This is a genomic window from Nannocystis sp., from assembly GCF_016714285.1.
Taxonomy (GTDB): Bacteria; Myxococcota_A; Polyangia; order Nannocystales; family Nannocystaceae; genus Nannocystis.
In genome coordinates, this window is sequence record NZ_JADJNN010000023.1 from 113473 (window position 1) to 159110 (window position 45638).

Genomic DNA, 45638 nt, shown 5'->3' on the forward strand with positions numbered 1-45638 from the left:
CATCATGGGGTTCAGCGAGATGCCCTTGAACTGGCGCTCGTCGGCCTTGGACTTCTGCGGGTGGCCCATGAGGCGGGTCGGGCAGCCGAGCTCCTGGCCGCTGGACTGGGTGGCGAGCTTCTCGGCGATCTTGGCCGGGGCGCACCAGTCACCGTTGGGGCAGCCCTCCTCCTCGATGCCGTCGGGGTCGAAGGGGTCCTGGCCGGTGCGCTCGGGGTAGGGCGAGGGCGGGAGCGGTGGCGGAGGTGGCGTGGGGGTCGCGGCCGGGGTGGGTGTGGCGACCGGGGCGGCGGTCTGGGTCGCGGGCTTGACCTCGGGCGCGGGGCCGCTGTCGCAGGCGAGGCCTCCAGCAGCGAGCAGCGGCAGGCAGGCGAGGGCGCGGTGCAGGCGGGTGCGGAGGAGCGAGGTGTCGCGCATGGCGGGGACCTTATCACGAGGAGCGCGCGGGACGGCCGGGGCGGAGGGTGATGCCTGGTGCGCCCACGCGGCGGTGGCCGCGGAGATCCACGGGGTGCGTGCAGGTGTTGCGTGGGGTGCGGGCGCGCAGGGGGCGGGGTTGAGTTCGTGCGGGGGGCGGGTGATGGTTGCGGCGGTGGATGTCGATGCGCTCATCGTCGGGGGCGGCTGCGCCGGGCTGAGCCTGGCGGTGCACGTGGTTGCGGCGGCGCGGCGGGCCGGGCGAGCGTGCCCGCGGGTGACGATCGTCGAGCCGCGCAGCGAGTACCAACGCGACCGGACCTGGTGCGGGTGGCGCTTCGAGGCCCACCCATTCGCGGATTCGGTGACCCGGCGGTGGTCGCAATGGGCGGTGCAGGAGGGGGGGCGGCGGGTCGTGCGGGGTAGCACTCGGCACCCGTACGAGCACATCCCGGCGGACCGCTTCTACGCGCAGGCGCAGGCGCTGCTGGCGACGGCGCCGGAGCTGCGGCTGGTGCTCGGGGCCCGGGTGACGGCGATCGCGGAGCAGGGCGGGCAGGTGGTGGTGGAGACGACGGCGGGGCCGCTGCGGGCCGGGCTGGTGCTCGACGGGCGGCCCCCCGAGGCTGCTGCGGCGGCCGAGGCGAGCGCGGTGGCGGAGGTCGACCTCGTGCAGCACTTCGTCGGCTGGGAGGTGGAGACGGCCGAGCCCTGCTTCGACCCGGGGGTGGTCGAGATGATGGACTTCGCGGTCGCGCAGACGCGCGGGCTGCACTTCATGTATGTGCTGCCGTTCACGTCGACGCGGGCGCTGGTGGAGGCGACGTACATCAGCGCGGGGGCGCTGCCGTTGGCGCAGTACGAGGCGGACATCCGCGGCGACCTCGAGCGGCGGGGCGCGCGTGAGTTCAAGGTCGGGTTTCGCGAGGCGGGGCAGATCGCCATGTCGACGCGGCCGGCGCGGCCGCAGGCGTCGCCGCGGGTGCTGCAGATCGGCCTGCGCGGCGGGCTGGCCAAGCCGTCGACCGGCTACGCCTTCGCGGCGATCCAGCGCTTCTCGGCCGCGCTGGCGGAGCGCATCGTCGCCCGGCCGGGGCAGCCGCTGGTGCCGCCTGCGCCGCGGCCGGCGGCGGCGGTGGCGATGGACCGGGTGTTCCTGTCGTATCTCGAGCGGCACCCGGGGCGCGGGCCGGGGCTGTTCGTCGACCTGTTCGAGCGCCTGCCGCCGGATCTGCTGTGTCGTTTTCTCACCGATCACGGCTCGCCGCTCGACGGCCTGCGCGTGATGGCCTGCACGCCGCTGGCGCAGATGACCGCGGAGGTCGTACGCTCGCGGGCCCGCTGGCTGCGCCGGCCGGCGGCCTGAACCTGTCCCAAGGAACCTGTACTTTTGACCAGACCGCGACTGATCACCTTCGGCACGCCTCCATCCTCCGGGGCGACGGCGCCGCCCTCCGAGGCCCCCGACTGGGTGCAGGCCAACCCTGCGCGCATCGAGCGGGCGCTGACACGGGCGCTGGCGCTGCCGTCGGGCGGGTGGTTCGTGGTCGACGACCGCGAGAAGATCGGGCGCGTACCGGTGACCTACACGATCGACGGGCAGGAGCTGGTGCTGTGGCGGGCGCAGGACGGGGCGCTGCGGGCGGCGCCGGGGGCCTGCCCGCACATGGGCGCGTCGCTCGCGTGTGCGAAGGTCCGCGGGGACAACCTGGTGTGTCCGTGGCACGGGCTCGAGCTCGGCGACGGGCCGCACGGGCGCTGGCGGCCGCTGGTGGCCCACGACGACGGGGTGCTGGCGTGGGTGCGGCTGCCGGCGCGGCCGGGCGAGGAGACGGCGGGGCCGATCATGGCGCCGCGGCCGACGGCGGCGCTGGCCGGGGTGATCCGGATGGAGGCGCGCTGCGACCCGGGCGACATCCTGGCCAATCGCCTGGACCCCTGGCACGGGGCGCACTACCACCCGCACTCGTTCGGGCGGCTCAAGGTGCTGGAGGAGCGCGAGGATCTGCTGCTGGTGCGCGTGGCGTACCGCGTGATCGGGCCGCTGGCGGTCGAGGTCGACGCGACCTTTCATTGCCCGGATCCGCGGACGATCGTGATGACGATCGTCGGCGGCGAGGGGGCGGGGTCGGTGGTCGAGACCCACGCGACGCCGATCGGGCCGGGACGCACGGCGGTGATCGAGGCGACGCTGGCCCGCTCGGAGCGGCCGGGCTTTCGCCACGCGCTGCGGCTCAGTCGTTGGCTGCGACCGGCGATGAACGCCCGCGCGGCGCGGCTGTGGGTCGAGGACATCGCGTACGCCGAGCGCCGCTACGCGCTGCGGGCCCGGCCGGTGCGGCTGCACACGGTCGGGTCGGGCGAGGATTGACGGCGGGGCTGGCTGAAGGGACAGGTTTCTCGGCGACGGTCGGGGGCGGTACCATGACGTGATGTCGCTGACGCGCCGGGGCTGGCTGCAGGGGGCGGCCTGGGGCGTCGGGATCGCGGGCGGGGTGATCGCGGCGCGGCGGCGGCGGTTGCGGGTGCTGGTGCTCGGGGGGACGCGCTTCGTGGGGCGGGCGATCGTCGCGGCGGTGCTGGCCCGCGGGCACGCGGTGTCGCTGTTCAACCGCGGGCGCACGGGGCCGGGGCTGTTCCCGGAGGCGGAGGAATTGCTCGGGGACCGCGAGGGGGACCTGGCGGCGCTGCGCGGGCGCAGCTGGGACGTGGTGATCGATACCTCGGGGACCAATCCGCAGTGGGTGCGGCGCGCGAGCGAGCTGCTGCACGCGGCGGCGGGGCGCTATCTGTATGTATCGTCGACGGCGGCGTATACGATGAGCGGATCGCTGCGGCGCAGCGAAGAGAGCCCGATCTGGCCGGCGGCGACCGACGCGGCGAGGACCTACGGCGAGCGCAAGGCGGCGGGCGAGCGCGAGGTGCTGCGATACTTCGCGGGGCGGGCGACGATCGTCCGGCCGGCCGATCTGTTCGGGCCGCATGATTACGATCGCCGGGCGCACTTTGTCCGCTGGGCGCTGCGGGCGCGGGCGGGCGGGGAATTCCTGGTGCTGGGGCGGCCGGAGAACAAGGTGGCATTCACGGACGTGCGCGACCTCGGGGCGTGGATCGCGGGGCTGATCGAGCGGGATGTGCGGGGGGTGTTTAATGTGGCGGGGCCGCCGTTCACGCTGGGGGCGCTGGCGGCCGCGGCGATCGCCGTCGGCGGGCCGGCGACACCGGTGTGGGTCGACCGGAGGTGGGCGGCGGCCGAGGGCGTCGACCGCAAGCAGCTGTCGGCCGGGACCGGGAGCACGTATGAAATGGGCTCGCCGCTGGCGGTGGTGCGGGGGCTGTGCTTCCGGCCGCTGGTGGCGACGATGCGGGATACGCTGGAATGGTGGGACTCGCCTAAGGGTGAGGCGGCGGGTGAGGCGGCGGGCGAGACGCCGGGGATGACGGCGGAGGCCGAGGCGGAGGTGATCGCGGCGTGGCGAGCGAGCGGGGGCGGTTCAGGATAGGCGGGCGGGCCCCCGCTGCACGATATGGCGACACGCGGCACGATATGGCGATACTCGGGGACTCCTATCATTGTGGCTTCGTGGTCTCTCGCCCGGCGCGGCCCCGCGCAGTTGCATCGCGTGGCGCCGCGTGCGAGAGTGATCGAATGTCACGTCAGGGCCACCCATTCTTGCGCTTCGCCGTCGGCACGTCGCTGCTGGTCCCGGCGGTCGCGTGCAGCCAGAGCAACGAGCGCCCGCCGACCGCGAATCCGGGTCCGGTGGAGTCGGCTCCGCCGGAGGTCAAGCCGCTCCCACCGCAAGCGCCTGAGAAGCCGGAGCCGGTGATCGTCAACCCGGCCCCGCCGGAGCCCGTGGCCGAGCCCGTGGAGCAGCTCCACATCAACACGCCGCCGCCCAAGCCCGAGAAGCCGACGCCGAAGATCATCAACACGCCGCCGCCCAAGCCCGAGAAGCCGACGCCGAAGATCATCAACACGCCGCCGCCGACTGAGCCGCACGAATGACGCAGGAGCCATCCGAGGCCGAGCGCGCCCGCTCGGGCCCGTCGCGCGGGGCCCTTCGCGGGCTCGGAGCGCTTTCGCCGGCGCTGGACATCGGCCGCGCGAGCTGCGAGCGCATGCTCGCGGCGACCACCGAGCGTCTCGCCCGGATCCACCGCGTGCAGGTCGAGCGCGACCGCTGGCCCGACTTCGCCGCCTTCGACGCCTCGCGCTACAGCCTCGCGCTGCGGCGGGAGGCGGCGCGCCAGTGGGCCCGCCGCGCCTGCGCCGAGCATGGATCGATCCATCAATTCTCGGCCGTCATGCACGGGCTGTGCGAGGCCCGCGTCGGCCTCGAGCTGCTCGGCGCGCTCGCGCGGCTGATCACCGATGAGGTCCGCCACGCCGAGCTGTGCGCCGCGATGGCCGTCGCGCTGCTGCCCGAGGGCGGCGAGCCCGAGCTGTTCGCTTGGCCGACGCCCGACGCCCCCTGGCACGACGCGCCGGGGCCCGAGCAGCCCCAGGCGCTGCTCGCGTGGGCCGCGGACGCGATCCTGATCGCCTGTTGTCTCGGCGAGACCATCTCTCGTCCGATGTATGAGGCCCTGATCGTCGTCACCACCGACCCCGTCGCCGAGCAGGTGGTGCGCCAGATCCTCCGCGACGAGCACCTGCACGCCGCGTTCGGCTGGGACGCGCTGGCGTTGTTGTTGCCCGCGCTCGAGCCGGCCGGTCGCGCGCAGGTCCAGGAGCGGCTGCGCCGCGCCCTCGGCGGCTTCGAGGCGACCACCGCCTGCGGTTACACCATCGAGGATGTGGCCGGTCGCGCGATCACCGTCGAACGCGGCGAGGCAGCCAACCTCGGCCTGCTGACGAGTGAGCAGTATGCGATGATCTTCTTCGCCACCATCGAGCAGGAAATTTTCCCGGCTCTGCACGCGCTCGGCCTCGACCCCGCGGCCGCGTGGGCCGGTCGCCCGGGGCGCGCCGCGCCCTGATCCCGGGGCTGCGCCGGATTCGTCGCACACCGGGCTCGGGCGCTTGCGCATGGTGCGGGTGGCGTGGTCTGCTGGTCGGCGATGAAGTTCGCGGCGGTCGTGATCGGGTTGGTGATGCTCGGGGCCTGTGAGATCGTGACGGAGCGCGACAAGGAGGCGCTGCGCCAGGCCTTTGAGGCCAAGGACAGGGCGCTGGCGCAGCAGGAGGAGGAGATCCGACACCTGAGGGAGGCGCTGGTGGAGGCTCGGGGCCGGCAGGAGCGGGAGTGCGTCGTGCGGGGACCCGCGGCGTCGCCGGACGGGATGGGGCAGCTCGCGGCGCTGCTGGGCGCGCAGGGGCCGAACCCGCTGGCGCAGCCCGGGGCTGATGCCGCGATCGGGCCGCAGTCCGTGGTTGGCTCGCCGTCGCCGATCACCTGCGCGGCGGATCGCTGCACGGTGCCACGCAAGACCTTCGAGGCGCTGCTCGCCGATCCGGCCGAGCTGGTGAAACAGGCGCGGGTGGTGCCATACCTGCAGGACGGGCAGACGCGGGGCTTCAAGTTGTTTGGGATCCGGGTCGGCAGCACATTCGCCGCGATCGGGCTGAAGAACGGCGACCGTATCACGGCGATCGGAGGCCATTCGCTCGGCGGCGTCGAGGAGGCGCTCACGGCGTATGCGGCGATCAAGGGCCAGGACGAATGGACGATCGCGGGCGAACGCAAGGGGGCGGCGTTTGAGCAGACGATTGTGATCGCGAAGTAGGCGGCTTCGCCGGGCAATGTCGCGGCAGGGAGGGGCGCCGGGGGGGGGGGGGGGGGGGTGGGGGCGGGCCCGGCGGGGGGGCGCCGCGGGGGGGGGGGGGGGGGGGGGGGGGCGGGGGGGGGGGGGGGGGGGGGGGGGGGGGGGGGGGGGGGGGGTACGTCAGGGTCACGAGGCGGTTCACGCCGATCTGCTCGGGGGTGAAGGACTGCGTGGTGCCGTCGGGCCAGCGGAGCTCGAGGGTGTAGTCGCAGCCGTAGTCGCCGAGGCCGAAGTGGAGGGTGCGGGTGTCGAGGGAGTTGTAGGTGCCGCGGCCGGCCTTGACCTCGCGGGTGATCTTCCAGCCGTCGAAGACGATGGTGGCGCGGGCGCCGATGGCGTCGCGGTTGACCTGCTTGCCGTCGCCGACCAGGCGCAGCTCGAGCCAGGCGTTCTGCTCGCCGATGGTGTTCTTGAACAGGAAGTTGGGGCGGCCGCCGTTGCCGTTGTCGCGGCCGCCGACCAGGAGGTCGAGGTCGCCGTCGTGGTCGATGTCGGACCAGGCGTGGTTCTGGGCGGCCTTCATGCGGTTGTAGGGGTCCTGGGAGTCGTTGATGCCGCTGACGGGGCCGAGGCTGACGAAGCCGCCGTCGGGCTGTTGGTGCATGAGGCCGAACCAGCTGAGCTGATCGATATCGGTGTAGTTGGGCTCGTACTTCTTGTCGCGGGAGACGGAGAGGTCCATGCGGCCGTCGTTGTCGAAGTCGACCATGGCGCCGTCGACGTCGCCCTCGTTGAAGGGCAGGCCGCGCTTCAGGAACTCGTTGGTGAAGGCGTATTTGCCGGCCTTGCCGGTGTTGACGAGCAGCTGGCTGGGGTCGGACCACTTGCGGCTGTAGTCGCTGTCGACCGGGTGGGAGATCGCGGTGAGGAAGATGTCCATCAGGCCGTCGCCGGTGGCGTCCTCGCACTGGAGGCCGAAGCCGTTGGAGCCCATATATTGATCGGGGGTGACGTCGGGCTCGGGGGCGGTGCCGTTGCCGGTGCTGGCGAGGTAGTAATTGCCGGTGGCGAGGGCCGCGAAGCCGCGGGCCTCGCCGACCTCGGTCATCAGGCCGGTGCCGTCATTCTCCCACAGGTGATTGCGGCCCTTGAGGGTGCTGACGCCGTAGGTGGAGACGAAGATGTCGAGGTCGCCGTCGTCGTCGTAGTCGCAGGCGACGCTGCCGTTGCTGGGCTGGGCCGGGCTGCCCTTGAGGTAGACCTCGCTCACGTCCTGGAAGCGGCCGTCGCCGTAGCCGAAGAACAGCTGGTCGGGGACGGCGTAGCCGGTCTGGCCGTTGCCGACGAAGAGGTCGAGCCTGGCGTCGCCGTTGAAGTCGGCGAAGACGGCGTTGGCGGCGAGGTTGACGGCGTCGACGCCGGCGTCGGGCTTGTCGGTGAAGTGGCCGCTGCCGTCGTTGAGGAGGATGCGGTTCTTCTCGCCGGGGAGCTCGATGTCGAGGCCGGCGAAGCAGTCCTGGTCGCCGTCGTTGTCGACGTCGCCGAAGGCGAAGAAGCCGGCCTGGACGTCGCGCAGGCCGGACTCGTCGGAGACGTGGGCGAAGGTCCCGTCGCCGTTGTTGTGATAGATGAGGTGCTCGAAGGGGACGCCGGCCTGGGGGTTCGGGAACAGGCTGTGGGCGACGATGTCGTCGAAGCCGTCGCCGTCGAGGTCGGCGAAGCCGAGGCGACTGTGATCATTGATCGGGATCGGCGTCGCCGGGTTGGGGACGAAGTTTTCGACGCGGATGCCGCTGGCGTCGGAGATGTCGCTGAAGAAGCCGGACTTGGGGGCGACGAGCGGCTGCGGGGCGCAGGTCTGCGGCTCGCCGGTGGTGGCGGTGGTGGTCGGCGCGTCGGTGGTGGCGGCGGTCGTGGGCTCGGGGCCGGTGCTCGCGGCCGGGCCGGTGGTGGCCGTGGTGGTCGCGGCGGTGGTCGTGTCGCCCGAGTCACCGCCGCCGTTGCAGGCGAACAGGACCAGGCCGAGGAGGGAGTAGGGGTAAGTCGGTCGCACGCGGGCAGGCTCGCTCGCATGGTGCCGCACCCGGGGGCGCTTGCGAAGCGGGGGTCGGGTGGGGGCTGGCGAGGACGACCCGCGGGTCTTCACCGGCGGCGTCGGCGGCTCGCGAGGCCGAGCAGGGCCAGCAGCGCCAGGGAGCCGGCGCCACCCGGGTGCTGCGAGCGGCAGCCGCAGCCGCCGTCGTCGACGCCGCCGTCGGTGCCCGAGCCCGAGGACGAGCCGTCGCCGGTGGTCGTGTCGGCCGGGCCCGCAGTGGTGGGGGCCGTGTCGCCGGTTGACGCGTCGCCGGTGCCGCTGGCGCCCCCGCTCTCGCCGCCGCTCGTCGGCGCGGCGGTGGTGGCGTCGCCGGTGGTGGCGTCGCCGGTGGTCGCATCCGCGGTGGTGGCATCCGTGGTGGTGGCGTCGCCGGTTGTCGTGGCCGTGGTGGTCGTCGCGCCCGTGGTCGTGCCGTCGATCACGATCATGCAATCCACGCACATCACATCGTTGGGGTCGTCGCATTCCTCGCCCTGCTGGACCACGCCGTCGCCGCAGCTGGCCAGCACACAGGTGTTGCTGCAGGCGTCGTCGTCGATGTCGTTGCCGTCGTCGCAGGGCTCGACGCCGTCCTGGATGATGCCGTCGCCGCAGACCGCGGCGGCGCAGGCGTTGGTGCAGGCGTCGCCGTCGGTCATGTTGCCGTCGTCGCAGGCCTCGACGCCGTCGTGGACGATGCCGTCGCCGCACACGGCCAGCTTGCAGGTCTTGGTGCACGCGTCGGTGTCGACCATGTTGCCGTCGTCGCAGGCCTCGACGCCGGCCTGGACGATGCCATCGCCGCAGGCGGCCAGCTTGCAGGCGTTGGTGCAGGCGTCGGTGTCGACCATGTTGCCGTCGTCGCAGGCCTCGCTGCCCTCGACCTTGCCGTTGCCGCACTTCGCGGAGCTATAGACGCCGATGCCGTCGGCGGCGAAGGGCAGGCCGTAGCTCTTGATCACCATCCCGCCCATCACGAACTCGAGGACCGTGGTGGATTCGGTGCCGGTGCCGCCCTCGCCCGTGGTCGCCAGGCCGAAGAAGTGGCCGCTGCCGGCGTCCCACACGAAGTCGACGATGTTGTTGAAGTTGCCCATGCCGGTCGGGTTGTTGTAGGTGTTCGTGACCGCGAAGGCGGGGTCGTAGCGGGCGAACGACGACGATGCGCCGTTCCACAGGCTGACGAACAGGTCGGTGCCGTCGCTGGCCATGCCTTGCCCGGTGTTTGAGCTGGTCTTGACGCTGCCGATCTGCACCCCGTTGGGGGTGTAGCGCCACAGGGTCCCGTCATTGCGGCTCCATGACGACGATCTCGTTATTGTGCACCGTGATGTGCTTGGGGTAGGCGTAGGGCGTCATGTATTGGGCGTCGAGGCCGACGTTGTTGCCGACGATGAAGCGCGCGAACTTGTCGCCGAAGTGCTCGGTGATCCAGCCGAAGGTGCTGCCCTCCGCGACGTTGTAGTCGGCGTCGTTCGACTGGGTCGTGTGCAGCAGCACCGAGGCTCCGGGGTTGCTGCTGTCCCAGGTGTGGACCTGGCTCTGGTTGCGCCGCGTGAGCAGCACGGTGACCGCTCCGGCGTCGCCTGGGGTGACGTAGATCAGGGAGGCGAGGGCGGGGAGGAGGCGAAGGGTGACGCGGGATGAGCGAGCGCGGGCCATGGCAGGCAGGATACGGAGGTCGCGCGCGCGAGTGTGGTCGGGGGAGGGCAGTCGGGGCCGCAAGGTTGGCGGCGAGCGCTTACGAGTCACTCGCTCGTCATGCGGGCGCGTCGGTCGACTCGACAGGTGTCGCGAGGTTCTGCGCGAGCAGGCGGGCGTGGACCTCGTCGGCGAGGGAGTCTGGCCAGCGCAGGCGGGTGCGCGGGGGGCCGTCGCCGGGGTCCGCGTGGAACTCGGCGCGGGCGTGCGCCGCGAGGTCGTGCCAGGCGTGGGCGGTGAGGGTGACGCGGTCGAGCTCGGCGTGGAGCTGGCGGAGTGCGAGGATATCGGGGGCGCGGTCGCCTGGGTCGTGGAAGCGGTTGTAGGTGGCGGTCAGGCCGTCGCCGCGGCGCTGCATGAGGTCGGCGCGGAGCTGGTGATAGGCCTCGCCGACGTCGCGGAGCTCGCGGTGTTGCGACCATTCACGCGGAAAGGGGTAGGTCTCGAAGCAGGTCGTGGGGTTGTAGCGGGGGTCGCAGCGCAGGCTGGAGGCGTGGTGCAGGGCCCACAGCTCGTGCGGGCGGGACTGCAGGAGGGCGAGGGCGGCGGCGTCGGCGAAGGCGAAGATATTGAGCGCGTTGGTGAAGACCGTGTGCGGGTCGGCGAAGGCGAAGATGATGTGGCGGGCGACGACCGGGCCGACGAGCACGCGCGGGAGGCCGGCGATGCTGCGGTAGAGGCCGGGGCAGGCCTCGTTGTAGAGCCACCAGCGCTCGCGTCGGTGGCGGCGGTGGTCGTGCTGGCGGTGCGGGAGGACCTCGCGCCGGACGATGGCGAGGCAGTGAGGGGCGGCGGTCTCGAGCTCGGCGAGGTCGCGGCCGCTGAAGTTGATGATGAAGCGGTCGGGGGCGGTATGTGGGCAGGCGACGAGGCGGCTGGCGTTGAGGACAGGCCAGACGAATGTGGCCTCGTCGGGGGCGGCGCGGAGGAGGGCGTCGCGGGCGGCGGCATCGAGGAGGAAGCCGGTGCCGCCGAAGTCGACGCCCTTGAAGCTGTGGCCGCGGCGTTCGGGCAGGCGGCGGGGTGCGAGCGTCGGGGGGCGGAGGTCGCTGGCGATCGCGGGGACGGGGCGGCCGCCCAGGCTGTGCGGGCCGGGGACGGGGCCTCGGTGTACGCAGATTGTGGCGACGCGGACGCTGGCGTCGCCGGGCCAGGCGAGGTCGCGGACGGCGTGGTGGATGACGCCGCCGTGACGACAGAGATATTCGAGGCCGGTCGCGCGGGTCTCGGCCTCGGAGATCGAGTTGGTGGTGATGAATCCGAGGCCGCCGCCGCGGCGCAGGAGGGCGAAGCCGCGGCGCAGGAAGTGGGCGGCGAGGTCGCTGTTGCCGTGGGCGCCGGGGTGCAAGGTCTGCAGCCAATCGCGGTACTCGGGGCCGAAGGCCCGACCGATGCGGTTGCCCCAGAAGAACGGCGGGTTGCCGACGATGAGGTCGAAGCCGGGGTTGTCGCGGGTGAAGACGGCGGGGAACTCGAGCGGCCAGTGGAAGGGAGCGATCGCTGGATCTCGGGAATGCAGGGTGGCGCGTAATGTGTGGAGTTTGCCGGGGTCGCCGGCGAGGAGCGGGCGCAGCTGCGCGAGCGAGCGTTCGCGCTGGGCGGGGCGCGTGGCGGCGAAGAAGGTGGCGAGGATCGCGTCGCCGCGGAGGGCGAGCGCGTCGGCGCTCGCTGGCGGGGTATCGGGCGCTGTGGTTTGCGCGGTGTCGGGGGCGGTGGTTTGTGGGTGCCAGGTCGCGGCGAGGAGCTGCGCGGCGTCGAGGCCGACGAGGCTGTCGCCGTGGCGGAGGTTTTTCGCGAGGGTGTGGAGGGGGAGGGTGTGGTCGCCGATATGTAGCCACAAGGACAGGCGGGCGAGCTCGACGGCGAGGGGGTCCTGATCGACGCCGTGGAGGCAGGCGAGGGCGACCTCGCGGCGGGCGTCGCGGATGTTTGCTGGGAGGTTTGGGTCGGCGCGGGCGCGCAGGAGGTGATCGACGAGAATGTCGCAGGCGGCCAGCAGGAAGGCGCCGCAGCCCATCGCGGGGTCGCAGACGCGGAGCGCGAGGAGGGCGTCGGGGTCGGCGAGTTTGGCGAGCTGCGGACGCAGGGCCGCGAGGAGCAGCGGGTGGGTCAGGGCGGGCGGCGTGTAGTGGCTGCCGCGTCGCCGCCTTGCGCTGTCGTGGTGGAGCTGGAGGCGATCGCCTGGGCCGCGCTCGAGGCGGAGGGCGAGCAGGGATTCGTGGACCTCGCCGAGGCTGGTGGTGGGTGCGAGGGCGCGGAGGCAGCGGGCGAGCGCGGCGTCGGGGACGGCGAGGGTGGTGAGGATCGGGTGCGTCGCGGGGTCGAGGAGGGGGGTGGGGTGGGCGGCGAATTGTTCGCGGCTGCGGGCCAGGAATGTGCGCCACGACTGCGGGCCGGGGCTGGTGATCAGCGGGTCGGCGAGGGCGCGCAGGAGGACGAGGCGGAGGATCGCGGCGACCAGGGCGTGGTGGACGATCGCGGGGTCGATCGCGGGGTCGACGGGGCTGGCCTCGACGAGGGCGTGCAGGGCGGCGACGGCGGGCGTGCCCTCGTGCATATGGCCTGCGCTGCGGTGCCCGTCAGCGCGCGCGGGGGCTCCCGAGCGTGCCGCCGATCCACGCCATGGGGAGGTAGGCCGCGCCCAGGTCCAACACGATGAACCACCCGGGCGCGGGGATCATGAACGCCGCGGCGATGCCACCGACGAGGTGAAGGGCCCCGACGGCCAAGGCCAGGGTCAGCTTTTGGCTGGCCGCGATCATGGCCGCGATCCAGGCGCCGACCAGGCTGCCGAGCGTGTGCGCCAGGAACGGGAACACGAAGTGTTTGGGCTGGAACGCATCCATGTGGGCCTTGATGGATGCCAGGTTGCTCGGGTCCACGCCGTCAGGCGGTGGGATCACGGAGGCGCTGATGCTGATCAGCAGGCCGTTCACGAAGAGACATACCACCGCGCCGGCGATGACTGCGAGGATGTTGCGGAGGAGGGGGTTCATGGGGGCGGGTTCGCGCAATATAGCGGGTGATAGGTTCGTCCGGGGATTTTACTGGCGGGCCGATTTGGGCCGTGGTCCACGACGCCCGCATACCTCGCCTCGCACGGCTCGCGTCGCTTCAGGGGTCGATCTGGAGGCTATCGACCTGCCAGCGGAAGTAGCTGAAGTCCCCCGCGGGCAGGCGCCAGAGCACCTCGCCGGCGGTCGGGACCTCGAGCTCGCTGTGGGGCCGCCATTCGCTGGCGGTGACGAGCCAGGGCTGGCGGGTGCCGTCGCCGCTGTAGGCGCGCTCGGCGGTGAGGGACACGAAGCGGCCCTGGGGGTCGAAGTGGAAGTCGGCGGAGACGGGTTCGTCGCCGTCGACGAGGGTGGCGCGGGCGCTGTCGTCGTCGATCGGGGTCCAGCGGATGCGCGGGGACAGGGCGGCGGAGGGGAACCACACGATCTCGCCGAGGAAGCGCAGGCGTGAGCCCTGGTCGATCGGGGGGCCGCTGGCGTCGACGACGGGGTAGAGGCCGGCGGCGCTGATGTACATATTGCCGGCGCCGCGGGCGTAGCGGTCGCGGCCGACGATCGGGAGGACACGCAGCATTGTCGTGTGGACCTGCCAGACGAAGCCGGGCGGCTCGACGCTGAAGTCTTGCTCGGCGGTGGTCGGCAGCCATGGGCCGTCGGGGGTGGTGCGCATCTCGCCGCGCTGGGTCAGGTGGACGCGGCTGGTGCGGGGGCGGCCGACGACGCCGGCGCGGGTGAGCCAGCGACGCACGGGGGCGGGCAGGTCGGCGAGCTCCTCGGCGCGGACGGGCGAAGCGGGCATCGTGACGGCGTCGGCGAGCAGGGTGCTGCGTTCATCGGCGACCTGGTGGTCGAAGCGGGCGGTGGCGCCGGCGACGAGCACGGGGACGAGGAGGATCATGTTGGCGACGGTGCCGGCCTTCGCGTCAGGCCAGGCGAGGATGACGAGGGCCTGCGAGACGACCAGGCCGACGGCGCCGGCGATCCACCAGCCCTCGATGTTGGCGATCCGCAGGGCGGCGGTGGCGAGCAGGATCACCGCGGCGAGCAGCCACAGCAGGCCGACGACATGGGTGGCGGTGGCGCCCAGGGGGACGATCGTGCGGCCGCGCATCTGCGGCAGGGCGGCGAGGCCCCAGGCCTTGAGGAAGCCGAGCAGGTGGATCGCGCCGTGGACGACGAGAAGGGTGACGAGGGCGATCAGGGCGATGCGCATGGTGCTACGATTGCAGCCTTCGTACCATGGATCGGCGATATCGTGGGTGATCCGGGGATACGCAGGTATGCAATTCCTGCGTGCCGGCGAGAGCTGGGCGTCAGCCGTCGACGGTCAACGCGGTGACCGTCAGCGAGGCGGCGACGAAGCCGGGGTAGGGGTGCGCAGGCGGGGGCGGCGGCGGCACGACCTCGACGGTGAGGGAGGCGGCGACGAAGCCGGGGTAGGGGTGCGCAGGCGGGGGCGGCGGCGGCACGACCTCGACGGTGAGGGAGGCGGCGACGAAGCCGGGATAGGGGTGCGCAGGCGGGGGCGGCAGCGGCACGACCTCGACGGTGAGGGAGGCGGCGACGAAGCCGGGATAGGGGTGCGGCAGGCGGGGGCATGGGTTCACGCCGCGGGGAGGATCACGAGTCGGAGCTTGGCCGGCTCCGGATATTGCGGGATCATGAACCGTTCGTCGGTGTAACGGAAGACGAAATACACATCCTTCCCCACCCCCCAATTGTCAGGGAGCTGGAAGGTCCACTCGAAGCGCTGGCCGTCGTGCGTGATCTTTTGCGAGAGGTGGGGCGAGCGCCAGGGGCTCTGATCGAGCCAGGGCGGCGTCGCATGCTCGCAGAAGAGGTCCACGGTGACGTGCGTCCAGCAGTTGGGATCGGGGTGGCGGGCGATCGCCTCGGCGGACCAATCCTTGATCGTGATGCTCACGCGGATCTTGCTGCCGGCGACGACGCTGGGCGGGGCCTTTATTTTGCCGAGATCGCCGACGTCGAGTCGCGGCGCACGAATGATCTTTGAGTCTCCCACGATAGTCCCCCGTTGCCCTGATACCACCGTCGGCGCGGGACTTGAAGCGGAAAGTCGGCGACGCGCGAGCGCGAGCGCGTCAGCGGCCGAGCCGCACGGGCAGGCGCTTGCGGCCCCAGCTGCCGGCGCCCTCGGGGCGGAAGCGGCCGGGGACGGCGGTGTTGCAGTCGGGGCAGGTGCCGGCGGGGGTGATGCGATAGTCGAGGATCTGATACCAGTCGCGGCGGACCAGAGCGGCCTGGCACTTGGGACAGGTGGTGGTGGCGCCCGCGAGGTCGTGGACGTTGCCGGTGTAGACGAATTGGAGGCCGGCGTCGCGGGCGATCTGGCGGGCGCGGGTCAGCGTGGCCGGCGGGGTGGCCGGGATGTCCTGCATCTTGAAGTCGGGGTGGAAGGCGGAGAAGTGGAGCGGGACCTCGGGGCCGAGGTGCTCGAAGACCCAGCGGGACAGCTGGTGCAGCTCGGCGTCGCTGTCGTTCTGGCCGGGGATCAGGAGGGTCGTGATCTCGAGCCAGGTGTTTGTGTGGTGGCGGATGTATTCGAGGGTCGCGAGGACGGGGGCGAGCTCGGCGAAGGCGAGCTTGCGGTAGAACTGCTCGCTGAAGCCCTTGAGGTCGACGTTGGTGGCGTCCATCGCGGCGAAGAACTCGCGCCTTGGCTCGGGGTGGATGTAGCCGGCGGTGACGGCGACGGTGTGGACGCCGCGCTCGCGGCAGGCGGCGGCGATGTCGATCGCGTACTCGGCGAAGATCACGGGGTCGTTGTAGGTGAAGGCCACGCTGGCGCAGCCGAGGCGCACGGCGGCGGCGGCGATCGCCTCGGGGGTGGCGGCGTCGGCGAGGGTGTCCTGGTCGCGGGCCTTGGAGATGTCGTGGTTCTGGCAGAAGCGGCAGCCGAGGTTGCAGCCGGCTGTCCCGAAGGACAGCACGCTGGTGCCGGGGTGGAAGTGCGAGAGCGGCTTCTTCTCGATCGGGTCGACGCAGAAGCCGGAGGAGCGGCCGTAGGTGGTCAGCACCAGGGCGTCGCCGTCGCGCTGGCGGACGAAGCAGAAGCCGCGCTGGCCGTCCTGCAGGGTGCACTCGCGCGGGCACAGGTCGCACTGGAGGCGGCCGTCGGGGAGGGGGTGCCACCAGCGGGCGGGATGTGCTGCGCTCATGGTTGCTCCTTGAAGTGTTCGGCGGTGAAGCGGTCGGCGTGCATGTCGGCGGGCCAGCGGTCGCGGGGGAGGCCGGCCTTGGCGCGCAGGTGGTCGAGGAATGCGCGCGGGTCAGGGAGCTGCTCCCAGACGGAAGGGATGAAGACGGCGCCGCGGTTACCGGAGGTGATGCGCAGGCCGTCGACGCCGGGGCGGAGCGCGGCCAGCAAGGCGGCCTCGCTGTGGGCCGGCAGGGGTGAGAGGGGAGAGAGCAGGGAGATGTCGATCGTGGTGTCCGCGAGCTCGTGCGGGCGCAGGGGGGTGAAGCGGGAGTCGCGGAGCGCGGCGGCGACGGCGTTGTGGGTGATGGCGTCGCGCAGGTGGTCGACGGGGAGGATGTTGCCGATGCAACCGCGCAGCTGGCCGTCGCGGTGGAGGCTGACGAAGCAGGCGCCGGGGGCTGCGAGGAAGGCGGCGTCCGGGATGATGAGGGCGGGACCGCCGAGCGCGGCGGTGATGGCGGAGCGCGCGAGGGCGAGGAGGATCGGTCCGCGGTGGTCGGTCATGGGTGGGGCTTCGACGCGGCGGTGGTCGGTCATGGGTGGGGCTCCGAGAAGGTGATGGCGGCGTAGCCGACGACGCGGCGGTGGTCGCCGGCGGTGTCGCCGGAGCTGCGCAGGTCGAGCAGTTGGGGGATCAGGTGGCGGCGGCGGGCGAGCTGCAGGAAGCCGCGCAGGGCGTATGCGCCGCAGGCCTGGTCGGGTTCGATGGCGTCGTCGAGGGCGAGCAGCTGGCGGACCGTTGCAGCGTCGCGGGCGTGGGCCTCAGCGTGGGGGAGGTAGTGCGAGAGGTCGCTGCTGATGAGCACGAGGGTGTCAGCGTCCTGCCACAGGCTGTCGAGGAGGTTGGCGAGGGCCGGGGCGGCGACCTGGCCGACGACCAGGGGGACGATCGGGACGTCGCCGAGGACGCGCTGGATGAAGGGGAGCTGGACCTCGATCGCGTGCTCGCGGGCGTGGGCCTCGGCGGAGCGGATCACCAGCGGGCTCTTGGCGGCGAGGGCTGCGAGCTCGGGGTCGACCTGCAGGGTGCCGAGCGGGGTGGCGAAGGCGGTGGCGGCGGGGAGGGCGACGCCGCGGAGGGCGACGGTGTGGGCCGGGCCGAGCACGATGACACGGCGCGGCGGGGGCGAGGCGCGCAGCAGTTTATAGGCGGTCGCGGCGATCGGGCCCGAATAGATGTAGCCGGCGTGCGGGACGATCAGCGCGCAGGGTCGCGGGGCGGTGAGGCTCGGCGCGGCGGCGAGGAGGCCGTCGAGCTCGGCGCGCAGGGCTGCGGGCTCGCCGGGGTAGAAGCGGCCGGCGACGGCGGGGGGACGCGGCGAGTGGTCGAGGGAGAGCATCGCAGCCGGAGGGTGGCCACGATGCGGCGTGCTGGCAATCGCCCTCGCTCGGGGGCTGGTCTTTGGGACAGGTTTGTGAGGTGTGATGCGTTGGATCACGGGGGCGAGGCTTGACGCTCGAGGCCCCACGGACCGTAGGGTTGTCCCGGTCGCCGCGGGCGGCAGGTCATGTCGATCGCCAGCCTCGTCCTCGTCATGTCGTTCGCTGCTGCGCCGGGGTCCGGGTCGCCTGGTTGTCGCGGCGCGCTGGCGGCGGGGGAGGTCGTGCGCTGCGCGCTGGCGGCGAGCCCGGGCGTGCGGGCGGCCGAGTATGGGCTCGAGGCGATCGCGGGGCGCAAGCTGGCGGCGCGGACGGTGTTGCCGTCGAACCCGCAGATTCAGGTGACGGCGGCGGCGCGGCGTGGGCTGTGGAACGGCGACCGCGACACCAATGTATATGGGCAGTTTAGCCAGGAGATCGAGATCGCGGGGCAGCGGCGCAAGCGGGTGCGGGTCGCCGACGCCGAGCACGACGCGCAGCGGCGGCGGGTCGACGCGGTCCGCCGCGAGGTGGCCGCGGAGGCGCTGACGCTGTACTTCGAGCTGATCGCGGCGCGGCAGCAGCGGGTGATGGTCGAGCGCATGGCCGTCGGTGCGGCGACGATGCAGGAGCTGGCGGGTGTGAGCGCGAAGGCGGGGCTCGGCTCGCAGTTCGGGGTCGACATCGCGGCGACGACGGTGATCCGCCTGCATCAGCAGCAGATCGAGGCGACGCGGCGGATCGCCGGGGCGACCGCGCTGCTCGCTGGTTTGCTCGGTCAGGACCCGGCGCGGCCCGAGCTCGAGGTCGTGGGCGAGCTGGCGCCGCTGGCTGTCCCGGAGGACATGTCGGTGCTGGCTGAGCGGGCGCTGGCTCGCCGGGCCGAGCTGGACGTGGCGCGGGCCGAGCGTGAGGTGCAGCTGCGGCAGGCGGAGGTGTACCGGCGCATGCGGGCGCCGAACCCGTCGCTGATCCTCTACGGGCAGCGCGATGGCTTCAATGAGCGGGTGCTCGGCGGCGGCATCAGCCTCCCGATCACGTTGCCGGCGCCGCTCGGTCGCAGCTACGCGGGGGAGATCGCGGAGACGCGGGCGCGGGCGCGGCAGGCCGAGGCGGAGCTCGAGCGGCTGCAGCGGGTGGTGTTGGCGGAGGTCGCGGGGGCGGTGAAGACCTTGCAGGCGCGGCGGGAGGAGTCCTCGCTGTTCGACGTCGACCGCCTGCGGCGGGCCGAGGAGCACATCTCGGCGCTGGCGCAGGAGATGGCGACCGGGCGGGTCTCGATCCGCGAGGCGGTGCTGCTGCAACAGACTTTCCTCGATCTGCTGGCGGCGGCGATCGAGGCGCGGCGCGCCCACGCGGTGGCGTCGGTGGAGCTGGCGCGGGCGGCGGGGCTGTTGCCGGAGATCGTGCAATGAAGCGGTGGTGTCTGATCGGGCTGGTGGTTTGCGCGTGTGGTGGGGCGCCAGGGGTGGCGCCGCAGGGGCACGCGGACGAGCACGGCGACGAGCACGACGACGAGCATCGCGACGAGCCGGCGCACGCCGAGATGCCGACGCGGGTGCGGCTGTCGGCGCAGGTGATCGCGGACGCGGGCGTGAAGACCGAGGCGGCGCGCGTCGAGGTGCTGGCGCCGACGGTGTCGGCGGCGGGTGAGATCGCGTCCGACCCGGAGCGCACGGCGCAGGTGGCGGCGCGGGTCGATGGCATTGTTGAATCGGTGGAGTTTCGCGAGGGCGACCGGGTGACGAAGGGGCAGGTGTTGGCGACGATCCGGGCGCCGGGGCTCGGGGGGCTGCGGGCCGACCGGGCCTCGCTGCTGGCCCGGGCCGCGTCGGCGCGGTCGAACCTGGCGCGGCTGGAGACGCTGGCGGCGCGCAACATGGCCTCGCAGCAGGAGCTGGCGGCGGCGCGGGCGGAGGCGACGGTGCTCGACGCGGAGGCGGGGGCGGCCGGGCAGCGGCTGACGGCGCTGGGGTTGAAGGCGGGCGGCACGGTGTCGGTGTTCGCGTTGCGGGCCCCGCTGGGCGGCTTCGCGGTCGACCGCGGGGTGGCGCCGGGGCAGGGCGTCACGGCGGAGCACATGGTGGCGTCGATCGTGAATCTCGACGAGGCGTGGTTCGTGGCCCGCGTGTTCGAGCACACCCTCGATCAGGTGCACGTCGGGGCGGCGGTCGAGGTGCAGCTAAACGCTTACCCGCGCGAGCGCTTCCTCGGGCACATCGACTACATCGCGCCGCGGGTCGACCCGGACGCGCGCACGATCGTGGCGCGGGTGACGCTGCGAAACCGCGACGACAAGCTGCGGCTCGGGCTGTTCGGCACGGCGCTGATCGCCGCGCCGGTCGACCCGCTGGCGCCCGGGCAGGCGCCGCGGCCGACGCTGGTGGTGTCGCGCGACGCGGTGACCGAGCTGGGCGGCAAGCCGGTGGTGTTCGTGCGCCACGCGGACGACGACTTCGAGGTCCACGAGGTCACGCTTGGGGGCAGCTCGCCGGGCAAGGTGGAGGTGCTGCACGGGCTGCGGGAGGGCGAGCTGGTGGTGACCTACGGGGTGATGACGCTGAAGAACGTGCTGATGAAGGGCAGCCTCGCGGACGACCACCACTGAGATGTCGCTGCTGTCCGCAATCGTCGCGTGGTCGCTGCGCAACCGGGCGGTGGTGCTGGTAGCGACGCTGATCTTCGTGCTGCTGGGACTGCGTTCGGCGCTGCGGCTGTCGATCGACGTGGTGCCAGATGTCACGAACATTCAGGTCCAGGTGATCACGGCGGCGCCGGCGCTGTCGCCGGTGGAGATCGAGCAATATGTGTCGATCCCGGTCGAGCGGGCGATGTCTGGCCTGCCGAAGATGACGCAGGTCCGATCCTTGTCGAAGTACGGGATATCGGTGGTGACGGTGGTGTTCGAGGACGGCACCGATATCTACTTCGCGCGCCAGCTGGTGAACGAGCGGATGCGCGAGGCGGCGGACGCGGTGCCGCTCGGCTACGGCGCGCCCGAGATGGGCCCGATCTCGACCGGGCTCGGCGAGATCTATCAATTCACGCTGCGCAGCGACGAGCTGAGCCTGATGCAGCTCGAGGAGATCCTCGATTGGTACGTCGGGCCGCAGCTGCGCACGGTCCGCGGGGTGGTCGAGGTCAACAGCTTCGGCGGCGAGAACCGCGAGTACCAGATCCACCTCCAGCCGGCGCGCCTGCAGGCGCTGGGGCTTTCGGTGGGGGACGTGGTGACCGCGCTGGAGAAGTCGAACGCGAACGCGGGCGGCGGCTACATCGAGCGCAGCCAGCAATACATCGTGATCGGCACGGACGGGCTGGTCCGCAGCCGCGAGGACCTGGCGCGGGTGGTGCTCGGGGCGACGCCGCAGGGGGTGCCGATCACGGTCGAGTCGGTCGGCGAGGTGCGCTTCGGGCCCAAGCTGCGGCGCGGAGCGGCGACCAAGGACGGGCACGGCGAGGTGGTGGTGGGCGTGGCGCTGATGCTGATGGGCGAGAACTCGCGCACGGTGACGCAGGGGATCAAGGACAAGCTGGACGAGCTGGCGCCGACGCTGCCCGCGGGGGTGATCATCGAGCCGTTCTATGACCGCTCGGAGCTGGTCGACCGCACGGTTCGGACGGTGGCGGTGAACCTGCTCGAGGGCGCGGCGCTGGTGATCGCGGTGCTGTTCCTGCTGCTCGGGGACCTGCGGGCGGGGATCGTGGTCGCGGCGACGATCCCGCTGGCGATGCTGTTCGCGGTGATGCTGATGAACGCGGCGGGGGTGTCCGGGAATCTGATGAGCCTCGGGGCGATCGACTTCGGGCTGATCGTCGACGGGGCGGTGATCGTGGTCGAGAACGCGGTGCGGCGCATGACGCTGGCGCAGCGGGCGATCGGGCGCGCGCTGACGGGGACGGAGCGCCGCGACGTGGTCCTGGAATCGACGCTCGAGGTGCGCGGGGCGACGGTGTTCGGCGAGCTGATCATCGCCATCGTCTATCTGCCGATCCTGGCGCTGACGGGGATCGAGGGCAAGCTGTTCCACCCGATGGCCTACACGGTGCTGTTCGCGCTGGCGGGGGCGTTCATCCTGTCGCTGACGGTGGTGCCGGTGCTGACGAGCTATCTGGTGCGTCCGCAGGCGAATCACGAGGGGACGTGGATCTTGCGGGTGGTGCATCGCGTGTATGTGCCGATGCTGGGCGCGGCGATGCGCTGGCGGTGGTTGACGCTGACGCTCGGGGTGGCGAGCCTGGCGGGCGGGGTGGCGCTGTTCGGCCGGCTGGGGGCGCAGTTCGTGCCGCAGCTCGACGAGGGCGACATCCTGATCGAGGCCCAGCGGATCCCGGGGACGGCGCTCAGCGAGTCGGTGAATACGAGCCTGCGCATCGAGCGGGCGCTGCTCACGGTGCCGGAGGTCGCGCATGTGGTCAGCCGCAGCGGCTCGCCGGAGCTGGCGACCGACCCGATGGGAGTCGAGCAGACGGACGTATATATCGCGCTGCGACCGCGCGAGCAGTGGCGGCCGGGCTTGATCAAGGAGGAGCTCGCGCGCGAGATATCCGAGCTGGTGGAGACGATGGTGCCCGACGTGGCGATCGGGATCTCGCAGCCGATCCAGATGCGGACCAACGAGCTGGTCGCGGGGGTGCGGTCGGACGTCGGCGTGATCCTCTACGGCCCGGACCTCGCGGTGCTGGCGGCGGCGAGCCAGCGGGCGCTGGCGCTGATCCGCGGGATCGCAGGGGTTGCCGATGCGCGCGCGGAGCGGGTGTCGGGCCTCACGTATCTGCGGGTGCTGCCCGACCGCGGTCGGCTGGCGCGCTATGGCCTGACGATCGCCGACGTGAATCAGGCGACCGAGGCGATCAGCGTCGGCGTCGCGGCGGGGGTGGTGCTGGAGGGCGAGCGCCGCTTCGATATGCGCGTGCGCGTCGACCATGGCTTCACCGGCGACCTGCAGCGGATCGCGATGATCCCGCTGCGGGCGAGCTCGGGGCAGATCGTGCCGCTGGGCGACGTGGCGGAGCTGAAGCTCGGCGAGGGGCCGGCGCTGGTCAATCGCGAGAAGCAGTCGCGGCGCCTCATCGTCGAGTTCAACGTGCGCGGGCGCGACCTGGTGTCCGTGGTCGAGGAGGTGCAGCGGGCGCTGGACGCGGGGCTGGGGCTGTCACCGGGGTACCGCGTCGAATATGGCGGTACCTTCGAGCATTACATGGCGGCCCGCGATCGCCTGATGATCGTGGTGCCGCTGGCGCTGGCGCTGATCATGTTCCTGCTGTGGGTGGCGCTGGCGCGGGTGCGGGTGGCGGCGATCATCTTCCTCAACATCCCCTTCGCGATCGTCGGCGGGGTGGTGGCGCTGTGGCTGCGCGGGCTGCCGTTCTCGATCTCGGCGGGGGTCGGCTTCATCGCCCTGTTCGGGGTCGCGGTGCTCAACGGTCTGGTGCTGGTGTCGTTCGCGCTGCGGCGCGAGGGCGAGGGGCTGCTGCCGGCAGCGGCGATCCGCGAGGCGGCGGAGCTGCGCCTGCGCCCGGTGCTGACGACGGCGCTGGTTGCCTCGCTGGGGTTCATCCCGATGGCGCTGTCGACCGCGCCGGGCAGCGAGGTGCAGCGGCCGCTCGCGACTGTGGTGATCGGGGGGCTGATCACGGCGAGCCTGTTGACATTGCTCGTGCTGCCGGTGGTGTATGCGTGGTTCGCGGGGAGCCGCAGGCCGGAGCCACGAACGGCTTGACGAACTAATGGGTGCGCGCGGGTGCGGGGTCGCCGGGGGCCTCGCTCAGGGCGCGGGCGCGGGCCAGGTCGCGCTCGGCCGCCGCGGGGTCGCCGAGCTGGCGCTTGAGCTCGGCGAGGGTGGTGAGCGTCGGCGCGAGCGAGGGGTTCGAGCTGTCCTTGAGGAGATCGTCGGCGCGGGCGATGGTCCGCCGGGCCTCGTCGCTCGCGCCGCGGGCGACCTGGATCTCCGCGAGCTCGACGAGCACGGGGATGAGGCTCGCGTGGGCCGGGCCGAGGGCGGCCTCGTAGAGCGCGAGCGCCTGGCGGGTGGTGGTGAGGGCGTCGTCGAGCTCGCCGAGCTCGCGGTGGACGCTGCTGAGGTGGCCGAGCACGGCGATCTGCATCGGTCGGCCCATCGAGGGGACGCCCTCGAACAGGGCGAGGGCGCGGCGGAGGTGCTGCTTGGCGTCGGCGTGGTTGCCGGCGGCGAGGAACAGCTCGCCGAGCGCGTAGTGGTCGCTGCCGACGCGCTCGTGGTCGGGGCCGAAGACCTGGGTGTCGATCGCGAGGGCGCGCTCGAGGACCGGCTGGGCAGCGGCGGCGTCACCTGTGCGGACGAGGGCCTCGCCGAGGTCGCCGAGGTAGCGGGCGATGGTCGGGTGGTCGGGGCCGTAGGCGGGCTCGAGGATGGCGAGGGCGCGGCGCAGGAGGTCGCGGGCCTCGCTCTGTTGGTTGCGCAGGCTGGCGAGGCTGGCGAGGTTGCCGAGGGCGCGGGCCACGGAGGGGTGGCCTTGCCCGTAGGCGGCGATGCGCGCGGCGTGGCAGCGCTCGAACGCGGCGCCGGCGAGGTCGAAGCGGCTCTGGATCTTGTCGAGCTCGCCGGCGAGACACTCGAGGTCGGCGGCGAGCGGCGGGGCCTCGGCGCCGAGGCGGGGGAGCAAGGAGCGGGCGAGCCGGGCCCAGCGCTCGCCGTCGCGTGGGCGCAGCAGCATGAGTCCGGTGAAGTCGATGAGCTCGAGCGCGGTCTGGGTGGCGAGGGCGTCGTGGCCGGCGTCGAGGGCGAGGAAGAGGGCGTCCTCGAGGCGGGCCTCGGTCCTCGCGGTGTCGCGGTCGCCGAGGTAGGCCGCGGCGCCGGCGGCGAGGAGGCGAGCCTCGGCGCGCAGCGGCGGCCAGGCGAGGGCGTCGGCGCGGGTGATCAGCGCCTCGGCGAGCGGGAGGCTGTCGGTGAAGCGACCGGTGGACTCGAGCGAACGCACGCGGGCCAGCTCGCTGCGGATCGCCACGGCCTCGGCGCGGGCCTCGGGCTCGCGCGGGAGCTGGGGCCGGCGCTCGAGGGCGCCCTGGTCGAGGCACAGATCGATCGGCGGGAGGGCGGTCGCGGCCTCGATCGCCCGCCGTGTCGCGGCCCCGTCGGCCTCGCGCAGGACGCCGACCAGGCCGGCGAGCTCGAGCCGGCGATCGTCGAGGCAGGCGTCGGCGCGCTCGGCGAGGGCGGGCTCCCAGCTGTGCTCGACCTGCGCCCGGCGGCAAGTATCAACCTGTCCTTTGGACCATGTGGATACATATTCGTCGAGCAGGGTATCGACGCGATCGGCGGTGTGGGCGGCGAAGCCCTGGCCAGAGGCGAGCAGGGCGCTGCGCACGGTGGCCCGCGCGTCGGGGCTCCAGACCTCGTCGATCGCGGCGCCGCGGGCCTCGCAGGTGGCGATCTCGCGGGCGCGTGCGGCCATGACGACGCCGACGCCGACCGCGAGCAGGGCCAGGAGCCCGGCCCCGACGGCGGCGATGATGCGTCGGCGACGGCGACGAGCGCCGGCGGAGAGCGTGCGCAGGAGGGCGTCCATGCTGGGCCAGCGCGCGTCGGGGCCTGGCGCGAGGCCGCGGAGCAGGGCGGCGCGCAGCCAGCCGGGGACCGGGCGCTTCGACTCGCGGGGGCGCTGGGCCTGGATCGCGACCGCGAGCTCGGACACGGTCTTGCCGGCGAAGGGGCGCAGGCCGTGGAGCGCCTCCCAGAGGGCGACGCAGAAGCTGTAGAGGTCGGAGCGGGCGTCGGTGTCGTGGCCGGCGAGCTGCTCCGGTGGCATGTACGCGGGGGTGCCGAGGACGGAGCCGGCGCGGGTGATCGGGTTGTCGAGGCCGTCCTGGGCGGTGAACACCGCGTCGACGGTGGGCCTCGGACCGGTCGGTTCAGCCGTGTTCGAGTCGGCCCGGGCGAGGCCGAAGTCGAGGACGCGGACGCGGCCGTCGTCGCCGACGATCGCGTTGTCGGGCTTGAAGTCGCGGTGCAGGACGCCGGCTCGGTGCGCCGCCGCGAGGCCCTCACCGGCCTGAAGGTAGCGCTCGAGGATCTGCGGGAGCTCGGGACGGTCCTGCCTGGCCCACTCGCGCAAGGTCCGACCCTCGACGTATTCCATAGCGAGGTAGAGGAGGTCGCGGTGGTCGCCGACCTCGTAGACCTGGACCACGTTCGGGTGCGACAAGCGGGCGAGCGCCTGGGCCTCGCGGAGCATGCGTCCGCGGAGGTCGTCGCCGCGGCTGGCCTGCGGTCGCCACAGCTTGATCGCCAGCTTGCGGTTCAGGGTGTCGTCGTAGGCGAGGAGGACCTGGCCCATGCCGCCCTCGGCGATCGGGCGGAAGATGTAGAAGCGACCGACCCGCAGCGGGGTCGGGCGAGCCTCGTCGCTGGCCGTCGGCTCAAGCGTCGGCGCGGAGCCGCCGTCGTAGAGGGTCCTCTCCTCCGAATCCACCGCCCGACGGTAGCCGAAGACGCAGCCCGCGCGGGGCCTCATCGCGGCGCGCCGGCGCGAATATGGGCCGGGTCCGGTCGCGGGGAGGATGGGGCTTACGGTCGGCGCTTTCTCGGGTGACACTGCTCGCGTGCAAGCTTCAGCCGATCCGAAGGCCCCGCAGGACGAGGAGAGCGCGGGCGGCTGGCGCGGCGCGGTGCGGCGGATGGAGGCGTTCGGGTGGGCGCGGGTGCTGGCGTTCCTGGCGTGGGTGGTGCTGGTGGTCGCGACCTATGCGTCGCTCGACCCGGTGATCGGCAAGGGCTCGCTGTCGCTGCTCGGGCTGGTGACACTGAAGACGGTGCCGCTGCTGCTCGCGGTGCTGGTGGCGCTGCCGAACGTGACGCTCTTCATCATCGCGCGCATGATCTTGTTTCGCTTCTCGCGGCGCAGCTTCAGCCTGCAGTTTCGCGGCGAGGAGGATGAGGGGCGCCCGCTGCCGGCGGCGGCGCTGCGGCAGGCGGAGTGGCTGTGGAACTACGAGCGCAGCCGGGCCCAGACTCGCTACGAGGCGGGGCTGCTGCCGCAAGTGGCGGTGTTCGGGCTGCTGTCGTCGGCGACGCTCAGCTTCTGCGTGTTGGGGATCCATCTGCCGCCGGAGCAGCTGTTCCCCAACATAGCGAACACACCGACCTGGCACATTTGGGTGGCGTGGACGGTGCTGGCGACGGCGACGACCTCGTTCTTGCTGACGATGGGGCGGATCCTCGTGCGCATCGCGGGGGACGACGCGACCACCCGCACCTTCGCCAACGCGGCCCGCTCGTACGGGCTGTGCGTGGTGAGCGGGGGGCTGCTGGCGTGCCTCACGGTGTCGACGACGGAGGCGCCCGAGACGGCGCAGATGAGCATAGCGATGGGGATCGCGGTCGGCTTGCTGGGCGACCGGGCCTTCCTCGCGGTGTCGAACCGGGCGGCGGCGATGCTCGGGGCTGAGCCTGAGGTGGTCGACCCGGGCAACGAGCTGCGATCGATCGAGGGGCTCGGCGCGGACGACCAGCAGCGCCTGCAGGAGGAGAGCATCAGCTCGGTGCACGGGCTGGCCTTCGTGCCGGTGCCGCGGCTGTTCTTCAACTCGTCGCTCAACCTGCAGCGGATCTGCGACTGGCAGGATCAGGCGCTGCTGCAGGTGTACATCGGCGCGAGCCGGGCCCGGGCCCTGCGCGAGTTCTTTCAGATCCGCGGGGCGGTCGACGCCCAGCGCCTCGCGGGCTTGCAGGCGACGATGTCCGCCGAGCTGTGGCAGCAGCTGGTGGCGTGCATGAGCTTCCCGAGCGAGGCGCACCTGCGCCAGCTGTTCACCCGGTTGACGAGCGACGGACGCATTGACGAGCTGCGGGCCTACCGGGGGGCGACGTTGCGGATGGACACGGTGATCCCTGGCGTGCGGCGTGTTTGAGGATCAGCGGGTGCGCATGGTCCACAGGCCGGCGGCGTCATCCCAGCGCGCGAGCCACTCGTCGCCGGGCTCCCAGTCGATCCACGGGTCGTCCCACTCGATCACGAGCTGGTCGTCGGCGAGGACGATGCGATCGATCTGCTCGGGTGGCCAGCTGAAGCGGCCGGCAGAGCTGGCCGCCTGCGCGGGTGAGAGGCGCCATGGCAGCTCGACGAAGCTGCGGTCACCGTCACGCGAGACGAACACGGCGGCGGTGCGGTCCTGCCCCGCGTCGGCGTGGATGCTGCCGTAGCGGCAGGCGCAGACGACGACGAGATCTCCGGCGCGAGTGGCGAGGACGCGGGGTCGCAGCGCGTTCGCGTCCCAGGTGGTGGACCCGTGAAGATCGCCGATGAGCGTGCGCACGAGCGTGCCGACGGGGTCGGCGAGGAAATCGAGGGGGAGCTGGTCGGGCCAGCGGGGCTCGGCGGGCTCCAGCTCCCGGCGCAGTACCAGGCTGCGGTCGCGCAGGTGATCGGCGAGGGCCCCGGCGTCGCCGCTGAAGCTCCAGCGCAGCGGACCTGGCGCGCTCCACCAGGTGCTCGCGCGCAGCTTGCCAGGGCTGCCTTGGGGCAGGCGCGCGTCGACGCGGGCGAGCAGCTCCATCAGGTCGGTGTGGCGCACCAGGCCGTGCTGCAGCAGGACCAGCTCGAGCGGCCCGCTCCCCCGATCGAGGAGGTAGGCGTGACCGCGGCGGGCCGCGTCGCCCTCACCCTCCGACCACAGCAGGCGCAGGACGATCTGCTCGAGGTGGAGACGGAAGGGCGTGGCGTGCGGCGGGCGCAACGTCGCGCCGTACTCGTCGAACACGACGACCACCTGCTCGTCGGCCGGGAGCGCGCCGGCAGCTTCGTTCGCTCGCGGTGGCTCGGGTCCGTCGGTCACGTCGCGAGCCCAGGATACACCCGTGACCTTCGACCTCTTGCGTCGGATCGCGAGGGGGCTCTATGGTGTCGACGGCATGCGTCCCGGGATCGCCATGAGCGTGGTGTTGAGCTTCGCGCTCGCCTGCACCTTTGACAGCAGCGGCCTTGAATCGACGAGCGGCGGACCGGGCGTGAGCACGGTGGGTCCGGCGGGGCCGACGACGGGCGGGAGCGAGGCCGGTGCGACGATGGCCGACCCGAGCGGCGACGTGGCGAGCGCCGGCGAGAGCGGCAGCAGCGGCGGTACGGGCAGCGCGAGCGGGGCGACCATGCCGGGGCCGCTGTGCGGCAACGGGGTGATCGACCCCGGCGAGGACTGCGACGGGGCCGACCTCGCAGGGGATAGCTGCGAGAGCCACGGCTTCGCCGACGGGACCCTGCTGTGCAGCGAGCAATGTGGCTTCGACGAGCACCTGTGCAGCACGCCGGGCTGCGGCGACGGGGTGATCGACCAGGGCGAGCAGTGCGACTGCGGCGGGGGCCCGTGCACCGCGCCGCTGCTGAACAACACCTCGTGCACGAGCCTGCCGAGCCCGGCGGGCGGCAACTACAGCGGCGGCGAGCTCAGCTGCGACAGCCCCGGGCCCTGCACCTTCAACACCTCGGCCTGCACCTACTGCGGCGACGGGGTCAAGAACGCGGCCGAGGCCTGTGAGGGCGCCGACCTCGGCGGCCAGTCCTGCATGAGCAACGGGTTCTTCGCCGGCACGCTGGCCTGCAGCGCCGGTTGCACGCTCAACACAGACACCTGCACGAACTGCGGTAACCAGCAGATCGATCCCGGCGAGGCGTGCGACGGCAACGACCTCGGCGGGAAGACCTGCAAGAGCGTGGACCCGTCGAAGTACGCCAGCGGCACCATCTCTTGCTCCGGCAGCTGCGACGGGCTGGACACCGGTGACTGCAAGTCAGGCAATTGCTGCCAGATCTCGGGCTCGAAGGGGTGTGAGGTCAAGGAGATCAAGGATTGCGTGTGCAAGACCCTCGGCGGGTGCTGCTCGACCGCCTGGGGCGGGGCCTGTGTGATCGCGGCGTACGCCTGCGGCGCTCAGTGCTGACCAGGCGCGCGACGCCGGGCTGAGGGCTGCACGCGAGGCGTATCGTGGCAGGCCGCCATCGGCGGCGTTGGGACCGAAAAATTTCGCCGCGCCGGGAACCTTCGCGGGGCGGCCGCGTGGGACAGGGCGAGGAGACAGTGATGACGATCAAGAAGACGTGGCTGCTGAGTGTGATCATCGCCGTGTGCGCCGGTACGGCCCACGCGGGCGACGGGACGGGCACGATCGACAAGGACAAGATCCGCGAGGTCGTGCGGGCGCACATCGTCGAGATCCGCGAGTGCTACAACGCGACGCTGGCGAGCGACCCCGAGGCGCAGGGGCGAGTCGTCATCGACTTCACGATCGGACCGCAAGGGACCGTGACGCAGGCCGCGGTCGGGTCGAGCGACATGGGCGAGGTGGCCGCGCCGACCTGCATGCGCGACGCGATCCAGGGCTGGGTGTTCCCCGCGCCAAGCGGCGGCAGCGTGAAGGTCAGCTACCCCTTTTTGCTCGAGCCCGGCTGAGGCTCGCGCGACATCACCCCGCCCCGCCGCAGCGACGGCGGCGACGATCGTGGTATACCGGTGACCTCGAGGGAGGTACGGTATGCGATCGATCGGTGGCCTGGGGGGTGTGGGTGGTATCTGGGGTGGCTCGAGTCGGCGGTGGATCTGGGCGGTGCTCGTGGGGAGCAGCCACAGCGTCGCGCCCGCGGGCTGCGGCGACGACGCGCGCAGTAGCGCCAGTGAGGGCGTGTCGGCGTCGGCGACCGAGGTGAGCGCCACGGCCGTGACGATGACCACGCCGACCACCAGCGGCGCGAGTGACAGTCTCTCGGGCACCACGGCCGACGCTGGCAGCATCAGCGCGTCGATGACGGAGGCGTCGGCGACGCTGCCGACCACGAGCCTCAGCGGCACCAGTGACACCAGCGCCACTGGCAGCACCAGCGACAGCGGGGGCGAGGTCGGGTTCTGCGGCGACGACCCGCCCAAGGGCTTCATCGGGCCGTTCAACGCCGAGTGCAAGACCGAGCCGCAGATCGGCACCTTCACGCCGGTGCTCGAATGGAACAAGCAGACCTGGGTCGACGCGCCTGCCTACAATCAGGTGATGATGACCCCGATCGTGGCCACGATCACCGACGATGACGCCGACGGCGTGTACGGCAGCGCGGGCGACCTGCCCTCGGTGCTGATCGTCGCCTACGCGGGCGCGGCCTACCAGGCGACCGGCGTGCTGCGGGCGATCTCCGGCGACGGCACCAAGGAGCTGCTGGCGGTCGCCAATCAGAACATCGCCGCGTGCTCGGGCATCGCGGTCGGTGACCTCGACGCCGACGGCAAGCCTGAATTGGTGGTTGTCCAGGCCGGCGGGTCGGTGGCGGCGCTCGGCCACGACGGCGCCCTCAAGTGGGCCAGCGCGGCCTATCCGGGCGACATCGCCTTCTCCTTCATGTCGGCCCCGGCGATCGCCGACCTCGACGCCGACGGCAAGCCAGAGGTGATTGTCGGGCGCGTGATCCTCAACAATGATGGCAGCCTGCGCGGCAAGGGTATGTACGGCACCGGCGCGCCGACGTATGGCAGCACTTCCTTCGCCGCCGACCTCGAGGGGGACGGCGTACAGGAGGTTATCGTCGGCAACGCGGTGTACCACGCCGACGGCAGCCACCTGTGGTCGATCCCCGAGCCCGACGGCTATCCGGCGGTCGCCGACTTCGACAAGGACGGTGGCCCCGAGATCGTGGTGGTCGGCACCGGCACGGTGCGCCTCCAGACGGCCGGCGGCGGCATGGTGTGGAACGTGGCCAACCCGGCCCAGGTCGGCGGCCCGCCGACCATCGCCGACTACGACGGCGACGGCCTCCCGGAGGTCGGCGTGGCCGGCAAGGCCGGGTACGTCGTCTTCGACGGCGACGGCACGGTGTTGTGGCAACAGCCCACCCAGGACGCGAGCTCGGCCGTGACCGGCTCGGCCGTCTATGACTTCGAGGGTGACGGCATCGCCGACGTGGTCTACGCCGACGAGATCAACCTCTACGTATACTCGGGCACGGACGGCGCTGTGAAGCTGCTTTACGACGGTCACAACAGCGGGACGCTGATCGAGTACCCGATCGTGGTCGACGTCGACAATGACGGGCAGGTCGAGATCGTGGTGGCCCATAATAACCTCATCCAGACCAACTACGGGGTGAGCGTCATCGGGGACCAGGACAAGTCGTGGCGGCCCGGGCGCAAGATCTGGAATCAACACGCGTACAACATCACGAATAACATAGGCCTGGTTTAGATCCGCTCTGCGCGGCCTTGTGACAGAGAATGTGTACTTTCGGACAGGCGAATTTCGACCCTTGATTGTCTCGATTTTGTCCCGAAAACTGGAGGCGGAGGTATGGGGATGCTTACGACCGCCCGCGTCCGCGAGCTCAAGCCACAGGACAAGGTGTACGAGGTGACCTGCGCGGCCGTGGCCGGCTTCGTCGTACGGGTGCTGCCGTCGGGCAAGAAGGTGTTTCTCGTCCGGCACCAGGTCGACGGGAAGTGGCGGCGCGAGAAGATCGGGCAGATGAGCCCGACGCTCGGCGTCGACGAGGCGCGGAGGCAGGCGCTGCTTATGCTCGGGGGCGAAGCGCGAAGTGAGGCAGCCGTCCAGCCGGTCGCGCGCCGCTCCGCGCCGAAGTCGGTGCGCCGTGTCGAGCCTGTGAAACAGGTGGAATCGCGGCGAGTGACGGTCCGCGAGCTGGCGGACCGCTTCGTCCGTGAGTACGTCGATGTCTATCTCAAGCCCGGCACTGCGGCCGCGTATCGGCGGCACCTCGAGGCACATGTCCTGCCCAGGTTGGGAGACCGGGACTTCGAGAGCGTGACCCGGAGCGACGTGCAGGCGCTTCACGCCAGCCTCAAGCACATCAAGGGGTCCGCCAACTATTCGGTCTGCATCGTCGGCAGCCTGTACAGCCGGATCATCGATGACTGGAAGCTGTCGAGCATGCCGAACCCCAACCATAAGATCCGGCTGTTCAAGATGAAGACGCGGGAGCGCTTCTTGACGCCCGAGGAGCGGCGGCACGTGGAGGAGGTTCTGCTCCGCGGGCTGCAGATCTCGCCCGGACGCAAAGGGCACCTGGATCGGATGGGCGTCTGGGCGCTGCAGCTTCTGTCGCTCACGGGTCTGCGGCGCGACGAGATCCGTGACCTCACCTGGCCGATGGTCGACTGGCAGCACAGCTGCCTGAACCTCCCCGACACGAAGACCGGCCAGCGGAGCATCCAGGTGCCCTCGCACGTGATCACGCTGCTGCGGCGGATCCATGACCACACGGGTAACCGCAAGGTGGGCCTCGTGATCACGTCGCGCACGGGTCGGAAGCTCTCGGGGCTGAACCTGACCTGGAAGCGCATCCGGGAGGCCGTGGGCATCCCTGATGTCCGGCTGCACGATCTACGGCATTCGTTCGCCAGCGACGCCCTCATGGGTGGTGTCCCGCTGGCGATCGTTGGCGAGATGCTGGGGCACCGGCAGCCGAGCACGACGAAGCGATATGCGCACTTGGCCAACCGCGTTGTCCGCGAGGCGCTTGAGCACACCGCCGATCGCATCGTCGAGGCGAGCAAGCCGCTCCCCGCTCTGCCCGTCGCGCCATTCGAGCCGCTGCGCGACGTCCAGTGGGCGGCGATCGTCACCCTCGTCAACGCCGACCGTTCGCGCGGCGGCAGGCCGGTCGACCTGCGGGACGTGGTCAACGGCATCCGCTGGGTGCTGCACACGCAGGGGCACTGGTCGGACATCCCGGCCACCTATGCATCCACGACGGCGTGCTGGCGGTGGTACAAGCGTTGGTGCGCGGACGAGACCTGGTCGAAGGTCGAAGCCGCAATCGCGGCACCTTCGGCCGGACCAGCGCGCCGGCCCAGGCCGCGCGCGCGGCCCAAGGATTGAGCAACGGCACGCTGGGTGCGGAGTCGTTCGCGGGCGGGCGTGTCGTGGCGGTGGCGGGGCGTGATATGTTGGCCGGTGATGGATCCCGACTCGCCGCTCACGCGCGTGCGTCTCGCTCTCGGCGGACGCGGCGGACGCATCGGCGGCGTGGTGCTGGTGTTGCTCGGCGCAGGGCTGGTGGCGACGGGGGTGTGGGGGACGGAGTGGTTGACGGCGGCCGGCATCTGGTCGGCGCCGCGGGGTCAGGGGCTGGTCGGCGGCACGCTGGCACTTTGCGTGGTTGGGCTTGGCTGCGTGGCGCTGGGGGCCGGGGCGCTGTTCGGCTCGCACGCTCGCGTGCGCACGGAGCTGGAGGCGATCGGCGAGCGGGTGGCGCAGCCGCGGGCCGACCCGGCGGGGGTCGCCCGTCAGCAGCCGCTGCCGTTCTGGGTGTGCAGCGAGTGTCGGGTGGTCGAGGCGGGTCTGAGTGGGTGTTGCATGCGCTGCGGAAAGACCGTCGCGTTCGTGCAGGCGACCGACGAGGGCGAGCGGCGGACCGCAGTCACCGCGCTCGGCTGAGGCGCGGGGCTCAGGGCGCGTGCAGCACGGCGTGGAGCTCGTCGCACGCGACGATGCGCGGGTCGGCGGGGTTGCAGATCCATGGGCCCACGACCCTGCGGCCGAGTTCCCCAAGGCTGCACCCGCGGTAATCACCGAGGCCATCGTCGCCGAGCGCGTGGCCGGGCGTCATGCTCGCCTACGATGCGGCGACGGGCCGGGCTTTCGAGGGCCTGCGGTCGACATCGACCGCGCTGGGACAGACTGGTACCATCCGCCCACTTCGCCGTGCCGAGCCGCTGTACCTACGCCATCACCGTCGAGAAGCAGAGCGGCGCGGGCTGGCCGGTCACGGTGAAGATCACGCAGGAGGAGATGCTCCCGGTCCAGATCGCGGGGGTCCTGACGCTGGCGCTGGATGAACTGCGGGCGGACGTGGCCCCGCGCGCGTACGGCGAGCGGCTCGGGCGGGCGCTGTTCTGCGGGGGCGTCCGCGATGCATTCATTCGCGCGCTCGCGGGCCGGGTGGACCCGCTGCACGTGCTGCTCACGCTCGAGGCCGACGAGCTGCGGCCCCTCGCTTGGGAGTATCTATGTGGGCCGCTCGGCGAGGGCGACGACTTCCTCGGCCTCGATCAGCGGGTCGCGTATTCGCGGTTTCTCACCAGTGGGGTCACGCGCCAGTTCAGGCCGCTACGACGCGATCGGCTGCGTGCGCTGGTCGTCGTGGCCAACCCGGCGGGTCTGGCGGACTATCGCCTGCAGCCCTTCGACGCGCGCGCGGCGCTCGACGCGGTGACCGCCGCCCTGGCCATGCCGATCGACATCCTCGGTAATTTCCCGGCCGCTCGTGGCCCGGCGACCCTCGATGCATTGTGTGAGGCGCTTACCCAGGACGAATACCCGATCCTGCATGTGGTGGCCCACGGACAGTTCATCGCCACCCGCAGCGAGTCTGTGGTCTATCTCGAGAATAAGGAAGGCCATGTAGAGCCGTGCTCGCAGACCAAGCTCAGCGAGCGCCTCGGGGTGCTCCTCGGGGCTCCCGCACTTCGCCTTCTTCGCCTCATGCGAGAGCGCGAGTGAGGCGAGTGAGGCGAGCGCGGGAGCCCCGCCGGTCACCTGGTGGCGGTGCTCGGTATCCCGGCGGTGGTAGCGATGAGCCGCCGGGTATCGATCGCCACAGCGCACGCTTTTACAGCGGCCTTCTATCGCTGTTTGTTGCGCCACGGTCACGTCGACGAGGCATTGGTGGAAGCCACCGCGGGCCTGCGCGACCGCCCGGATGTGCTGGTGCCAGCGCTGTACGGGCGCCTCGGCGCGAAGCCGCTGTTCTCGATCAGAAGCGAGCCGGGACCGCGCTGGGAGGAGGATCCAACCAGGCCCGCCGGAGACGATGACAGCGAGCCACCCGGCGACGATATGTTGGGGGTGGTGATCGACGCCCGCTACCGTGTGCTCCGCCAACTCGGTCACGGTGGCATGGGCACGGTCTACGAGGTCGAACACGTCAAGCTCGGGCAGGGTCGGGCGCTGAAGTTCATGCGCGAGGAGCTTCGCAGCCGGCCGGGCGCGGCCCGCCGCTTCATGCAGGAGGCGCGCATCCTGTCGACCCTGTCGCACCAGCACGTCGTGTCTGTGCTCGATATGGGCGAGTACGAGGGTCGCGCATATTACGTGATGGAGCTGCTCGCGGGCGAGGATCTGCGTATACGAGCGCGTCGCGAGGGCCCGTTCACGTGGGCGCGGGCGCGGGCCATCGCGTTGCAGATCTGTGAAGCGCTGGTGGCGGTGCACGCCAAGGGCATTGTCCACCGCGACTTGAAGCCCAGCAATTGCTTTTGCATGCAGCTACCGCGGGACGCCGACTTCATCAAGCTCCTCGACTTCGGGGTTGCCTGGGCGCGGCTGCCGAAGGGTGACTCCACGCCGCTGTCGCGCTCGGGCGAGGTGTTCGGCACGGTCACCTACATGGCACCCGAGCAGATGGACGGCGTGAGCGCGCCCTCGGTGGATATCTACGCACTGGGCGTGATGATGTACGAACTTCTCACCGGCAAGCTGCCCTTCGTCGGGACCGACTATGCGGTGATCGCCAAGGTGCTCAAGACGCTCCCGCCGTCGCCGCGCGAGCATCGCCCCGACATCGCGCCGGAGGTCGAGGCGATCGTGCTGCGCGCCCTGGCGAAGGACCCGGCGGCGCGCCTCGCCACGATGCAGGAATTTGCGGCGGCGATCGCGGCGATCCCCGCGGAGTCTGGCCGGTTGCGGCGACGGTGCCTCAGCCGCCACAGGACAGCACCGCTCCGCCGGAGAGCCCACCCGCGACACCTCCGGCGGAGAGCCCACCCGTCATACCTCCGGCGGAGAGCCCACCCGTCATTCCTCCGGCTGAGGCTGAGAGCCCACCCGTCGCAGCTCCGGCTGAGAGCCCACCCGTCGCAGCTCCGGCTGAGAGCCCACCCGTCACACCTCCGGTTGAGAGCCCCCCCGTCACACCTCCGGTTGAGAGCCCCCGTCACACCTCCGGTTGAGAGCCCCCGTCACACCTCCGGTTGAGAGCCCCCGTCACACCTCCGGTTGAGAGCCCACCCAATCGCGTATTTGTTCGCATCGTGGTCCTTGGATCGACCGCGGTGATATGCGTCCTGATCGTCTGGGGATATCTTTCGGAGAGCCCGAAGGACAGTGCGAGCATCGTCCGTGGCGCATTGTCCTGGTGGTCCAGCGTGGCCGAAAAATCCGAGGAGCTGACGAAGGCGACCGACCGGGGAGGGGCGTTGAGCGGAACAAGCGCGCTACCTGTGGATGATACGACTGGTGACGCGGGGTCGTCGCACGAGGGGCCGTCGAGTGGAACGAGCGTGCCCCGCGTCGACGAAACGACGGGTGGCGATGGATTGACGGGAGGAATCGACCCGGGTGGCGTCAAGCCTCCGCCGCCGCCGAAGAAGGTGAAGAAAGGTCTCTCCGCGGACAATGAACTCCGAATTAGCACTGCAATTCGGGCGATCAATCGGACGTCCGTCGCTTACTGCAACACGCCGGATAGCCCCGATTCCGCGACGGTCGAGGTGTGTCTGGCAGGGACGGTCGCCAAGGTGAAGTCGGTGACAGTGTCGGGGCTTGACAAGGATTGCATCCGCCAGGTGGTGCAACGAGAGTTGCGGAGTGATCACCCAAAAGGAGGACGGATGCGCGAAATTCTCGGTGTGGTTCCCCAAATAATGAGCGTTCGTGGGCGAGTCCGATCCCTTGTCGCGGCGATGGCGCTCCTGGTTGGCCAGGCAACGGCGGTGGCCGGGCCGGCGAGACCGTTGCCCGGAGAGCCCCGGAGCGCCCACGCGCTCGCCGGTCAACTCTATAAGCAGGCGATGAGGCTCTCGGATGCGGGGGATATTGCGGGTGCGATCGATCTCCTGCGTCAAGCGCACCAGGCACTTGTGGCGATCGAGGCACCGCCGGAGGCACAAAGCGGCATCCCCTGGCTGCTGAGCGACGCGCTCAGGGAGCAGTGGACGCGCGACGGCGACCTCACCCGTCTCGACGAGGCCCTCAAGATCCTCGAGGACCACCGGCGTGCGTGGGGCTCGCAGGACATCGAGGCCGCTCAGCTTGCGCGCGAGCGGGCGCAGAAGGGTATCGCCGAGCTCTCGCGGCTGCGCGCCAAGGCGCTCTATGATCAGGCTCTCGCGCGCCAGCAGGCGGCCGACCCCACGGGCTCCGCTGCCCTCCTGCAGCAGGCGCTTCGCGGCCTCGAGACCGCGTCCGCGCTCACGGAACCATTGGCGCGTGAGGTCGTTGATGCGCTGGTCGGGGCCTGCAACGAGAACTTCGCCGCGACGAAGGACAGTCAGCACCTGCAAACAGCGGAGGCCGCGCTGGTCGCCGCAAGGAAGGCGTGGGAGCCTTCGAGCCTGGAGGGTCGGGCGGAACAATTGGCGCACATCGAGGCTCAGCTCGGCGAGCTGCGCCGCCAGCCCATTCGCGTACTCCACCAGTCGGCGATCGACGCCGCCGCGTCCGGGGACCATCGCCGTGCGGGTGAGCTGTGGACGAAGGCGTTCTCGGAGCTGTCCGCCCTCGGCGGTCTGCCTGAGCCGACGGGCGCCGCGATCGTCGGCGCGGCGGTAGGCTCGGCGGAAAAGGCCTTTGAAAGTAGGCATGACCCAGGCAGCCTGGAGGCAGCAAAAGGGCTTGTTAAATCGTACCTGGAGGGGTGTCCGGCGATGGCGAAGAGCGGACACTGCGAGCTCGAGCAAGCGAGCGTGCACCAGAAGCGGCTGCAAGACCTGAGTAAGTGGCCGCCTCCGTCACCTCCTCCTCCGGAGCCCTCGCCGCATCCTCCTCCGGAGCCCTCGCCGCATCGCGGGGTACTCGTCAGCGGGGCCGTGCTGGTGGCGCTCGGCGCCGGCTCGCTCATGGCGATGGGTGTGGGCTCGGCCGAAGAGAGCGCCGACCAGGAGCCGCCGGTGCCATCGAGGCCGATTATGGGTTTGTTCAAAGCCGGTGGCCAATGTGTTGCTGGACAAGTGGCTGCTGGCGGGTGCCACCACGGGCGCGGCGCTTTTGGCCGTGGGGCTGCATAGGCGGGGGCAGGCCCGGGTAACGGTCCAGCCGATGCTACAGCGACGGGCGGCTGGCTTGCAGGTCGCCCTTCAGTTCTAGGAGGTTAATATGTCCAACATGTACATGAGGACCATTCTTCTGCTCGCTTCGTTCGCTACAACCGGTTGCTTCTACGGCGACCTCGAAGGCAAGTCTTGTAGCGAAGACAAGTTCTGCGGCGAGGGCTTGGAGTGTCTTGGCGGGTACCTGTAGGAATTGGTGGAAGTGCAGCGTCTCGCCGCGCCGGACTTGGCTGTCTCGATCGGCGTCGGAGCCACCATAGTTGCGCCGTAATGGCTCCGGGAAGGTACGATGTTGGGGGTCGAATCATTGGGAGGAACCTCGGATATCCTGAGCTTCCGGGTCTGACAAGGTATGTGGCTCACCTAGTGAACTTGGTGATGTGCAGTTGATGAGTGACTCTCGTGTTCGGATGGTATTCGGCGGCGGCGGCAAGTACTCATTTGCGGACGACCTATCCCACACGTGCGTGCTTCAGGCTGACGGCAAGGTCACCTGCTGGGGCAAAGGCACCGACGACACCACAGGTTGGCTGGGTCAGGTGCTCGATCCGGCCGTGTGGGGAGATCCTTCCAAGATCAAGGCCCTCGATCTCGATGACGTCAAGCAGATCGCAGTCGGCCCACTGATGACATGCGCGCTACTCGGGGGCGTCCAAGATGGTGACCTGATATGCTGGGGAGGTGGCGGAGCCCCGAATGGGAAAAACAGGGACGAGACCACACAGCCGGTCTCAATGCTTACCCCAGTCATAATTCCGAACGGGGAAACACCCACGCAGATCGTGATCGGTGTCGCCCATGCTTGCGCGATCGTGACCGACGGTTCGGTCTACTGCTGGGGAGACGGTACAAACGGACAACTGGGAGATGGGCGATGTATGAACGTCGACGCCGCACCCCAATATCCGGCGAAGAATATCCCCCCCGTACGTGCGGTCGCTGCCGGCAGATACCATACCTGCGCGCTGGTGGCCGACTACAAACGTGCCGTCTGGTGCTGGGGATCTAACGTGAACCTCTCTCTAGGAATCGGCAAGACAGGAATACCGCCAGAATGCCCCAACTCTGATGAATATGGGTACTTGAGCGTGCCTGCGAAGACTATCTCGTTCGGTGCAGACATCCGACAACTGGTCGCAGGCGACGCATTCAGTTGCCTTTTAACGGAGAGTGGGACCGTGCACTGTTGGGGTCTAAACAATAGCGGTCAGCTGGGCCTAAGCAGGAACGACCCGCAAGAGCTGAAAGAGCCGACGGAGGTCAAGATCGACAAGACCATTACGCAGATCTCAGCCCGACGGAGCACGACGTGCGCTCTCACAGAGGACGGTGAGGTCTGGTGTTGGGGTGACAACTCATACGGTCAGGCTGGCACGACCACTTGCGAACAGACACCACTCGTGGGCGATGTGGCGCTTCCGCACAAAGTATCGCTGGTCAGACCTGCTGAGTAGGAATCGTGCATGCCCTGATCTGTGAGAGGGCGGCCCATCCGACGGAGCAAGGACCGTCTCTATCGCAATTGTCCCGGATGTATGTGCAGGCGGACGGATGGCAAAGTATCACGATCTTTGTCTGTGAGTTTGATGGACTGGATTGCGGAATTGCGTTCATTGATGAACGCGTTGAGTGTCGATCCATCATGTAGGCGCATGGCAAATACACATTTAGGACCAGCGCGTCCGTGAGCTCGACGTTGCGGAAATCAAGACTGCTCTTGAACCGCAATTCGCCGTCTCTCAAGTCGAGCTCGAAGTTTCCGGCGAGGGCGGTGCGGAGGGCGGCGAGCGAGCGCGAGAGCATGGGCATGCATCGCATGGATCGTCGGCGGGATCGATCGCGTCAGGGGAGGCGGCGAGCCAGGAGCTGCTCCCAGGCGGAATTCAGGTTACGGCCTCGCAACTGATGACCCTGTAGCGAGCCAGCCTGCGCCGGCAAGCGCTGTCGCCCTGGGCTCAGGTGCGGCCGCGAGTGCCATAGGAACAGAAACGAGGCCAGCTCCCAAGCGCGAGCTCGAGATCGTCGAGCGCAGCGAGCTCACGGGGCACTGGCGAGCCATTCTTACACGTGAGTCCCACGTTCTCGTGGCACACGCGGCCGTCGGGAGCGCGGGTCGTAATATCAGGCCTTCGCTTTGTCTTCTTGCCTCCGGGGGTCTCGATGACCCACTCAGGCTTCGAGCCACCGCCAAGATGCTCATGGCCCAGGTTGCCCAGTTCCTGGATGCGGGTAGCGATCTTCTGGTTGTGGAGGCCTTCAGGGTATGGCTCGACAGCGGCGCCTGGACGGTCCCGTCGGCGACGCCCTTCGTGACGGGAGGCCAGATGACGAGCTCACGCAAGACGCGGCGGCTACCCCGCCACCACTACGTCCAAGACCCCCTCCGACGAGCGCGTGCTGCGAAGGACATCCGCCAACTTCCCGCGCGCTTTCCTCTTGTAGTAGATGCCCGAGGCCCAGCACTGGACCGTGGGCAGGTCGTCATGCAGACCGGCCCACGCGGTACGCCAGGTGTTGGGCGAATCTGTCTCGTGGGGGGGCTGCAGGACGATCGTCTGCGAGGCCTGCCGCCACATCCGCCGGAACTTGGCACGGCGCTTTCGACGGGTCCCGGTGGGGTTCTGGTTCGCGTAGCCTCGCGCGTTGTACATGCTCAGGTCATGGCATCCAAGCACCACGACGCGGCGGCGACCAAGGGTGACGAAGTGCGAATCGAGCGGTGCCTGGATCAGATCGCGCTGCTGATTTGGGACCGGGAACGACTTCCCGGTCCAGCGGACCACGTCCTCCCGCTCCACATCCACGATGGCGACGAGCTCGGCGTGGGGTCGCGGCCACAAGTCTTCGGGACCCCAGTCCTGGTCGATGCCGATCGTGAGCCAGCGAGTACGTTGGCGGGCAGCCTTCCACACTCGATTCGTCCAAATTTTTCGCAGGTACGGCACCGCCCTGTGGACGGCCGCCTGAAAATCACCCGGCGTCGACTCCCATCCACGGGAACCAGCCCACACGTCGTCGTGCCTGACGAAGCCGCCACCGGGCGTGATCGTCCTCCGCCCTGGTCCCGCGGGGCCATTCATCCGTGAATGCTCGTAGGAGCACAGCCTCGGCCCCTTCGGGTGACTGTCCCGGGGATCGCAGAGCGTGATCCGAGCGATCATCACCTCCCCACTCGGCTGGACAGCGACGACCTGGTCGCGCGGACGAACAGGCCGTTCGCGTTCGACCACCGCTTCGACCGCGACACCACCGTCGCCCTGTACATCGAACCCTCGCCGGGTCAGAAACTGGTTGGTCTCCGTCCCGCCGCCGAACTCCCCCGGCGACAGCTCCCGCCCCAGCCCGAGCTCCGCGGCCAGCGACAGCACATACTTCGGCGGATATTCCCGCGACCGATGAACGAGGCGGAAGCGGGTCGCTTGACGGCGAGGCGGTACGCCGTGCTCATCAATATGGCGAAGTGCCAGACGTATGTGCTGCGCCTTGATGTCTTCTGGGATAGCCATGGCCGCACGATATACTTCCTGGTGACGAACCGCGAGCCCGCCAATCTTCACGCCGCCGGCAACGCCATCCCCTCGGGCCCGAGCTGGTTCGACGCTGTGACCGAGTCCTCGCCGAAGTCGATGTCCCCCGCCTGCTCCGCCCGGGCCGAGCGCAGCAACCCCTTGATACCGTCCGCCAGGCCGCGCGCCTCGCCGACGCCGGTGGATAGATCGCGGACCATCTCGTCCGCCAGCGTCTGCAGCTTCGCCGCCTTCTTCTGCAGCCCCTCGAGCCGCTGCAGGTGGGTCGTCAGCCCCTTCTCGAGCGCCTCGATCTCCTTGAGCTCGTCGACCGCCGTGCCCTGCTGTAGCCGGGCCGCCAGCGCCATGGCGAGGAGCACCGCCGCGTGCAGGTACGCGTCCGAGGCCGGCTCGTCCGGGTGCCACTGCACGAGGATATCGCAGCCGCAGCGGGCGAAAGCCGGAAACCCCGAGCGCTCCCCCACAGCCATGCTCGACAGCACGAACACCCCGACCTGCGCCCCGCGGAGCTGCCGCGCGGCGGCCAGCTCATCCAACGCCTTCTTCTGGGTCATCCCCTCCCGGTCCTTCGCCTCGATCACCACCCGCGACCCGGCGAACCGGCTCTCGCTGGTGAAGTCCACGACCACATCGCCGAGCTTGCGCGTCGACCCGATCGCCGCGGTGTTCGCCGTGAAGTCGACCAGGAACGGCCCGCCGCCCAGGGCCGAGCTGGCGAACTCGAACACGTGGACCTCAAAGCCTGCCCCGCCTTGATGCCCCGCCGGAGCGCGTCCTTGCGGGTCTCGAGGCGGGTCACCTTCTCGAGCATGTTCTTCTCGAACGCCGCCTGCCGGATCCGCTGGGCCTCGATCGCCTCCATCTGCTGCCGCTGGTAGCCCACCAGCAGATCCTCGATCGTCTTCTTGAGCGGCGCCAGCAACGACCTCTCGTCGCTCGGGTTCAGCGCGACCAGCACCTGCTGCTGCGCCGCCCGGGTCTCGCGCAGCAGCTGGCTCAGCAGCGACTGCTCGTTGTTCGCGTCCAGCGCGGCGGTCACCTGCGCGAGCCGCTGCTCCTGCGCCGCCCCGGCCACCTTCAGCTTCTCCGTTAGCCCGGCCAGGAACCGCCCCGCCGCGCTCTTGTCGCGCATCGGGTCGAGCGCCTCCTGGACCGCCACATGACTCGCCCGCACCACCTCCTCGACCTGGCGCCGCAGCGTGGCGACCACGCCGTCCTGCTCTGTCGGGCTCAGCGCCTTTAGCAGCGGCCCGATCGTCGCGGTCAGCGTTGTCTGCAGCTTGCTGCCTGGCCCGGTGTGGCGGTGCAGGAGGTTGGCCAGCTCGCCGCCGTCCTTGAGCAACCCGTCGAGCCGCTGCATGAGCTGCCCATCCTTGGGGTCGAGGAAACCGCGCAGCTGCGTCTCGACCTCCCGCGTCTGGGCGTCGACGTGGGCCTGCAGCTTGCTCTGCACGTCGGCGAGCAGGGTCTTTCCGACGTCCTCGAGCCGGGCCGCGTTCGCGCTCGCCTGGGCGCTCTCGAGGGCTCGCAGGCCGATCTGCCAGGCCTCGCCGGCGATCTGCCCGCGCTGGAACGCGTTGAACTGGTTGAAGAAGGCGATGCTCTCCTGGCGACGGTCGGTGACTGTGACGTTGAGCGCCTCGCCGAGCTGGACGTTGACATCGAGGGGGAGGGGAGACTGGACGACTTGATTCATGGTGCCTGGCCTGATGCTTCAGGCGCGCCAACGGGCATCCATTCGTAATCGCTTGATTTCAGGCGCTGCGCGCGCTGTGGCACAAGCATTCTTGTCCTTGATACAAAATTTCTTATGCCCCGCCCCCAAGGGCCCGACCCTCGTCGCCTGGCTCGGCCACACGGACATCAAGGCCGTGACCCGCCCAGACGAGGCCGGCGTCGGGCCGATCTGCCAGGCCGTCGCCGCCCGGCAGCTTCGAGCGCGTCGACCTGCTCTCCAACTCCAGGCCGGAGAAAGGTGCCGACTACCTCGCCTGGCTGCGCCCCAAGACCCAGGCCCACATTCACCTCCACCAGGTCACGCTCACCAGCCCCACCGCCTGGGGGGAGATCTACGCCGCCGCCATCGCCGTGGTCGACCCGCTCGCTCGCCGCCCCGGCGCCCGCCTCGTGTTCCACCTGAGCCCGGGTACCCCGGCCATGGGGGCCGTCTGGGTCATCCTCGGCAAGACCCGCTACCCGGCCGAGCTGATCGAGTCCTCCCGCCAGCACGGCGTCAAGACCGCCTCCGTCCCGTTCGAGATCTCCGCCGAGCTCGTCCCCGACCTCCTGCGCCGCCCCGACGCGGCCCTCCAGCGCCACAGCGCTGCGCCGCCGCCCGAGCTCCCGGAGTTCGCGGCCATCATCCACCGCAGCGAGGCTATGACCCGCCTCCTCGGCCGCGCCCGCCATGTCGCCACGCGGGCCGTCCCGGTCCTGCTCGAGGGCGAGACCGGCACCGGCAAGGAGCTGCTCGCGCGGGCCATCCACGCCGCCAGCCCCCGGCGCGGCCACCCCTTCATCGCGGTCAATTGCGGGGCCATCCCGTCCGAGCTGGTCGAGTCCACCCTCTTCGGGCACGCCAAGGGCGCCTTCACCGGCGCCCTCGCCGAGCGCCCCGGCGTCTTCGAGGCCGCCCACGGCGGCACGCTGTTCCTCGACGAGCTCGGCGAGCTCCCCCTCGCCGCCCAGGTCAAGCTCCTGCGCACGCTGCAGGAGGGCGAGGTCACCCGCATCGGCGAGACCGCGACCCGCAAGGTCGACGTCCGCATCATCGCCGCCACCCACCGCGACCTCCTCGGCCACGTCGCCATCGGCCGCTTCCGCGAGGACCTGTTCTTCCGCCTCGCCGTCGCCGTCCTGCGCCTCCCCCCGCTGCGCGAGCGCAAGGGCGACCTCGGCCTGCTCATCGACCACCTGTTCGCCCAGGCCCAGAAGGACCTGGCGGACCAGCCCGGCTTCACCCCCCGGCGCCTGACCCCGTCCGCCCGCGAGCTGCTCCTCCACCACCCCTGGCCCGGCAACGTACGCGAGCTGGCCAACACCCTCCTGCGCGCCGCGCTCTGGGCCGACGAGCCGGCGATCGGGGTCGACGCGATCCGCGAGGCCCTGATCCCGGCCGCCCGCGGCCATGCCGACGCCGTCCTCGGCCGCCCGCTCGGCGAGGGTTTCAGCCTGGCCGCGGTCCTGAACGAGGTGGAGCGCCACTACCTGTCCCGCGCCCTCGCCGCGACCCACGACAACAAGACCCAGGCCGCCGAGCTCCTTGGCCTGGCAAGCTATCAGACGCTCAGCAACCGCCTCGCTCGCCTTCGCCTGTGACCTACCCAGGTGCCCCTGGGCAGGCCCTGGGTATCCTGCCGACTCCGCGCCAGGACTCATGCTCACCGGACAGCTCAGGCAGCAAGTCGACAAGCTCTGGACCACCTTCTGGTCGGGAGGCCTCTCCAACCCCCTCTCCGTCATCGAGCAGATCACGTACCTGCTGTTCATGCGCCTGCTCGACGAGGCGCATACCACCGCCGAGAACAAGGCCCGCCGCACCGGCAAGCCGCCGACTCGGGTCGTCTTCGGGCCCAAGCAGCAGGGCCTGCGCTGGTCCGCGCTCAAG

The 45638-nt window shown here is 70.7% G+C and carries 38 protein-coding genes and 1 pseudogene (1 of these 39 running past the window's edge); 21 read left to right on the top strand and 18 right to left on the bottom strand.

The features are described from left to right. Positions 1-417 carry the 5' portion of a hypothetical protein gene (locus tag IPJ59_RS29770; RefSeq protein ID WP_293274291.1) on the bottom strand. Its footprint begins 906 nt before the window's first position, so only the first 417 of its 1323 coding nucleotides appear in the window; it begins with the start codon at positions 415-417; its stop codon lies off the left edge, out of view. A gap of 175 nt (positions 418-592) precedes the next feature. On the opposite strand from IPJ59_RS29770, the gene IPJ59_RS29775 reads away from it, so the two are divergent. The 6 genes from IPJ59_RS29775 to IPJ59_RS29800 all read left to right on the top strand — a co-directional run bounded on the left by IPJ59_RS29775 (position 593) and on the right by IPJ59_RS29800 (position 6147). Then, complete coding sequence (locus IPJ59_RS29775) at positions 593-1783, top strand: lycopene cyclase family protein (RefSeq protein ID WP_293274292.1); 1191 nt, start codon at positions 593-595, stop codon at positions 1781-1783. Positions 1784-1807: 24 nt separating this feature from the next. Continuing rightward, a complete protein-coding gene (locus IPJ59_RS29780; RefSeq protein ID WP_293274293.1) occupies positions 1808-2788 on the top strand; it encodes a DUF5914 domain-containing protein in 981 nt (326 codons plus the stop codon). Between the two features lie 61 nt (positions 2789-2849). Beyond that, positions 2850-3920 (top strand): NAD-dependent epimerase/dehydratase family protein, encoded by a 1071-nt coding sequence (locus IPJ59_RS29785; protein ID WP_293274294.1) that lies wholly within the window; start codon positions 2850-2852, stop codon positions 3918-3920. Positions 3921-4066: 146 nt separating this feature from the next. Continuing rightward, positions 4067-4426, top strand: coding sequence for a hypothetical protein (locus IPJ59_RS29790; RefSeq protein ID WP_293248262.1), 360 nt, complete (start codon positions 4067-4069; stop codon positions 4424-4426). A 113-nt stretch (positions 4427-4539) separates the two neighbouring features. Continuing rightward, complete coding sequence (locus IPJ59_RS29795) at positions 4540-5400, top strand: ferritin-like domain-containing protein (protein ID WP_293274295.1); 861 nt, start codon at positions 4540-4542, stop codon at positions 5398-5400. Positions 5401-5481: 81 nt separating this feature from the next. After that, positions 5482-6147 carry a hypothetical protein gene (locus IPJ59_RS29800; protein ID WP_293274296.1) on the top strand — a complete coding sequence of 222 codons (666 nt, stop codon included), beginning with the start codon at positions 5482-5484 and terminating at the stop codon, positions 6145-6147. On the opposite strand, the gene IPJ59_RS29805 is transcribed toward IPJ59_RS29800, so the two are convergent. The 11 genes from IPJ59_RS29805 to amrB form a co-directional block, all read right to left on the bottom strand. After that, positions 6068-8179 (bottom strand): CRTAC1 family protein, encoded by a 2112-nt coding sequence (locus IPJ59_RS29805; protein ID WP_293274297.1) that lies wholly within the window; start codon positions 8177-8179, stop codon positions 6068-6070. The genes IPJ59_RS29800 and IPJ59_RS29805 overlap by 80 nt on opposite strands. Positions 8180-8268: 89 nt before the next feature. After that, the gene (locus tag IPJ59_RS29810) at positions 8269-9456 is read right to left on the bottom strand and encodes a DUF4215 domain-containing protein (RefSeq protein WP_293274298.1); all 1188 of its coding nucleotides are present in this window, start codon (positions 9454-9456) and stop codon (positions 8269-8271) included. A gap of 31 nt (positions 9457-9487) precedes the next feature. After that, positions 9488-9862 carry a hypothetical protein gene (locus tag IPJ59_RS29815; RefSeq protein WP_293274299.1) on the bottom strand — a complete coding sequence of 125 codons (375 nt, stop codon included), beginning with the start codon at positions 9860-9862 and terminating at the stop codon, positions 9488-9490. Positions 9863-9959: 97 nt separating this feature from the next. Next, entirely contained in the window at positions 9960-12458 is a 2499-nt protein-coding gene (locus IPJ59_RS29820; protein ID WP_293274300.1) for an Eco57I restriction-modification methylase domain-containing protein, read from the bottom strand. Between the two features lie 22 nt (positions 12459-12480). Next, entirely contained in the window at positions 12481-12897 is a 417-nt protein-coding gene (locus IPJ59_RS29825) for a hypothetical protein (RefSeq protein ID WP_293274302.1), read from the bottom strand. A gap of 118 nt (positions 12898-13015) precedes the next feature. Further along, complete coding sequence (locus IPJ59_RS29830; protein WP_293274304.1) at positions 13016-14128, bottom strand: DUF6544 family protein; 1113 nt, start codon at positions 14126-14128, stop codon at positions 13016-13018. Positions 14129-14228: 100 nt separating this feature from the next. Next, positions 14229-14522 carry a hypothetical protein gene (locus tag IPJ59_RS29835; protein ID WP_293274306.1) on the bottom strand — a complete coding sequence of 98 codons (294 nt, stop codon included), beginning with the start codon at positions 14520-14522 and terminating at the stop codon, positions 14229-14231. Further along, entirely contained in the window at positions 14519-14938 is a 420-nt protein-coding gene (locus IPJ59_RS29840; RefSeq protein WP_293248289.1) for a hypothetical protein, read from the bottom strand. The genes IPJ59_RS29835 and IPJ59_RS29840 overlap by 4 nt, the downstream gene beginning before the upstream one ends. Positions 14939-15017: 79 nt before the next feature. After that, on the bottom strand, positions 15018-16094 hold the full coding sequence (amrS, locus tag IPJ59_RS29845) for an AmmeMemoRadiSam system radical SAM enzyme (RefSeq protein ID WP_293274308.1): 1077 nt from the start codon (positions 16092-16094) through the stop codon (positions 15018-15020). Further along, positions 16091-16672: an AmmeMemoRadiSam system protein A gene (gene amrA / locus IPJ59_RS29850; protein ID WP_293248295.1), complete on the bottom strand. Its 582-nt coding sequence runs from the start codon at positions 16670-16672 to the stop codon at positions 16091-16093. The genes amrS and amrA overlap by 4 nt, the downstream gene beginning before the upstream one ends. Further along, a complete protein-coding gene (amrB, locus tag IPJ59_RS29855) occupies positions 16669-17475 on the bottom strand; it encodes an AmmeMemoRadiSam system protein B (protein ID WP_293274310.1) in 807 nt (268 codons plus the stop codon). The genes amrA and amrB overlap by 4 nt, the downstream gene beginning before the upstream one ends. Positions 17476-17643: 168 nt before the next feature. On the opposite strand from amrB, the gene IPJ59_RS29860 reads away from it, so the two are divergent. From IPJ59_RS29860 to IPJ59_RS29870, 3 genes are read left to right on the top strand one after another with little or no spacing between them, the layout of a single operon-like run. Continuing rightward, positions 17644-18909: a TolC family protein gene (locus IPJ59_RS29860; RefSeq protein ID WP_293274312.1), complete on the top strand. Its 1266-nt coding sequence runs from the start codon at positions 17644-17646 to the stop codon at positions 18907-18909. Further along, positions 18906-20102, top strand: coding sequence for an efflux RND transporter periplasmic adaptor subunit (locus IPJ59_RS29865; RefSeq protein ID WP_293274314.1), 1197 nt, complete (start codon positions 18906-18908; stop codon positions 20100-20102). Before IPJ59_RS29860 ends, IPJ59_RS29865 begins: the two co-directional genes overlap by 4 nt. A gap of 1 nt (position 20103) precedes the next feature. After that, entirely contained in the window at positions 20104-23217 is a 3114-nt protein-coding gene (locus tag IPJ59_RS29870) for an efflux RND transporter permease subunit (RefSeq protein WP_293274316.1), read from the top strand. 4 nt (positions 23218-23221) lie between these two features. Here the strand turns inward: IPJ59_RS29870 and IPJ59_RS29875 are convergent, their stop codons facing one another. Beyond that, entirely contained in the window at positions 23222-25945 is a 2724-nt protein-coding gene (locus IPJ59_RS29875; protein ID WP_293274318.1) for a serine/threonine-protein kinase, read from the bottom strand. Between the two features lie 130 nt (positions 25946-26075). Here IPJ59_RS29875 and IPJ59_RS29880 point away from each other — a divergent pair, with 130 nt between their 5' ends. Beyond that, positions 26076-27383, top strand: a complete 1308-nt coding sequence (locus tag IPJ59_RS29880; protein ID WP_293248312.1) for a hypothetical protein — start codon at positions 26076-26078, stop codon at positions 27381-27383. Between the two features lie 3 nt (positions 27384-27386). On the opposite strand, the gene IPJ59_RS29885 is transcribed toward IPJ59_RS29880, so the two are convergent. Beyond that, positions 27387-28307, bottom strand: a complete 921-nt coding sequence (locus IPJ59_RS29885; RefSeq protein ID WP_293274320.1) for a hypothetical protein — start codon at positions 28305-28307, stop codon at positions 27387-27389. 76 nt (positions 28308-28383) lie between these two features. Between IPJ59_RS29885 and IPJ59_RS29890 the strand changes: the two genes are divergently transcribed. From IPJ59_RS29890 to IPJ59_RS29910, 5 genes are all read left to right on the top strand, one after another. Next, positions 28384-29406, top strand: coding sequence for a hypothetical protein (locus IPJ59_RS29890; RefSeq protein WP_293274322.1), 1023 nt, complete (start codon positions 28384-28386; stop codon positions 29404-29406). Positions 29407-29546: 140 nt separating this feature from the next. Then, positions 29547-29915, top strand: a complete 369-nt coding sequence (locus tag IPJ59_RS29895; RefSeq protein WP_293274324.1) for an AgmX/PglI C-terminal domain-containing protein — start codon at positions 29547-29549, stop codon at positions 29913-29915. 82 nt (positions 29916-29997) lie between these two features. Next, the gene (locus tag IPJ59_RS29900) at positions 29998-31686 is read left to right on the top strand and encodes an FG-GAP repeat domain-containing protein (RefSeq protein WP_293274326.1); all 1689 of its coding nucleotides are present in this window, start codon (positions 29998-30000) and stop codon (positions 31684-31686) included. 108 nt (positions 31687-31794) lie between these two features. Then, on the top strand, positions 31795-33336 hold the full coding sequence (locus tag IPJ59_RS29905) for a tyrosine-type recombinase/integrase (RefSeq protein ID WP_293274328.1): 1542 nt from the start codon (positions 31795-31797) through the stop codon (positions 33334-33336). A gap of 78 nt (positions 33337-33414) precedes the next feature. Next, positions 33415-33894: a hypothetical protein gene (locus IPJ59_RS29910; protein ID WP_293274330.1), complete on the top strand. Its 480-nt coding sequence runs from the start codon at positions 33415-33417 to the stop codon at positions 33892-33894. Positions 33895-33904: 10 nt separating this feature from the next. Here the strand turns inward: IPJ59_RS29910 and IPJ59_RS29915 are convergent, their stop codons facing one another. Continuing rightward, positions 33905-34066, bottom strand: coding sequence for a hypothetical protein (locus IPJ59_RS29915; protein WP_293274331.1), 162 nt, complete (start codon positions 34064-34066; stop codon positions 33905-33907). Positions 34067-34248: 182 nt separating this feature from the next. Between IPJ59_RS29915 and IPJ59_RS29920 the strand changes: the two are divergent. The 4 genes and pseudogenes from IPJ59_RS29920 to IPJ59_RS29935 form a co-directional block, all read left to right on the top strand. Beyond that, a pseudogene (locus IPJ59_RS29920) lies at positions 34249-35142 on the top strand (CHAT domain-containing protein); the annotation flags it as partial. A 153-nt stretch (positions 35143-35295) separates the two neighbouring features. Next, positions 35296-36432 (top strand): serine/threonine-protein kinase, encoded by a 1137-nt coding sequence (locus IPJ59_RS29925; RefSeq protein ID WP_366524717.1) that lies wholly within the window; start codon positions 35296-35298, stop codon positions 36430-36432. A 305-nt stretch (positions 36433-36737) separates the two neighbouring features. Then, positions 36738-38462, top strand: a complete 1725-nt coding sequence (locus tag IPJ59_RS29930) for a hypothetical protein (protein WP_293274335.1) — start codon at positions 36738-36740, stop codon at positions 38460-38462. 431 nt (positions 38463-38893) lie between these two features. Continuing rightward, positions 38894-39958 carry an RCC1 domain-containing protein gene (locus IPJ59_RS29935; RefSeq protein ID WP_293274336.1) on the top strand — a complete coding sequence of 355 codons (1065 nt, stop codon included), beginning with the start codon at positions 38894-38896 and terminating at the stop codon, positions 39956-39958. Between the two features lie 897 nt (positions 39959-40855). Here the strand turns inward: IPJ59_RS29935 and IPJ59_RS29940 are convergent. Genes IPJ59_RS29940 through IPJ59_RS29950 form a run of 3 tightly spaced genes read right to left on the bottom strand, consistent with a single transcriptional unit; the run spans position 40856 to position 43727 of the window. Further along, positions 40856-42010, bottom strand: a complete 1155-nt coding sequence (locus IPJ59_RS29940; RefSeq protein ID WP_293274338.1) for a hypothetical protein — start codon at positions 42008-42010, stop codon at positions 40856-40858. 47 nt (positions 42011-42057) lie between these two features. Beyond that, a complete protein-coding gene (locus IPJ59_RS29945) occupies positions 42058-42654 on the bottom strand; it encodes a hypothetical protein (RefSeq protein WP_293274340.1) in 597 nt (198 codons plus the stop codon). Beyond that, positions 42609-43727 carry a hypothetical protein gene (locus IPJ59_RS29950; protein WP_293274342.1) on the bottom strand — a complete coding sequence of 373 codons (1119 nt, stop codon included), beginning with the start codon at positions 43725-43727 and terminating at the stop codon, positions 42609-42611. Before IPJ59_RS29950 ends, IPJ59_RS29945 begins: the two co-directional genes overlap by 46 nt. A gap of 392 nt (positions 43728-44119) precedes the next feature. On the opposite strand from IPJ59_RS29950, the gene IPJ59_RS29955 reads away from it, so the two are divergent. Together IPJ59_RS29955 and IPJ59_RS29960 are read left to right on the top strand one after the other, a co-directional pair. Then, entirely contained in the window at positions 44120-45349 is a 1230-nt protein-coding gene (locus IPJ59_RS29955; RefSeq protein WP_293274343.1) for a sigma-54 interaction domain-containing protein, read from the top strand. Positions 45350-45407: 58 nt separating this feature from the next. Then, a partial coding sequence (locus tag IPJ59_RS29960; RefSeq protein ID WP_293274345.1) for a type I restriction-modification system subunit M N-terminal domain-containing protein occupies positions 45408-45638 on the top strand: 231 nt, incomplete at its 3' end.

Bases quoted from the DNA above. Each gene is read 5' to 3' on its own strand.
- IPJ59_RS29785 (WP_293274294.1), top strand. From the start codon at position 2,850: ATGTCGCTGACGCGCCGGGGCTGGCTGCAGGGGGCGGCCTGGGGCGTC.
- IPJ59_RS29790 (WP_293248262.1), top strand. From the start codon at position 4,067: ATGTCACGTCAGGGCCACCCATTCTTGCGCTTCGCCGTCGGCACGTCG.
- IPJ59_RS29795 (WP_293274295.1), top strand. From the start codon at position 4,540: ATGCTCGCGGCGACCACCGAGCGTCTCGCCCGGATCCACCGCGTGCAG.
- IPJ59_RS29800 (WP_293274296.1), top strand. From the start codon at position 5,482: ATGAAGTTCGCGGCGGTCGTGATCGGGTTGGTGATGCTCGGGGCCTGT.
- IPJ59_RS29815 (WP_293274299.1), bottom strand. From the start codon at position 9,862: ATGGCCCGCGCTCGCTCATCCCGCGTCACCCTTCGCCTCCTCCCCGCC.
- IPJ59_RS29820 (WP_293274300.1), bottom strand. From the start codon at position 12,458: ATGCACGAGGGCACGCCCGCCGTCGCCGCCCTGCACGCCCTCGTCGAG.
- IPJ59_RS29825 (WP_293274302.1), bottom strand. From the start codon at position 12,897: ATGAACCCCCTCCTCCGCAACATCCTCGCAGTCATCGCCGGCGCGGTG.
- IPJ59_RS29830 (WP_293274304.1), bottom strand. From the start codon at position 14,128: ATGCGCATCGCCCTGATCGCCCTCGTCACCCTTCTCGTCGTCCACGGC.
- amrS (WP_293274308.1), bottom strand. From the start codon at position 16,094: ATGAGCGCAGCACATCCCGCCCGCTGGTGGCACCCCCTCCCCGACGGC.
- amrA (WP_293248295.1), bottom strand. From the start codon at position 16,672: ATGACCGACCACCGCCGCGTCGAAGCCCCACCCATGACCGACCACCGC.
- amrB (WP_293274310.1), bottom strand. From the start codon at position 17,475: ATGCTCTCCCTCGACCACTCGCCGCGTCCCCCCGCCGTCGCCGGCCGC.
- IPJ59_RS29860 (WP_293274312.1), top strand. From the start codon at position 17,644: ATGTCGATCGCCAGCCTCGTCCTCGTCATGTCGTTCGCTGCTGCGCCG.
- IPJ59_RS29865 (WP_293274314.1), top strand. From the start codon at position 18,906: ATGAAGCGGTGGTGTCTGATCGGGCTGGTGGTTTGCGCGTGTGGTGGG.
- IPJ59_RS29870 (WP_293274316.1), top strand. From the start codon at position 20,104: ATGTCGCTGCTGTCCGCAATCGTCGCGTGGTCGCTGCGCAACCGGGCG.
- IPJ59_RS29890 (WP_293274322.1), top strand. From the start codon at position 28,384: ATGCGTCCCGGGATCGCCATGAGCGTGGTGTTGAGCTTCGCGCTCGCC.
- IPJ59_RS29895 (WP_293274324.1), top strand. From the start codon at position 29,547: ATGACGATCAAGAAGACGTGGCTGCTGAGTGTGATCATCGCCGTGTGC.
- IPJ59_RS29900 (WP_293274326.1), top strand. From the start codon at position 29,998: ATGCGATCGATCGGTGGCCTGGGGGGTGTGGGTGGTATCTGGGGTGGC.
- IPJ59_RS29905 (WP_293274328.1), top strand. From the start codon at position 31,795: ATGCTTACGACCGCCCGCGTCCGCGAGCTCAAGCCACAGGACAAGGTG.
- IPJ59_RS29910 (WP_293274330.1), top strand. From the start codon at position 33,415: ATGGATCCCGACTCGCCGCTCACGCGCGTGCGTCTCGCTCTCGGCGGA.
- IPJ59_RS29915 (WP_293274331.1), bottom strand. From the start codon at position 34,066: ATGACGCCCGGCCACGCGCTCGGCGACGATGGCCTCGGTGATTACCGC.
- IPJ59_RS29925 (WP_366524717.1), top strand. From the start codon at position 35,296: ATGTTGGGGGTGGTGATCGACGCCCGCTACCGTGTGCTCCGCCAACTC.
- IPJ59_RS29935 (WP_293274336.1), top strand. From the start codon at position 38,894: ATGAGTGACTCTCGTGTTCGGATGGTATTCGGCGGCGGCGGCAAGTAC.
- IPJ59_RS29940 (WP_293274338.1), bottom strand. From the start codon at position 42,010: ATGGCTATCCCAGAAGACATCAAGGCGCAGCACATACGTCTGGCACTT.
- IPJ59_RS29950 (WP_293274342.1), bottom strand. From the start codon at position 43,727: ATGAATCAAGTCGTCCAGTCTCCCCTCCCCCTCGATGTCAACGTCCAG.